Source organism: Methylophilus sp. DW102 (assembly GCF_037076555.1).
Classification (GTDB): Bacteria; Pseudomonadota; Gammaproteobacteria; order Burkholderiales; family Methylophilaceae; genus Methylophilus; species Methylophilus glucosoxydans.
Genome location: NZ_AP029023.1, coordinates 1668725 through 1726395, shown reverse-complemented (window position 1 = coordinate 1726395; position 57671 = coordinate 1668725). Strand labels below are relative to the sequence as shown.

50 protein-coding genes (2 of these 50 running past the window's edge) are annotated in these 57671 nt (G+C 51.4%); 33 read left to right on the top strand and 17 right to left on the bottom strand.

From position 1 onward, the window contains the following. Positions 1 to 29, bottom strand: partial view of a 1,4-alpha-glucan branching protein GlgB gene (gene glgB, locus AACH41_RS07920; protein ID WP_338654299.1) — the beginning only. The gene continues 2188 nt to the left of window position 1, outside the view; only the first 29 of its 2217 coding nucleotides appear in the window; its start codon is at positions 27 to 29; its stop codon lies beyond the left edge, outside the window. Positions 30 to 249: 220 nt separating this feature from the next. Here glgB and glgC point away from each other — a divergent pair, with 220 nt between their 5' ends. Genes glgC through AACH41_RS07900 form a run of 4 tightly spaced genes read left to right on the top strand, consistent with a single transcriptional unit; the run spans position 250 to position 5738 of the window. Beyond that, positions 250 to 1572 (top strand): glucose-1-phosphate adenylyltransferase, encoded by a 1323-nt coding sequence (gene glgC / locus AACH41_RS07915; protein ID WP_194747711.1) that lies wholly within the window; start codon positions 250 to 252, stop codon positions 1570 to 1572. A 36-nt stretch (positions 1573 to 1608) separates the two neighbouring features. After that, positions 1609 to 3312, top strand: coding sequence for a glycoside hydrolase family 57 protein (locus AACH41_RS07910; RefSeq protein WP_338654296.1), 1704 nt, complete (start codon positions 1609 to 1611; stop codon positions 3310 to 3312). A gap of 28 nt (positions 3313 to 3340) precedes the next feature. After that, positions 3341 to 4798, top strand: coding sequence for a 4-alpha-glucanotransferase (malQ, locus tag AACH41_RS07905; RefSeq protein ID WP_194747708.1), 1458 nt, complete (start codon positions 3341 to 3343; stop codon positions 4796 to 4798). Next, the gene (locus AACH41_RS07900) at positions 4791 to 5738 is read left to right on the top strand and encodes an ROK family protein (RefSeq protein ID WP_338654295.1); all 948 of its coding nucleotides are present in this window, start codon (positions 4791 to 4793) and stop codon (positions 5736 to 5738) included. Before malQ ends, AACH41_RS07900 begins: the two co-directional genes overlap by 8 nt. Here the strand turns inward: AACH41_RS07900 and queG are convergent. Further along, positions 5730 to 6842, bottom strand: a complete 1113-nt coding sequence (gene queG / locus AACH41_RS07895) for a tRNA epoxyqueuosine(34) reductase QueG (RefSeq protein WP_338654294.1) — start codon at positions 6840 to 6842, stop codon at positions 5730 to 5732. The two genes, AACH41_RS07900 and queG, sit on opposite strands and share 9 nt — an antisense overlap. On the opposite strand from queG, the gene tsaE reads away from it, so the two are divergent. Beyond that, positions 6841 to 7299, top strand: coding sequence for a tRNA (adenosine(37)-N6)-threonylcarbamoyltransferase complex ATPase subunit type 1 TsaE (gene tsaE, locus AACH41_RS07890; protein ID WP_194747702.1), 459 nt, complete (start codon positions 6841 to 6843; stop codon positions 7297 to 7299). The two genes, queG and tsaE, sit on opposite strands and share 2 nt — an antisense overlap. Further along, complete coding sequence (locus tag AACH41_RS07885) at positions 7290 to 8615, top strand: N-acetylmuramoyl-L-alanine amidase (RefSeq protein ID WP_338654293.1); 1326 nt, start codon at positions 7290 to 7292, stop codon at positions 8613 to 8615. The genes tsaE and AACH41_RS07885 overlap by 10 nt, the downstream gene beginning before the upstream one ends. A 95-nt stretch (positions 8616 to 8710) precedes the next feature. On the opposite strand, the gene AACH41_RS07880 is transcribed toward AACH41_RS07885, so the two are convergent. Next, complete coding sequence (locus tag AACH41_RS07880) at positions 8711 to 10234, bottom strand: helicase-related protein (RefSeq protein ID WP_338654291.1); 1524 nt, start codon at positions 10232 to 10234, stop codon at positions 8711 to 8713. Between the two features lie 34 nt (positions 10235 to 10268). Between AACH41_RS07880 and mutL the strand changes: the two genes are divergently transcribed. After that, complete coding sequence (gene mutL, locus AACH41_RS07875) at positions 10269 to 12158, top strand: DNA mismatch repair endonuclease MutL (protein ID WP_338654288.1); 1890 nt, start codon at positions 10269 to 10271, stop codon at positions 12156 to 12158. 33 nt (positions 12159 to 12191) lie between these two features. Here the strand turns inward: mutL and dinB are convergent, their stop codons facing one another. After that, on the bottom strand, positions 12192 to 13349 hold the full coding sequence (gene dinB, locus AACH41_RS07870; RefSeq protein ID WP_338654286.1) for a DNA polymerase IV: 1158 nt from the start codon (positions 13347 to 13349) through the stop codon (positions 12192 to 12194). Between the two features lie 407 nt (positions 13350 to 13756). After that, on the bottom strand, positions 13757 to 14242 hold the full coding sequence (locus AACH41_RS07865; protein WP_338654285.1) for an ester cyclase: 486 nt from the start codon (positions 14240 to 14242) through the stop codon (positions 13757 to 13759). Between the two features lie 146 nt (positions 14243 to 14388). On the opposite strand from AACH41_RS07865, the gene AACH41_RS07860 reads away from it, so the two are divergent. Further along, positions 14389 to 14832 (top strand): helix-turn-helix domain-containing protein, encoded by a 444-nt coding sequence (locus AACH41_RS07860; protein WP_338654284.1) that lies wholly within the window; start codon positions 14389 to 14391, stop codon positions 14830 to 14832. Positions 14833 to 14836: 4 nt separating this feature from the next. Here AACH41_RS07860 and AACH41_RS07855 read toward each other — a convergent pair whose 3' ends face one another. The 5 genes from AACH41_RS07855 to AACH41_RS07835 all read right to left on the bottom strand — a co-directional run bounded on the left by AACH41_RS07855 (position 14837) and on the right by AACH41_RS07835 (position 21168). After that, positions 14837 to 15550 (bottom strand): SAM-dependent methyltransferase, encoded by a 714-nt coding sequence (locus AACH41_RS07855; RefSeq protein WP_338654283.1) that lies wholly within the window; start codon positions 15548 to 15550, stop codon positions 14837 to 14839. 118 nt (positions 15551 to 15668) lie between these two features. Then, entirely contained in the window at positions 15669 to 17108 is a 1440-nt protein-coding gene (locus AACH41_RS07850) for a DUF4139 domain-containing protein (RefSeq protein WP_338654280.1), read from the bottom strand. A gap of 94 nt (positions 17109 to 17202) precedes the next feature. Further along, entirely contained in the window at positions 17203 to 17799 is a 597-nt protein-coding gene (locus AACH41_RS07845) for a Maf family nucleotide pyrophosphatase (RefSeq protein ID WP_338654277.1), read from the bottom strand. A gap of 61 nt (positions 17800 to 17860) precedes the next feature. After that, positions 17861 to 19708 carry a sodium-extruding oxaloacetate decarboxylase subunit alpha gene (gene oadA / locus AACH41_RS07840; RefSeq protein ID WP_275355360.1) on the bottom strand — a complete coding sequence of 616 codons (1848 nt, stop codon included), beginning with the start codon at positions 19706 to 19708 and terminating at the stop codon, positions 17861 to 17863. Positions 19709 to 19749: 41 nt separating this feature from the next. Continuing rightward, positions 19750 to 21168, bottom strand: a complete 1419-nt coding sequence (locus tag AACH41_RS07835; protein WP_275355359.1) for an acetyl-CoA carboxylase biotin carboxylase subunit — start codon at positions 21166 to 21168, stop codon at positions 19750 to 19752. A 340-nt stretch (positions 21169 to 21508) separates the two neighbouring features. Between AACH41_RS07835 and AACH41_RS07830 the strand changes: the two genes are divergently transcribed. The 8 genes from AACH41_RS07830 to fabF all read left to right on the top strand — a co-directional run bounded on the left by AACH41_RS07830 (position 21509) and on the right by fabF (position 27940). Further along, positions 21509 to 22015: a YceD family protein gene (locus AACH41_RS07830; protein WP_338654271.1), complete on the top strand. Its 507-nt coding sequence runs from the start codon at positions 21509 to 21511 to the stop codon at positions 22013 to 22015. Positions 22016 to 22224: 209 nt separating this feature from the next. Beyond that, entirely contained in the window at positions 22225 to 22404 is a 180-nt protein-coding gene (rpmF, locus tag AACH41_RS07825) for a 50S ribosomal protein L32 (protein ID WP_018985326.1), read from the top strand. A gap of 127 nt (positions 22405 to 22531) precedes the next feature. Then, the gene (gene plsX / locus AACH41_RS07820) at positions 22532 to 23584 is read left to right on the top strand and encodes a phosphate acyltransferase PlsX (protein WP_194747684.1); all 1053 of its coding nucleotides are present in this window, start codon (positions 22532 to 22534) and stop codon (positions 23582 to 23584) included. 48 nt (positions 23585 to 23632) lie between these two features. Beyond that, a complete protein-coding gene (locus AACH41_RS07815) occupies positions 23633 to 24574 on the top strand; it encodes a beta-ketoacyl-ACP synthase III (RefSeq protein WP_228518732.1) in 942 nt (313 codons plus the stop codon). Between the two features lie 83 nt (positions 24575 to 24657). Then, positions 24658 to 25581, top strand: coding sequence for an ACP S-malonyltransferase (gene fabD, locus AACH41_RS07810; RefSeq protein WP_338654262.1), 924 nt, complete (start codon positions 24658 to 24660; stop codon positions 25579 to 25581). 10 nt (positions 25582 to 25591) lie between these two features. Next, on the top strand, positions 25592 to 26332 hold the full coding sequence (gene fabG, locus AACH41_RS07805; protein ID WP_275355353.1) for a 3-oxoacyl-ACP reductase FabG: 741 nt from the start codon (positions 25592 to 25594) through the stop codon (positions 26330 to 26332). A gap of 86 nt (positions 26333 to 26418) precedes the next feature. After that, the gene (gene acpP / locus AACH41_RS07800; protein WP_018985321.1) at positions 26419 to 26655 is read left to right on the top strand and encodes an acyl carrier protein; all 237 of its coding nucleotides are present in this window, start codon (positions 26419 to 26421) and stop codon (positions 26653 to 26655) included. Between the two features lie 52 nt (positions 26656 to 26707). Further along, complete coding sequence (gene fabF / locus AACH41_RS07795; protein WP_338654257.1) at positions 26708 to 27940, top strand: beta-ketoacyl-ACP synthase II; 1233 nt, start codon at positions 26708 to 26710, stop codon at positions 27938 to 27940. Between the two features lie 89 nt (positions 27941 to 28029). Here the strand turns inward: fabF and tpx (AACH41_RS07790) are convergent, their stop codons facing one another. Next, a complete protein-coding gene (gene tpx / locus AACH41_RS07790) occupies positions 28030 to 28533 on the bottom strand; it encodes a thiol peroxidase (RefSeq protein ID WP_194747678.1) in 504 nt (167 codons plus the stop codon). A gap of 88 nt (positions 28534 to 28621) precedes the next feature. Next, the gene (gene tpx, locus AACH41_RS07785; protein WP_194747677.1) at positions 28622 to 29128 is read right to left on the bottom strand and encodes a thiol peroxidase; all 507 of its coding nucleotides are present in this window, start codon (positions 29126 to 29128) and stop codon (positions 28622 to 28624) included. Between the two features lie 184 nt (positions 29129 to 29312). Here tpx (AACH41_RS07785) and dnaE point away from each other — a divergent pair, with 184 nt between their 5' ends. The 7 genes from dnaE (at position 29313) to AACH41_RS07750 (ending at position 41085) form a co-directional block, all read left to right on the top strand. Beyond that, positions 29313 to 32792 carry a DNA polymerase III subunit alpha gene (gene dnaE, locus AACH41_RS07780; protein ID WP_338654252.1) on the top strand — a complete coding sequence of 1160 codons (3480 nt, stop codon included), beginning with the start codon at positions 29313 to 29315 and terminating at the stop codon, positions 32790 to 32792. A 33-nt stretch (positions 32793 to 32825) separates the two neighbouring features. Beyond that, positions 32826 to 33821 carry an acetyl-CoA carboxylase carboxyltransferase subunit alpha gene (locus tag AACH41_RS07775; RefSeq protein ID WP_194747675.1) on the top strand — a complete coding sequence of 332 codons (996 nt, stop codon included), beginning with the start codon at positions 32826 to 32828 and terminating at the stop codon, positions 33819 to 33821. Positions 33822 to 33831: 10 nt separating this feature from the next. After that, a complete protein-coding gene (gene tilS, locus AACH41_RS07770; RefSeq protein WP_338654249.1) occupies positions 33832 to 35283 on the top strand; it encodes a tRNA lysidine(34) synthetase TilS in 1452 nt (483 codons plus the stop codon). A gap of 219 nt (positions 35284 to 35502) precedes the next feature. Next, on the top strand, positions 35503 to 37866 hold the full coding sequence (locus AACH41_RS07765) for a TonB-dependent receptor (RefSeq protein ID WP_338654246.1): 2364 nt from the start codon (positions 35503 to 35505) through the stop codon (positions 37864 to 37866). Positions 37867 to 37883: 17 nt separating this feature from the next. Continuing rightward, the gene (locus tag AACH41_RS07760) at positions 37884 to 39299 is read left to right on the top strand and encodes a sigma-54 dependent transcriptional regulator (RefSeq protein ID WP_194747671.1); all 1416 of its coding nucleotides are present in this window, start codon (positions 37884 to 37886) and stop codon (positions 39297 to 39299) included. A gap of 155 nt (positions 39300 to 39454) precedes the next feature. Further along, positions 39455 to 40651 (top strand): formate-dependent phosphoribosylglycinamide formyltransferase, encoded by a 1197-nt coding sequence (gene purT / locus AACH41_RS07755; protein ID WP_275355343.1) that lies wholly within the window; start codon positions 39455 to 39457, stop codon positions 40649 to 40651. Between the two features lie 11 nt (positions 40652 to 40662). Continuing rightward, positions 40663 to 41085: a group II truncated hemoglobin gene (locus tag AACH41_RS07750; RefSeq protein ID WP_338654243.1), complete on the top strand. Its 423-nt coding sequence runs from the start codon at positions 40663 to 40665 to the stop codon at positions 41083 to 41085. 128 nt (positions 41086 to 41213) lie between these two features. Here the strand turns inward: AACH41_RS07750 and AACH41_RS07745 are convergent, their stop codons facing one another. Further along, the gene (locus tag AACH41_RS07745; protein WP_338654241.1) at positions 41214 to 42665 is read right to left on the bottom strand and encodes a DEAD/DEAH box helicase; all 1452 of its coding nucleotides are present in this window, start codon (positions 42663 to 42665) and stop codon (positions 41214 to 41216) included. Positions 42666 to 42674: 9 nt separating this feature from the next. Continuing rightward, the gene (locus AACH41_RS07740) at positions 42675 to 44225 is read right to left on the bottom strand and encodes a DEAD/DEAH box helicase (RefSeq protein WP_338654239.1); all 1551 of its coding nucleotides are present in this window, start codon (positions 44223 to 44225) and stop codon (positions 42675 to 42677) included. A 377-nt stretch (positions 44226 to 44602) separates the two neighbouring features. Between AACH41_RS07740 and typA the strand changes: the two genes are divergently transcribed. The 5 genes from typA to AACH41_RS07715 all read left to right on the top strand — a co-directional run bounded on the left by typA (position 44603) and on the right by AACH41_RS07715 (position 50383). Beyond that, entirely contained in the window at positions 44603 to 46411 is a 1809-nt protein-coding gene (gene typA, locus AACH41_RS07735; RefSeq protein ID WP_194747666.1) for a translational GTPase TypA, read from the top strand. 241 nt (positions 46412 to 46652) lie between these two features. Beyond that, a complete protein-coding gene (locus AACH41_RS07730; protein WP_338654234.1) occupies positions 46653 to 47396 on the top strand; it encodes a DUF3883 domain-containing protein in 744 nt (247 codons plus the stop codon). 95 nt (positions 47397 to 47491) lie between these two features. Beyond that, a complete protein-coding gene (locus AACH41_RS07725; RefSeq protein ID WP_338654231.1) occupies positions 47492 to 48304 on the top strand; it encodes a polyphosphate kinase 2 family protein in 813 nt (270 codons plus the stop codon). A gap of 91 nt (positions 48305 to 48395) precedes the next feature. Next, the gene (locus AACH41_RS07720; RefSeq protein ID WP_338654229.1) at positions 48396 to 49733 is read left to right on the top strand and encodes an ATP-binding protein; all 1338 of its coding nucleotides are present in this window, start codon (positions 48396 to 48398) and stop codon (positions 49731 to 49733) included. Between the two features lie 29 nt (positions 49734 to 49762). After that, positions 49763 to 50383: a response regulator transcription factor gene (locus AACH41_RS07715; RefSeq protein ID WP_194748431.1), complete on the top strand. Its 621-nt coding sequence runs from the start codon at positions 49763 to 49765 to the stop codon at positions 50381 to 50383. Between the two features lie 104 nt (positions 50384 to 50487). On the opposite strand, the gene AACH41_RS07710 is transcribed toward AACH41_RS07715, so the two are convergent. Continuing rightward, positions 50488 to 51387: a DMT family transporter gene (locus AACH41_RS07710; RefSeq protein WP_338654228.1), complete on the bottom strand. Its 900-nt coding sequence runs from the start codon at positions 51385 to 51387 to the stop codon at positions 50488 to 50490. A 26-nt stretch (positions 51388 to 51413) separates the two neighbouring features. Further along, positions 51414 to 52565, bottom strand: coding sequence for an aromatic ring-hydroxylating dioxygenase subunit alpha (locus tag AACH41_RS07705; protein WP_338654224.1), 1152 nt, complete (start codon positions 52563 to 52565; stop codon positions 51414 to 51416). Between the two features lie 274 nt (positions 52566 to 52839). Here AACH41_RS07705 and tal point away from each other — a divergent pair, with 274 nt between their 5' ends. The 3 genes from tal (at position 52840) to hxlB (ending at position 55240) form a co-directional block, all read left to right on the top strand. After that, complete coding sequence (tal, locus tag AACH41_RS07700; RefSeq protein ID WP_194747660.1) at positions 52840 to 53793, top strand: transaldolase; 954 nt, start codon at positions 52840 to 52842, stop codon at positions 53791 to 53793. A 172-nt stretch (positions 53794 to 53965) separates the two neighbouring features. Next, positions 53966 to 54598 carry a 3-hexulose-6-phosphate synthase gene (hxlA, locus tag AACH41_RS07695; protein WP_194747659.1) on the top strand — a complete coding sequence of 211 codons (633 nt, stop codon included), beginning with the start codon at positions 53966 to 53968 and terminating at the stop codon, positions 54596 to 54598. 105 nt (positions 54599 to 54703) lie between these two features. Continuing rightward, complete coding sequence (hxlB, locus tag AACH41_RS07690; RefSeq protein WP_091470596.1) at positions 54704 to 55240, top strand: 6-phospho-3-hexuloisomerase; 537 nt, start codon at positions 54704 to 54706, stop codon at positions 55238 to 55240. A gap of 46 nt (positions 55241 to 55286) precedes the next feature. Here the strand turns inward: hxlB and AACH41_RS07685 are convergent, their stop codons facing one another. Further along, positions 55287 to 55994, bottom strand: coding sequence for a HisA/HisF-related TIM barrel protein (locus AACH41_RS07685; RefSeq protein WP_338654205.1), 708 nt, complete (start codon positions 55992 to 55994; stop codon positions 55287 to 55289). Here AACH41_RS07685 and AACH41_RS07680 point away from each other — a divergent pair. Continuing rightward, positions 55989 to 57065 (top strand): ATP-grasp domain-containing protein, encoded by a 1077-nt coding sequence (locus AACH41_RS07680; protein WP_338654202.1) that lies wholly within the window; start codon positions 55989 to 55991, stop codon positions 57063 to 57065. The two genes, AACH41_RS07685 and AACH41_RS07680, sit on opposite strands and share 6 nt — an antisense overlap. Further along, positions 57052 to 57671: the 5' portion of a hydantoinase/oxoprolinase family protein gene (locus AACH41_RS07675; RefSeq protein ID WP_338654199.1), read on the top strand. The gene runs 439 nt beyond the window's last position; only the first 620 of its 1059 coding nucleotides appear in the window; it begins with the start codon at positions 57052 to 57054; its stop codon lies off the right edge, out of view. The genes AACH41_RS07680 and AACH41_RS07675 overlap by 14 nt, the downstream gene beginning before the upstream one ends.

Genomic DNA, 57671 nt, shown 5'->3' with positions numbered 1-57671 from the left:
GCAATTTGATGAGAAGCTTTGGCAGTCATGCTGTCGGTATCCGGTTAAGCAGATTCCATGCTATCAAAAAAAGTTAAGATTTACGTCATTCGCCCCCGGAATTTCGTTGTCTTTACCCCAATTATCATGCAGACTGTGGATGTCAGACCTGCAGATGCAAAGCCTTGTGTCGTCTCTGCTGAAACGCGCAACGCTGACAATAATGACTGTAGGCTGGTTCCCAGGATCAGGAAAAACAGGAATAGCATCATGTCTCAAGTAGCAGAGTTTGTTGAACGTCGTAAAGCCAACCGGCGGCAAGAACGTCCCTCCGACCGGTTTATCAGTAACCTGACGAAAAATACCGTTGCCATTATCCTGGCGGGTGGTCGTGGCAGCCGGTTAAAAAACCTCACAGACTGGCGGGCCAAACCGGCTGTACAGTTTGGTGGCAAATTCCGCATTATCGACTTCCCCTTGTCTAATTGCATTAACTCTGGCATCCGCCGCATTAATGTGGCGACCCAATACAAAGCGCAAAGCCTGATTCAGCATGTTCAGCGCGGCTGGGGCTTTTTGCGTGGGGAGTTTAACGAATACGTCAACATTATTCCTGCCCAGCAGCGTCTGGGCGAGGAATGGTACAAAGGCACGGCTGATGCGGTCTATCAGAATATTGATTTGCTGCGAGAGAATGGCGGCGAATATATTCTGGTCCTGGCCGGCGACCATATCTATAAAATGGACTACGGCAAAATGCTGGCGACGCATGCACGCAGCAATGCCGATATGACCATTGCATGCATCAATGTGCCGCTCGAAGACGCCAAAGGGTTTGGGGTATTGGAGGTGGACGCCACCGACCGCGTGATCGCCTTTGATGAAAAGCCAGCGCATCCCAAGCCTAGCCCGAACAATCCCGAGGTGGCTTTTGCCAGCATGGGTATTTATATCTTCAATGCCAAATTTTTGTACGAACAATTGATCCGGGATGCTTATGACCGCAAGTCACACCATGACTTTGGGCAGGACATTATTCCTTACATCATCAAAAAATACCGGGTACAGGCGCACCGATTTACCGATAGTTGCGTCGGTGCACAAGGCAACAACTTTTACTGGCGGGATGTGGGAACCATAGATGCCTACTGGGAAGCTAATATGGAGCTGACCAAGGTGATTCCAGAGCTCAATCTGTATGACAGTGAATGGCCGATCTGGACATATCAGGAACAACTGCCGCCGGCAAAATTTGTATTCAAGGATGAAGGCCGTACGGGCAAGGCGACAGACTCGCTGGTGTCAGGGGGCTGCCTGATCAGTGGTTCTTGCGTGTCTAACTCAGTGCTTTTTTCCGGCGTGCATGTAGCGGATTATTCCGATCTGGATGGCGCTGTAGTGCTGCCCAAGGTCAAAATTAACGAGGGGGTCATCATGCGCAACGCAGTGATAGACCGCGGCTGCGAGATTCCTGCTGGCATGCAGATCGGTGTCGATCTGGAGCGAGATAGAAAGCGCTTTCATGTCTCTGAAAAAGGCATCGTACTGGTCACACCCGACATGCTGGGCCAAGATTTATACCGTGTGAAGTAGTTTAAAAGTCATTGAATGAGTGAAAGAGGTTGAAGGATGTCCGATAAAAAATTGCTCTTGAATTTATATTGGCACATGCACCAACCGGATTACCGTGATCTGGTGACAGGCGAGTTTGTGCTGCCATGGACGTATTTGCATGCGCTCAAGGATTACAGTGATATGGCCTTTCACCTGGAGCAAAATCCAAACGCCAGGGTAACGTTCAATTTTGTACCTATTCTGGTGGAGCAGCTCGAAGATTATGCTGAGCAGTCACGGTCTGGACAGTGGCGCGACCCATTACTGCGTTTGCTGGCAGATCCCAATCTGGAAAACATCACGGATGAAGAGTGTCGCCTGATTGTGGACAGCTGTTTCAAGGCACACCATGAAAAAATGTTGAGTCCTTTTCCGCATTATCAGCGTTTGCTCAAGCTGTATGAACTGGTGGCGCCTATCATGCAAAACGGCCAGTTTCATTATCTCTCGGCGCAATTTAAAGCGGACTTGCTGGTCTGGTACCACCTGGCATGGACGGGGGAGAGCTTGCGCCGCAAAAACAAAACTGTGCAAACCCTGATGCAAAAAGGCGTGTTGTTTACCCTGGAAGACAGGCAAGCGCTGTTAGCCGTGATCAGCGAGACCTTGCAAGGCATTTTGCCGCGCTATCAGGCCTTGCTGAAAAAAGGCCGCATTGAAATGACCACCACGCCTTACTACCATCCCATCTTGCCATTGCTCATTGATTTGGAAAGTGCGCGTGACGCCATGCCCAATGCGCCGTTGCCGCAGTCAGCCACCTATCCAGACGGTTATCCGCGTGCGATTGCTCATGTGCAGGCGGCACAGCGCTATCATGAAAAAATATTTGGTCAGCCCGCCAATGGTATGTGGCCTGCTGAAGGCGCGGTCTCGCATCCTGCACTGTCGTTGCTGGCAGAGCAGGGCGTGGCCTGGGCAGCCACTGGCCAGGGTGTGCTTGCCAACAGCTTGCGTAAACTTGGGCTGCCGCACGACACGCCAGCGCAATACCTGTATCAGCCTTATAAGATCACCAATGGTCAGCAGGATATTGTGTGCTTTTTCCGTGACGACCATCTGTCTGACAAAATTGGTTTTGAGTATTCCAAGCAATACGCAAGCGAAGCGGTGCATGACTTTATTCAGTCGCTGGAGCATATCCTGGCTAACAGTGAAGAGACGCCGGTGGTTAGCGTGATTCTGGATGGCGAGAATGCCTGGGAATACTATCCATACAACGGTTATTATTTCTTGCACGAGCTCTATCAGGCGCTGGCGCAGCATCCGGATATCCAGATGACGACTTTTAGCGATATTCTCGCTTTGCAGCAGAAACACACATTGCCAGCGCCACGCTTGCTGGATGATATTTGCGCCGGGAGTTGGGTCTATGGCACCTTTAGTACCTGGATTGGGGAGCCGGCCAAAAACCGTGCCTGGGATCTGTTATGCGTAGCCAAGCGGCATTATGATCAACAGATACACCAACTTTCAGCCGAACAGAAACAAAAATGCCAGCAGCAATTGGCCCTGTGCGAAGGCTCGGACTGGTTCTGGTGGTTTGGCGATTACAACAGCGCCCAAAGCGTACAAAGTTTTGACCAACTCTATCGCCGTAATTTGAGCAACCTGTACAAATTACTTGGCCTGACAGCCCCTGCACATTTGTTACAACCCATCAGTCTGGGCGGTGGCGATGCCGAAAATGCAGGCACCATGCGCCGGGGCAACGCCTGATTCTTTCAACTGATTTGAATGCCAATCCATGACGCAACATAGACAAGCGGGTGTGCTGATGCACATCACTTCATTGCCTGAGGGCAATCTCGGCCCAGAGGCCTATCGTTTTGTAGACACCCTGGTCAAAATGGGCGTATCGGTGTGGCAGACCTTGCCGGTCAACCAGCCACATGGAGACCAGTCGCCCTATCAAAGTGTCTCCGCGCATGCAGGACATAGCGGCATGATCAGCGCGCAGCAATTACAGCTTGATGGCTGGTGTCTGCCCAATGAGCTCACGCTGAGTTTGCCTGCATTGATGGCTAAAGTCATGGCGCGCGTGCAGTCAGGCAGCGCCCCCACACATGGCGAAGGCCATGGCCTGTCCTGGTCCGGGTTTGCGAGATTCTGTCAGACGCAGCAATACTGGCTGGAAGATTTTGCCTTGTTTGGCTGCTTGCGTGAGCAGCACCATAATCAAAGCTGGCAGCAATGGCCACAAGCTTACCGCAAGCATGATCCACAAGCCTTACAAGCTTATCGGGTCACGCACCAGGAGCCGTTGACGCTGATTAAGTTTACGCAGTATGTGTTTTTTCAGCAATGGGCGCAGCTCAAGCGTTACGCCAATCAGCGCGGCATTCGCTTGTTTGGCGATATCCCGATTTTTGTCGCTTACGACAGTGCCGATGTCTGGGCGCATCCCGCATGGTTCAAGCTGGATGACACCCTGAACATGACCGTCGTAGCGGGTGTGCCGCCAGACTATTTCTCTGAAACCGGACAACGCTGGGGGAATCCGCATTACGACTGGCTGGCCATGCAAAAAGATGGGTTTTCATGGTGGCTGGGGCGTATCGATACGCAGGCACAGCTGTTTGATGTGCTACGGATTGATCACTTCAGGGGCTTGCAGGCCGCTTGGGAAATCCCCGCAGAAGAGCCCACTGCCATTAACGGGACTTGGCAAGAGGCGCCAGGTGAAGCGCTGTTAAACGCCATCACCGAGACCTTCCCGGAGCTGAGTCTGGTGGCTGAGGACTTGGGCATTATCACCGCAGAGGTGGATGCCTTGCGCCATGGATTCGACTTGCCTGGCATGAAAATTTTACAGTTTGCGTTTGGTGGCGGTGAAGACAATCCTTACTTGCCAGAAAACATAGAACAAAACAGCGTTGCTTATACCGGCACGCATGATAACGATACCACCCTGGGCTGGTACCTCACCGCGCCAGAGCATGTGCGTAATCATTTACATGATTACCTGAATCAACATCCTCCGCAAATGCCCGCAGCCCTGATTAAACTGACCCTGGAGAGCCAGGCCAAGCTGGCAATTATCCCCATGCAAGACATTCTCGCGCTGGACAGCCAGGCGCGCATGAACACGCCAGGCACCATAGAAGGTAACTGGTGCTGGCGCATGCAATGGTCGCAACTGAGTGAAGAGAAATTATTGTCTTTTAGACACAGTGTTGAAGAAAGTGGCCGCTTCCATGCGTGATGTGACTCCGGTTTATCGTTTGGGTCTGGATGTGGGCGGGACCAATCTGCGTTTAGGTGTGTTTTCTGATCTGCGCCTGATTGAAGAAACGCGTTTTGAGGCAAACTATTCTGCCATTTGCAAGCAGCACTCGCCAGCACAGGCCTGGCAAAAGATTATTGCGGTTACGGCAGAAGCCATCCAGCCATTGCTTGAAAAATATCCGACGATTCAGAGTATAGGCATTGGTTTTCCCGGCTTTATTGATCCGCACACGGGTATCCTGGCGCAATCGCCCAATTTACCGGGCTTGTTGAACGTGAATCTGGGCCACGATCTCGGTGCCCGGCTTGGTTTCAATATCCGGGTCGAGAACGATGCCAATGCTGCAGCCTTTGGGGAATTTAGCCTGCTTGGTCAGCCAGCTGGTGGTTTGCTGTATCTGGGCCTGGGCACCGGAGTGGGTGCCGGCTTGGTCGTGAATGGTCATGTTTGGGCCGGGCAGCATGGTTATGCGCTCGAGGCCGGGCATATTATTGTGGAGCATCAAGGCCGCTTGTGTGGCTGTGGTAACCGAGGTTGCGTTGAGCAATATGCTTCTGCCACCGGCATCAGCAGAGGCTATGCCGAGTTGACTGGCCAGACAAGGAGTGCTTTGGAGATTGCGCTGGCTGCGGAGCAGGGCGATGAACATGCGCGCGCAGTCTACGCGGATGCTGGTCGCAAACTGGCGCAAATGCTGGCGAGTGTACTCAAGGTGGTTGATGTCGGCACCGTTTTGATTGGCGGTGGCGTGGTTGCCGCATGGTCGCTGATGTCTGAGGCGTTTTATCAACGGCTGGAAGCTGACTTGATCCCGGTACTCAGAGGCAAGGTCGTGGTTCATCTATCTCGCTCTGGCGATATTGCGGGCATGCTGGGTGCTGCCTTGCTGGCCGAGTCCACTACCCGCTCAGCATAAGCCTTCATGCGCGTGCGCCTGGTGTTGCGCCAGTGCCCAGGCCACATGCTCCCGCACCAAGGCATTTTCATCCTGTGCCCGTGACTTCAGTGCTGCAATCACCGCCATCGACGTCGGCGCATTACCCAAGCCGACGGCAATATTGCGCAACCACTGCGTGTAGCCTATGCGGTAGATCGCGCTCCCCGCCATTTTTTGCTGAAATTCAGCTTCGGTCCAGCCAAAACAGGTCACCAGGCTCAGGCTGTCCAGCCCATGCCGTACCGCAAAGTCGGGCTCTGAGGTCTTGACGGCAAACTTGTTCCACGGGCAGGTTAGCTGGCAATCGTCACAGCCATACACCCGGTTGCCCATCAGTGGCCTTAACTCCTCGGGAATGCTGCCTTGATGTTCTATGGTGAGGTAAGAGATACAGCGGCGGGCGTCTAGTTCGTAAGGTGCAACGATGGCAGCGGTCGGGCAGACAGTGATGCACGCAGTGCAACTGCCGCAATGTGCAGAGGTGGGCGGGTCCACTGGTAGCGGCAGGTTGGTATAAATTTCCCCCAGAAAAAACCATGATCCCTGCTGGCGATTGAGTAGCAGCGTATGCTTGCCGCGCCAGCCCACACCGGCTTTGGTGGCCAGTGCTACCTCCATCACCGGCGCACTGTCGGCAAATACACGGTATTCAAAACTGCCAAAGGTCTCGGTGATGCGGGTACACAATTGCTGCAATTTTTGCCGCATCACTTTATGGTAATCGCGCCCCATGGCATAGCGGGCGACATAAGCCTGCTCAGGGCTCTCCAGCACCTGCCAGCCGTCGGCTGCATCTGCGGGCAAATAATTGAGGTTGACCGAGATCACGCGCAAGGTGCCAGGCACCAATTCTGCCGGACGGGTTCGCTTGGTCCCATGTTTTGCCATATAATCCATATCGCCGTGGTATTGTTTGTCCAGCCACTTTAAAAATTCAGGCTCCGCGGCAGACAAGTCGGTATCGGTAATGCCGATATTGCCAAACCCCAGTTCTCGCGCCAAGCCCTTGATGGTCGCTGCCATTTGCGCAGCGACATGAACATCAGGCAGTTGAATCGGGACGGGATGTGATTGATGTGACATGACAGAAACGTATTCTACACAGATTTTAAAAGACGAAGCAGCGACCGTGCATGCCGCAAGCGTGCTGGCAAAGCAATTGCAGCCTGGGCAGGTCATTTACCTGCACGGTGATCTGGGGGCCGGTAAAACCACGCTGGTGCGCGGCATGCTGCATGCCTTGGGGCATGTCGGCAAAGTGAAAAGCCCCACCTATACGCTGGTGGAACCCTATATGCTGCCATTCGCCACGTGCTATCACTTTGATCTTTACCGCTTTCAGGATGCAGAGGAATGGGAAGCTGCCGGCTTCCGCGATTATTTCAACCCTGCCAGTGTTTGCCTGGTCGAGTGGCCTGAGCGTGCAGCCGAGCTATTGCCTGTCGCAGACATCGAGATTCGCTTTGATATCCTGCCGCACGGCCGCGTGCTGCACATCACTAGTCAGCAGGCGTTGGCCTTGGAAACACTATGCCAGTAAAGCGTAAGCATTGCCTGGGCTGGCTATTGCCAGTCCTGTTATTCATCCTGAGTCAGGCCGCACATGCCGCTGAAGTCATCCTGGCCAATTTGCAGCAGCAAGGCGGTCAGGCACATGTCGAGCTTTTGCTCGACCAGCAAGTCAAATACCGTGTCTTCACGCTGGATAATCCATTCCGCGTGGTGATTGATATGGACGGTGTTGCCATCAGCCCGACCCTGAAAGCGCTCGCGCTGCAGTTGGATGCCCAACATCCTTACCTGTCTAAAATCCGCATTGCGCCGTTTACCGAGAAAACGGCGCGTATCGTTTTTGACATCAAATCTGATATTAAACCGCAGGTCACCGATATGAATGCGGGCAGCTCGCAACAACGCTTGGCCATCAGCATAGGCCCTGCGAGTGGTCCTGTCGAGTCAGCCATGGCGAGCCCGGTACTGACACCTTCCCGGCAATTGCAAGAAGTGCCACGTCAAGACGACAAACCCGCTGAAAAAGCAGCCGAGCCCACACCAGACAATGCCAATGCAACGGTGGAAAAGTCTGCCGAAAAACCGGCGGACAAAGTGACTGACAAGCCGGTTGAAAAAACACTCAAACAGGCAAAACCTGGCCAAAAACTCATTACCATTGCCGTCGATGCCGGTCACGGCGGTGAAGATCCTGGTGCACGCGGTTCCAATGGCAGCCACGAAAAGAACATTACTCTGGCCATTGCGCGCAAGCTCAAGCAACAGATCGATGCCGAAGAAAACATGCAAGCGATCCTGATCCGCGATGGCGATTATTTCGTGCCACTGGGAGACCGTGTCAAAAAAGCACGCGCGGCCAAGGCCGACTTGTTTATTTCCATCCATGCCGACTCGTTTGTGAACAGCACCGCCAAAGGGTCTTCTGTGTTTGCCCTGTCTGAGCGTGGCGCCACCAGTGCCGGCGCCCGCTACCTGGCGAAAAAGGAAAACGCGGTAGACTTGATTGGTGGTGTGGCGATTGATACCCGCGATATGGACCTGGCAAGAACCTTACTCGATTTGTCGCAAACGGCCACTATTCACGACAGTATCCGCATGGGTAAAGCCGTGCTGGGACGCATCGCTAAAATCAATACGCTCCATTCCAAGTATGTTGAACAAGCGGCGTTTGCGGTGCTTAAATCACCGGATATCCCTTCGATTCTGGTCGAGACGGCGTTTATCAGCAATCCTGAAGAAGAAGCCAGGTTGAATGATGATGCTTATCAGGATAAGTTGGTCAATGCGATTTTGTCTGGCGTGAAGTCTTATATTGCGACCAATCCTTCCTTCGCTAAAAAATAAGTGTTATTTATTTGGTTCAAAAGTTATTCGATGGTTGGGCTTATTTTTGCCTACAGGCGAAAAGGACACCGGAAGTGCGCTTGGTAAAAAATCTGTTAAAAGTATTGCCCCAATTCCGCCTCTCGCTGCGTCTTCCCATAGCCCGCCTGAACTCTCAACGCCCGACCAATAAAACCATTGAGCTTTTTCCTGGCGTCATCAATCAATGCGCTGTCCACAAAGATGCGTGGATATTGATACGATAACCAGCTATACAAGCTCAAATGCTGGCATATGAGTTCAGCCTGCTCCAGATATTGCGCCTGTTGGCCATTCAGCCATTCTGGCATTTGCGGCAATGACCTGGCTTGTTGCGTAGCGACGGCTTGCACGCATTGCACAAAATAGTCCCGTGCAATCGGCACCTGGATCGCGAGCGGGGCGCACATCAAGCGGTATTTGTCCCGCATGGAGAGTTGCGGTGCGGTTTGGTCGATCAGCATGGCTTGCTGGTGTTGCAGGCTTGTCACTTGCCACTGCAAGGCATACTGGCCGGGTGACCTGGCATATTGCTTGTGCAGGTACTCCATGCATTCGGCCAGTCGCCAGGTGGGGATGCGTTCACTCAGCGTTTCAATATCTTCGCCACCAACCGCAATCGGCAAGGCAAATGGTGGCACCGTGTCATCGGCGTCTAACATAGCCTGTAAATGCCATTGCTCGTCGTCTTCCAGGACGGTGACATAGCCCGTGTCATACAGGCCATGGCGTCCGGCCCGACCGGCAATCTGGCGCATTTCGGTGGCATTGAGCGGCCGTGAGGCGATGCCGTCAAATTTATGGATATTGGCAAAAATCACGCGGCGAATCGGCAGGTTGAGCCCCATGCCGATGGCATCTGTGGCGACCAGGATGTGCGCCTCGCCGCTGGCAAAACGCGCAGACTCGACGCGGCGGACTTCAGGCGAGAGGGCGCCATAGATGGTGGCGACAGACAGCCCCCATTGGCGGATACGCGCAGCCAGTGTGAGCACATCTTTGCGGCTAAAGGCGATGATGGCATCACCGGTGTGTAGTGCTTTGCGTAGTTTGGCGGCGTGGTAGCGTGCACCGCAAATACTATGTTCTTCGATCAGCAACGGTGTCATGCGCTGTAAATGGGTGAGAGTGTAGGGCTCGTTGAGCCTATCCAGCACGCGGGTACAGCTGCTGGTGACGCTGTTCGCCCCGCAGATAAATACTTGTTTTGCCGGGACCCCGACCAGCGCCGCTGTCCACGCACTGCCTCGGTCTGGGTCCATCAGCATCTGGATTTCATCAATCACTGCGACGTCTACGGCGTGGTCTGGCCGCAGCATTTCGATGGTGGAGGCGGTGTGTCTGGCACCGGGCACCATGACACGTTCTTCGCCAGTCACCAGATTGCAAGGGACGCCGGCCTGCATCAGCCGGTCGCGGACCTCCATTGCCAGCAGTCGTAACGGCGCGAGATAAACGCCAGACTCAGCCTGGCGCAGGGTTTCGAGTGCCTGATAGGTTTTGCCTGAGTTGGTGGGCCCGACATAAAAATGATGTTGGCGACCCAGCTGGCGGGCGAGGGTAAAGCGAGATAAATACGCCTGAAATTCTTCTGAGAACATACAGTCATTCTACCAAACGGTTTAAAATGCCAAGATGCAAATTAAACTTCTCCCCGATCAACTGATTTCTCAAATTGCCGCCGGTGAGGTGGTTGAACGCCCAGCCTCCGCCCTGAAAGAGCTGCTCGAAAACAGTGTGGATGCAGGCAGCACGCAGATTCAGATAGCCTTGCAACAAGGCGGTATCAAGCTGTTGAAAGTCACCGACAATGGTCACGGAATTGCCAAGGATGAATTGGCCCTGGCGCTGACACGGCATGCCACCAGCAAGATTGATAGCCTTGAAGATCTCGAACAAGTTGGCAGCCTGGGCTTCAGGGGCGAGGCATTGGCCAGTATTGCCTCTATCTCGCGTACTGTGCTCACCAGCCGTCAGCAAAGCGCCAGTCATGCCTGGCAAATCGCCGCAGAAGGCACGCAAGCGCCACAGCTGAGCCCGGCCGCACTGGATGCAGGCACCATTGTTGAGGTGCATGATTTGTACTTTAATACCCCGGCGCGGCGCAAGTTTCTCAAAACCGAAAATACCGAGTTTGGCCATTGTGAAGATGCCTTTACCCGCGTCGCCCTGTCGCGTCCGAATATCGGGTTTTTGTTGCAACACAATGGCAAAGCCATTAGCCGCTTGGCGTCCAATACCCCGCAGCAACGCATCACAGATGTGTTAGGGAGCGAATTTGCTGCACAAAGCCTCTGGCTAGAAGAGAATAGCGGTGGCTTGCGCCTGTGGGGGATGACCGCTTCGCCCACTTACCAGCGCCACAGCCGCGATAGCCAATATGTGTTTGTGAATGGCCGGTTTGTGCGCGACAAGCTGATTGCGCACGCCATCAAGCAAGCCTATCAGGATGTGTTGCACGGCGATAAACATCCGGCCTTTGTGCTGTTTCTTGAGCTGGATCCCTCCCTGGTCGATGTCAACGTGCATCCCGCCAAAACCGAAGTCCGCTTCCGCGAATCGCAAGCAGTACATCGTTTTATTTTTCATAGCCTGCACAAGGCCCTGGGCAAAACATCTGCCGAGATACAAGCCAGCCAGCCTGTGCAAGCGCCGTTTAATCCCTTCCGCCCAGGCACGGATGCCTCTGTGTTTAGCATGCCACGCGAACAAGTGGAAATGCCACTGCACAATCGCCCGGCCTTTGGCGGCAGCTACCCCCCCAATATCAGCAACGGGGGTGACATGGCGCAGCAGTTTTATGGTCAACTCTACGGCGACTTAAAACCGGCCGCGATGGATCAAGCGACCATCCTTGAAAGTAATTCTTTAGAGGTGTTTGCCTCGGTGGTGGCCTTGGATCAGCCGATACAACCCACGCCAGATCTGCCGCAACAATACCCGTTGGGGTTTGCGCTGGGGCAGTTGCATGGGATTTATATTCTTGCCCAAAACGCCCAAGGTATGGTGGTGGTCGATATGCACGCCGCGCATGAGCGCATCATGTACGAGCGCCTGAAAAATGCCTTGAGCGAGCAGGCCATCGCAACTCAGCCGTTGCTGATTCCCATCAGTTTTTATGCCGAAAAAGTTGAAGTTGCCACGCTGCAATCCTTGCAAGGCAGCGACACATTACAGCAACTGGGCTTTGAGTTGGCTACCTTGTCACCCACCACGATTGCCATTCGTGCCATCCCCAACATGCTGCAAGATGCCGATGCCGTCGCGCTGGCCCGTGCTGTATTACGCGACTTACACGAATATGGCGCCAGCCGCGTGCTGCTAGAACGCCAAAACGAAGTACTGGGTACCATGGCCTGCCACGCTGCCGTTCGTGCTAACCGGCAACTGACCATTACTGAAATGAACGCCTTGTTGCGTGATATGGAAGCGACTGAAAGAAGCGGGCAGTGCAATCACGGCAGACCCACCTGGTTTCAGGTGAGTTTGGCCGATTTGGACAAGATGTTTATGCGGGGGCAGTAGCCGTCTAGCCCCGGTTTTAAACGCGTGTGCGTCTTACTCGTCAAAGTCTAGGGTAAATTGCGCTGAATCTGTTTGGTCTATACGATCAGCACGCAGCAGACCGCTGGTTTTTACGCCTAATAATCGTATCCTTTTATCAAGATTTATCCTTTTCAGGCATTTTCCAGCAAAAAGCCGTAACGATTTCGCATCGCTGATCGCCGTGGACAAGGTGAGGTCACGCGTGACCGTTTTAAAGTCCTCAAAACGCAGCTTGATCCCGACCTTGCAGCAGGTATAGCCTTTCTTCTGCAGATCGTTGGCGACACGTTCACATAAGCGGGTAAATGCCTCGCTCAGCGCTGGTTTGTCTCTCACCGGATGCAAGTTGCGTTCGAAAGTGGTCTCCCTGCTCATGGAGACCGGGACGCTTTCTGTCACGACCGGTCTGTCGTCCTGCCCGCGGGAAACACGGTATAACCACCTGCCATAGCGATTGCCAAAATGTTGAACAAGCCAGGCTTCGCTCATAGCTGCGATTTGGCCTATGGTCTTAATCTGCAACGATTCGAGTTTTGCACTGGCTTTGGGACCAATGCCATTGATCTTTTTTGCCGCCATCGGCCAGATGCGGCTGGGGACATCTGACATCGTGATGACCGTGATGCCATCTGGCTTTTGCATTTCAGAGCATAACTTTGCCAATAGTTTATTGGGGGCGATCCCGACAGAACAGGTCAGGCCGGTGGCCGCAAATACGGCCGATTTCAGCTGTTGTGCAATCTCTGTAGCATCCCCTGGCAGGCTTGAAACATCGGCGTAGACCTCGTCAATCCCGATATTCTCCACCTGCGGGCTGATGCTGCGAATCGCTGCTTTGAACAACTGCGAGTAATGGCGATAGAGTTCGAAGTTGACCGGTAGCAAGACCGCATCGGGCGCGAGTTTGGCTGCCTGCATGGTGGGCATGGCCGAGTTCAAGCCTAGCGCCCGCGCTTCGTAGGTGGCTGTGGTCAACACGCCGCGCCCTGCGTAATCACGCAAGCGCGAGAATTCGCGTGTGCCATCTTCTCTGATCCTCGGCACATGTGAGGAGCCACCGGCCACCACCATGGGCAAGCCTTTCAACTCCGGGTAGCGTGACAATTCGCAAGATGCGAAAAAAGCATCCATATCAATATGTGCGATGCGTCTTAGCTCTTGGTCTGACATGTCCGGCACTCACTAATTGATCAGCAGATTAACAATCAGAAATTTACGCATAAAATGAAGTATCAAGGATGGCAGCCAAAGAGATAGAGGAGCTTGCAAAGCCGGATTATCCCACGATAGTACTTAAAAACAATTCTTGTCCAAGAGTGCTTTTTTAAACGGCCTCTACAATCACCATTGCTTTATCCGCTATGAAAACCGCCGTAAAAATAGCCCACTTGGGCGGCATATTCGTTCCGTTTCTCGGTAATGATTGTGTTGCATGCGTTTTTTCAACAGCGATGTACAGATTGATTAATACCGCGGTTGGATCATATAGTTTAAATCGCTTTAAGCAGTGCGGTAGCGGATATTGCTGTAGGCGCAAAAAAGGCCTATCTTGGATAGGCCTTTTTAATCGGTGAAAGTTACTGAATAACGCCTAGTTGTTTGAACAAGCCATAAGCATCCAGCACATCCCAGTGCTCGGCCAGTTTACCGTTCTCGATCCTGAAAATATCCACGGCGTAAATACTGTAGTGCTTGCCTGTAGCCGGGATACCTAACCAGTCGCCTTTTTGTGTCCCTGAATACACGCCATACGCCCAAACGGTATCCCCTTCGGCGACCAGCTTTTCCAGTTGATAGTGCCAGTCTGGTACAGCTTTAAACCAGGCACTAAAGAATTGCTCGAAGCCAGTCAGGCCTTGTGGCACGAGCGGGTTGTGTTGAATATAGCCTGGCTGCATGAAGTTGGGCAGTTGGCTCAGGTCTTTTTTCACAAAGACGGCAGTGGCAAAGTCTGCCAGCAGTTGTTTGTTTTGTTGCGTTTGGTCTTGTGCCATGGTGAGGGTTCCTTTGGTTATCAGGGTGGTGAATAGCAAGGTGGTGAGTAGCGATTTGAATAGATGCATATGGCTTCCTTAAGTGAGTTGAAAATGCTTGCGTGCTATAGGTGTTGCGCATCATAATTTCAATGGTTACTTTTAGTAAGTAGGCACCTTAAAGTAACTTATGCACTTGTCACTCACTTGAACGTCTTAGATACCGAGGGAAAGCCATGCTGGAAGAGATAGAACAACCGTTGCAGATTGTCACTAGCTGGAATGCGTATCAGGCAGCGTGCCCGACACGTTTGATGTTGAACCGGATAGCGGATAAGTGGACAGTGCTGGTGTTGGGGTTGCTGGAGAGTGAAACCAAGCGGTTTAGTACCTTGCAGCGTGAGATTGGCGGAATTTCACAGAAGATGCTGACGCAAACATTGCGTGGGTTGGAGCGGGACGGGCTGATTGCGCGTACGGTGTATCCTGAGGTGCCGCCAAGAGTGGAGTACAAGATAACACCGCTGGGGAACACGCTGGTGGGCCTGCTAGCCGCATTGCGTGACTGGTCTGAGACGCATATGGATGAGGTGTTGCAAGCGCAACGTGATTATGATCAGGCGCAGCAGGCAGCCTCCAATCCCGAGGCTACCTCTGGTGTGAGGGTAGTACGTTTTTGACCCCTTAGGCTAGCAGCAAAAAAACGGTCGGTTTTTTATGCAAATCAGGCAGGGGTGCTTTTTTCCAGTCAGCCACTGTTTTTGTCACAATCAATTCTTCTTTGCCTGACACATTGCACGCCACACATAATTTTGTTTGTGCTTGCAGGTTAGCAATCAGGTCTTCTAGTACATGCTGGTTGCGGTAGGGTGTTTCAATAAACAGCTGGGTCGCTTGCTGTTTTTTTGAGTCAAACTCAATGCCTTTGATGGTTCTGATACGTTCATTTTTATCGCTAGGAAGATAGCCTAAAAACGTAAATCTCTGGCCGTTCAAGCCGCTGACCATCAGTGCCAGCAGCAAGCTGCTGGGGCCGATGAGCGGGGTGACGCGTATGCTTTTGTGATGAGCGACGGCGGCGAGCGCGGCCCCCGGATCGGCGATACCCGGGCAGCCGGCTTCACTCATCAAGCCAACATCCATGCCCTGTTGCACAGGTTGCAGTAACTTTTGCAGGTCTTTATTCGGTGTATCTTTAGTCAGCACCGTGAGCGTGATTTCACGCATAGGCACTGGGTGCCCGCTGGCGCCTAGAAAGTGACGGGCCGTTTTTTCGTTCTCGACGATAAAGTGACGCAAGCTGTGCATGCGTTGTATGACCTCAGGCGGCACGACTTGTTGGGGCGTGGTGTCCTCGGTGAGGGGGACGGGAATAAAGTAGAGGGTTCCAGCAGTCATGGCAATCTTAATGAGTTAAACAGCGTGATTATCCCACGGCCAGACAGCAAAAAAGCATTCTTTTGCAAGAATGCTTTTGTTGACGCCCTTGAAGCATGTTGAGCGGGAGTGTGGCAGGCTAATATTTCACCTGCACACGATATTTCAGCGTGGTATCGCCATCGGCAGGCACATTGATTTTCCAGCTGGCCTGGTGGGCACTGGTTTTCTGGTGTGGCTGTGATTCGCTTAGTATTTTCCAGCTACCTGCAATCGGCTCTTGCACGGTGACGGTGACCGCTTCTTTTTTCGCGTTGTGCAAAGTGATGGTATAAGCGCTTTCATACACGGGTGGCTGGTTTTGCTTGCTCAGGTTTTTAAAGTCGGTTTGCACACGGTCAGCCGTCACATCAAAGGCATTGCCAAGTTTGAGGCGCACCGTGTCGTTCTTTGGTGTATGGTCGATCTGGTCTTCGCCCACAAACTGTGCCGTGCCGTCGTGATCTTTTTTGTAAACGCGCATGGTGCCTTTAGGCAGAGGAATGCCCAACTGGCTACTTTCTTTGTTATCAAATTCTACAAAGACCTGTACTTTGAGTTTTTTGTCGATATCAGGATACTGACCCTGGAAATAATACTCCGAGCCATTCAGTACCAGTTCTTTATGCGCCGGGATATGTTGCGCAGAAAGCAAGGCCACTTGTTTGGTTTGGTTTTCTGCAATGGTCGTGGGGCGTGGCAGGGTGTATAAATGATATTCGAGTAATGCTTGCTCGGTGGGCATGGCGGCTTCGGCGACCATGGCATCCGCGCGCATCATCATGGTTTTGGGGTGGATCACTTCACGCACACGGTTGACATCCCCTGCCACCAGTTGCACTTTTGCGTTGGGATAGCTGGTGCCGCTGGTATTGGTGAGCGTGACCCAGCCAGACAGATCTATCGCATCCTCTTTGCTGCTGAGCTCAGCGACATAGTCGGTTTTCCACTGCAAGCCACCTGTGAGGTAACTGAGCTCCAGAGTGGACTGTTCACCGCCTTTATATTGCAACTGCGTCGTCAGGGTTGGACGGTCTTTGAGCATGCCGGGGACGTTAGGATAGGCGATACGGCCCGGGATCACGGTTTCGATACGGTTACCTATTTTGAGCACCGGGCCATCCTGGGCAGAGAGTACGGTGGCTGTTTCTTCAGTTTCGGCACCTGTGGTCGGGTTGGTACGAATCACGGTGACTTGTTGGCCGACATATTTTTCCAGCAGTTTGTGCGGGGTGAGCAAGTCAAAGTCGAAGTTCTGCTCCAGCACCTGCAAGCTGGTGTTAGGGAGCAAGCTACGCAATAAGGCAGTTTCAGGCTTGATCTGCGCACTGACATCACGGAAAGAAACGGCAGACAGGCCGTTGCTTAACTTTAACTTGCGACTGTCTTTGACCAGCGCAAGGTCTTCATTGTAAATCGTCACCGCCACACTGGTCTGGTCAGATTGCGGGCTGGTGAGGGTGGTTTCCGCTTGTGCAGCGGCTGCGTACGTCAATGCAGCCGTCCCCATGGAGAAAAATAGCAGGGTGCTGAGTCGCATGTGTATCCTTTCGTTATGGGTTATTTGCGTTTTAAGCATGAGATTGCCTAAACGCAGTGGCCGTTCAAAAGTTAACACATGACTTTGTTTTATGCTATCGAGTTGAAGCCGATAATACGTCTACACCCGCTTGTCGCAGCATCTCGACCAAGGCAATCAAGGGCAGTCCTATCAGCGCATTCGGATCATCGCCCCGCATATAGTCCAGCAGCGCGATGCCCATGCCTTCAGATTTGGCACTGCCTGCACAATCATAAGGTTGTTCAAGGTGCAGGTAGGTCTCGATCTGGCTGGCACTTAAGGATTTGAATTTAACGAAATAGGGCACGATGGTGGCTTGCATGTGCTGCCGTTGGCTGTCATACAGGCACAAGGCACTATGAAAAACCACCTCTTTGCCGCTGAGCATGGTGAGTTGCGTGACAGCATTGGCATGATTACCAGGTTTACCTATCTGCATACCATCCACGGTCGCGACCTGGTCGCAGCCAATAATCAGCGCATCAGGCTGGGTTTCTGCCACTTTGCGGGCCTTGGCCTCTGCCAAGCGCAAAGCAGTCTGTTCGGGGCTTTCATTTGGCAACGGGGTTTCATCAATCTCTGGTGACAGGCAGGTAAACGGTAAATGCAGCTTTTGCAATACTTCACGACGGTAACGTGAAGAGGAGGCAAGAATCAGTGATTGTTTCATGGATCAGGCAGCTCAAAAGCAAAAATCCCTGAATTGCTTCAGGGATTTTTGTTGATTGTAATTATTCAGGTTGAATTTCAATCAGTGTTTCATCTGGCGTGACACTGTCGCCCTTGGTCACATGAATGGCAACCACGGTGCCCGATTTGCTGGCCTGGATCTCGTTTTCCATTTTCATGGCTTCGATCACCAACACGCCATCACCGGCATTGACTTTGTCACCCACATTCACTTTTACCGTCACTATCGTGCCTGGCATTGCCGTGGTGACGCAGCCTGGATGGTGAGGGCGTGGACGCCCACTCGCGGCGACTGCAGCGGCTTTTTTCTTGCTGCCGTTACTGCCGCCACCGCTGACTTCCATTTCGCTCAAGGTCTCAACAAACACTTCTTCAGAAATGCCGTCTACCTTGACATAGTAAGGTCTGCGTTCTTCACCCGCGTGACCGCTGCCGGTCAGCTTGATATGGTAGGTTTCACCGTGCAGGGTAATGTTGAACTCATTCGGCGCATAACGGGCGGCCGCTGTTTGCTGGGTGACCGCGTCTTTGCTCAACAATGGCTCTGGATTCAATGAGCCTGCATTGCGTTCTTGCAAGAAAGTTTTACCGATGTCCGGGAACATGGCATAGGTCAATACATCTTGCTCGTTATTGGCAAAGCGCTCGGCCTCGGACTGCAGCTTGACCATTTCCGGTTGCAGCAAGTCTGCTGGACGGCAGGTAATGACTTCAGCATCGCCGACCGCTTGTTTACGCACCTCAGCATTCACTGCCGCAGGGGCTTTGCCATATTGGCCTAACAAGTAATTTTTGACTTCGTTGGTAATGGACTTGTAGCGGCCACCGGTCAATACGTTCAGTACAGCTTGTGTCCCGACGATTTGTGAGGTGGGCGTCACCAACGGAGGATAACCAAGATCTTGACGCACACGTGGAATCTCGGCAAGCACCTCGTCCATACGGTTAAGCGCACCTTGTTCCTTCAGCTGGTTGGACAGGTTGGAAATCATGCCTCCTGGTACCTGGTTGACCAGAACGCGGGTATCCACGCCGGTAAACTCGCTTTCAAATTGCCAGTATTTCTTGCGCACTTCTTTGAAGTAGGCGGTGATTTCCTGCAACTTGCCCAAATCGAGGCCTGTGTCGTATTCCGTGCCTTTCAATGCGGCCACTAGGCTTTCTGTGGTCGGATGGCTGGCACCTTCGGAGAATGAAGAGTTGCAGGTATCAATAATATCCACGCCGCTTTCCACGCTCTTGAGCAAGACCATACTGGCCAGACCGGAGGTGGCATGGCTGTGCATGTGTACGGGCACGCTGACCGCAGCCTTCAGACCTTTGACCAGTTCGGCAGCCATGGTGGGTGTCAGCAGGCCGGCCATGTCCTTGACGCCAATGCTGTCACAGCCCAGCGCCTCAAGCTCTTTGGCCATGCTCACAAAGTAGGCCACATCATGCACCGGGCTGGTCGTAAAGGACAGGGTGCCGATGGCATGTTTCTTGACCGATTTAACGGCTTCAATCGCGGTTTTCAGGTTGCGGATGTCGTTCATTGCATCAAAAATACGGAACACATCGACACCGGCATCGGCTGCCTGTTTGACAAAGGCATGCACGACGTCATCAGAGTAATGACGGTAGCCCAGCAAGTTCTGGCCACGCAACAACATATTGATAGGCGTATTGGGCAAGGCTTTACGCAAGCTGCGCAGGCGTTCCCATGGATCTTCCTTCAAAAAGCGGACGCAAGCGTCAAAGGTTGCACCGCCCCAGGCTTCGAGAGACCAGAACCCAATCTCATCCAGCTTGCTGCAGATCGGCAGCATGTCTTCGGTGCGCATGCGCGTTGCAATCAGGGATTGGTGACCATCTCTTAAAACGAGTTCGGTGACATGTATTTTGCTCATAGTCTTGTCGATCTAAATAAATATCTTGCAATGCGGGTTAATCAAATACCTTCGTGGGCGGCAATCGCAGCCGCAATGGCGGCTGCCATCAACTCTTTGGGTAATCCTACGTCGTACTCAGTCAGCTCGGGGTGTTGCTCCACAAAACTGGTGTTGAAATCAGCGGCGCGGAAGTCCGGATGCTGCATGATCTGCTGGTAGTATGGAATGGTCGTTTTGACGCCATAGACAATCATGTCATTCAAGGCACGGCGACCGCGCTCAATCACGCTTTCCCAATCCAGAGCCCAAACCGTCAGTTTGGCACACATGGAGTCGTAATAAGGCGGAATGACGTATCCGCTGTAAATCGCCGCATCCATACGTACACCCGGACCGCCGGGCGCATAGTAGCGGGTGATTTTACCAAAGCTGGGCAAGAAGTCCTTTTTCGGGTCTTCTGCGTTAATCCGGTACTCCATGGCAAAGCCACGGAAAGCAATTTCACTTTGCTTGTATTGCAGCGGTAAGCCGGCCGCAACACGAATCTGCTGTTGAACAATGTCCACGCCAGTAATGGTCTCGGTCACAGTATGCTCTACCTGTAAGCGCGTGTTCATTTCCATGAAGTAAAAGTTATTGTCTGAATCCAGCAAGAACTCAACCGTGCCTGCGTTCTCATAGCCGACGGCCTTAGCCGCTTTCACACCCAGACCACCGATATATTCACGTTGGGCTTGAGTCAGTTGTGGAGAGGGGGCGATCTCGATCAGTTTCTGGTTACGACGCTGGATGGAACAATCGCGTTCAAACAAATGAATGACATTGCCATGTGAGTCGGCCAGCACTTGCACTTCGATATGGCGCGGATGCACCACGCACTTTTCGAGAAAGACTTCTGGCTTGCCAAAGGCTTTGCTGGCTTCTGAAATGACACGGTCATAGTTACTGAGTAGCTCTTTCTCGTTGTCGCAACGACGAATTCCGCGGCCACCGCCACCATTCGTCGCCTTGAGCATCACGGGATAGCCAATTTTATTGGCCAAAGTCACCGCGGCCTCTACCGATTCCAGATTGCCTTCACTGCCTGGCACGCAAGGAATGCCTGCGTTAATCATGGCATTACGTGCCTGGATCTTGTCACCCATTTGACGGATGACGTCGGCATCAGGACCAATGAACTTGATGCCGCGACGTGCGCAGACTTCAGCAAGTTCTGGATTCTCTGACAGGAAGCCATAACCAGGATGCAAGGCGTCACAGCCTGCAGCCACAGCAATGTTGACTATATTGTGTGCGTTCAGGTAGCCTGCGACAGGGTCTGAGCCAATGTTATAGGCTTCGTCTGCCTTTTTAACATGCAACGCATGGCGGTCAGCATCGGAGTAAATAGCTACCGATTTAATGCCCATTTCAGAGCAGGCACGTACGATGCGCACCGCAATTTCACCGCGATTCGCGACTAAAATTTTCTTAAACACACATTACCCTTAAAGCAAGAAAAAAGGACTAGAGTCTTTTAGTAACTCAACCGAGTTTTTCAATCTCCAGGAGACTGAATATAAAACAGTTCAAGTTGATTTGGTTGTGGTTTGGAGTCGTCTTTGCTACAGCAACAAATGGCCGATCAGGCAAACCGGCACCATGGGTGCGCCCTTGAACAGAGCGCCGCGTGATGCGGTGTCATTATAACAACAAACCTTGCGCTTAAACAGAGGCCTGTCATTTTAGTGCTGGCCTTGTCCGTGTTTTAGTCGTCAATGATCATTGAGTTTGTTATAGTGCCGGCTTAATAGTTGATTGAATTGTTTGGTAAAGATCATGGCGCATTTTCAGGAGCTGGCAAAGCAGCAAAAAACCGTTGAGGGGGCGTTAGCGCTGAGCGCTATGCCCAGGTTACATGAGGCGTTGCAAGCGCTAGGAGTGACGGATGCGGCCGCCCTCGACGGCATGCAGGTGCATTATCGGTTGCAAGGCTTGCCATCCCGCTATTTTGGTGAGGTGTCGCTGCCTATGCTGGCGCTGAGTTTGCAGGCGACTTTGCCGCTGGTGTGCCAGCGCTGCTTTGAGCCCATGCCAGAGTCGCTAGAGATGACCTTTGAATTTGCGCTTTGTGATGAGCCGCCGGAAGCATTGCTAGAAGATGAAACGGTGGATTGGCTGGAATCTACGGATGAGTCGTCACTGGAAGTGTTGGTCGAGGATGAGTTGTTGATGGCGCTGCCTATCTCTGTCATGCATGAAGAGGCGTGTACACAATTACAGCAGTCTGCGGGTGAAAAGCCGAATCCATTTGCTGTGCTCAAGCAGTTGAAGCTGGACAAATAACCCCGTAAGCTGGGTGTTCATGCCGCGAATCATGGCAAATAAACCAATGAAAAGCGATATTTGCATGATTTATTTGCAGTTGTCCCTGAGTTATTTTATAATGCTGGATTAGGTAGCATTTTTAATTTATTAATAACCGAGTTTGTTTTATAAACTGTCATTGAGCTTCGATACATGAGGTGTGGCGGTTTGATATTGGAGTAACTTAAATGGCCGTTCAGCAAAACAAAAAGACACCTTCCAAGCGTGGTATGCACCGTTCCCACGACTTTTTGACTAACCCACCTTTGGCAATTGAGCCAACCACAGGTGAAGTGCATTTGCGTCATCACGTGAGCCCTAACGGTTTTTACCGTGGCCGCAAAGTGATGCCTGCAAAAGGCGAATAATCGCCACATTAAAGCTAACCGCTTTAAAACGCGCCGCGCAGTAAAATGCGCGGCGTTTGCGTATCTGACGTAAGCCGCTGTGATGGCTGCGCTTAAACGCGCAAAGTTAACAAACTTGGAAAATCACATGACAACTGGTCAACACGTGCATTCACATGAAGTAGTGATTGCCATTGATGCCATGGGAGGAGATCACGGTCCGCATGTGACTGTGCCCGCGGCAGTTCGAATTCTGAACGAAAATCCTGAATTAAACATTATCCTGGTCGGCCTGCAAGAGGCAATTGAATCCGAGCTTAAGGTCTTGAATGTCCAGCCGGGGCCGCGATTGCGTATCCGCCATGCCAGTGAAGTGGTGTTGATGGATGAGTCGCCACAAAGTGCGATGAAGAACAAAAAAGATTCTTCTATGCGGGTGGCCATTAATATGGTGAAAACGGGAGAAGCGCAGGCTTGCGTGAGTGCCGGTAACACCGGTGCGTTGATGGCGACCGCACGTTTTGTCCTCAAAACCTTGCCCGGGATTGACCGGCCAGCCATTGCCTCGACTTTACCCTCTGAAAAAGGCAGTACATTTATGCTGGACCTGGGGGCGAATGCCGACTGTACACCTGAGCATTTGTACCAGTTTGCCATTATGGGCGCGATGGTGGTGAGCTGTCTGACCAATAAGCCGAATCCAACCGTGGGCTTGCTCAATATCGGTTCTGAAGATATCAAGGGCAATGAGGTGGTCAAGCAGGCGGCGGAGTTGTTACGCGGCAGTCATTTGAATTTTTACGGCAATGTAGAAGGCGACGATATCTTCAAGGGCACGACAGATGTGGTCGTTTGTGACGGTTTCGTTGGCAACGTATCGTTGAAAACCACCGAAGGCCTTGCGCATATGATGGGTAAATTCCTCACCCAGGAATTTAAACGTAACTGGTTGACCAAGTTAATGGCGCTGGGCGCTTTTCCGGTGCTAAAAGCCTTTAAAAAGCGGGTAGATCCAAGACTTTATAATGGGGCAAGCTTTTTGGGCTTGCGTGGCATTGTGGTCAAGAGTCATGGTGGCGCAGACAGCGTGGGCTTTTACCATGCGATTCATGTCGCGATGGAAGAGGCGCAGAGTGGTGTCCTCAAGCGTATTCAGTCGCAGTTGGAGATTGAGCATCTGACGACCTCCGAGCAACCCTGAACCCCTTTTTGTTAGGTGTTTCAAACCAATTAAGGCATAATCGCACGAATGATTTACGCTCGCATTGCAGGTACTGGAAGCTACCTGCCACCCCATATTTTGACCAATGCCGATCTGGAAAAAATGGTGGATACCACCGATGAGTGGATTTACGCCCGAACTGGCATCAAACAACGCCACCGCGTCACGGATGAGCGTACCAGCGATCTGGCGACCCACGCGGCGCGTCAAGCGATTGACGCGGCCGGCATCGCGGCTGAACAGATCGACCTGATTATTGTGGCAACAACCACGCCTGACAAGATTTTTCCAAGTGTGGCGACCATGGTGCAACGCAAATTGGGCATCAGCGGCTGTCCCGCTTTTGATGTGCAGGCGGTATGCAGTGGTTTTGTCTATGCGCTGACCACCGCCAACCAGTTCATCAAGTCTGGCCAGTCCCGCAATGTCCTGGTGATCGGGGCGGATACATTCACCCGTATTACTGATTACAGCGACCGTAGCAACTGCATTTTATGGGGCGATGGTGCCGGTGCGGTGATCCTGCAAGCCAGTGAGCAACCCGGTATTCTTTCTACCCACATCCACGCCGATGGTAACTACGAAACCTATTTACATGTGCCGCGCAATCCTGATGGGCCTGACACGGTGGTGATGGAAGGGAATCCGGTGTTCAAAATGGCGGTCAATACACTGGATCAGATCGTCGATGAGACGCTGGAAGCTAACCAGATGCAAAAGTCAGATATTGACTGGCTGGTGCCGCATCAGGCTAATATCCGTATTTTGCAGGCAACGGCCAAAAAACTGGAAATGCCAATGGATAAAGTCGTCGTGACGGTGGATCGCCATGGCAATACCTCTGCAGCCTCAATTCCACTCGCACTGGATGTGGCTGTGCGTGACGGTCGCATCCAGCGTGGACATACCTTGCTCATGGAGGCCTTTGGTGGTGGATTTACCTGGGGCTCAGTCCTGGTGAAGTACTAACCAGTGATGACAGTACCAAGGTTCAACAATGAAGCATGCCGTGCTTGCATGACCGTTTTAATTGAATAAATAACTGAATCAATATGTCTAAATTTGCTTTTTTCTTTCCTGGTCAAGGTTCACAGTCTGTGGGCATGATGCAAGGACTTGCAGCCCATGCCATCGTTAAACAAACCTTTGACGAAGCCTCTGCTGTGTTGGGGGTAGATTTCTGGAAAATGGCCACCGAGCCAAATGAAGAAATTAATCTGACGGAACACACACAACCCATCATGCTGACCGCCGGTATTGCTACCTGGCGTGTTTATCAGGCGCTGGGTGGCCAGTTGCCAACCGCGATGGCGGGTCATAGTCTTGGTGAGTACACTGCACTGGTTGCAGCCAATGCCATTTCGTTTGCGGATGCCTTGCCACTGGTAAAATTTCGCGCCCAGGTTATGCAGCAAGCCGTGCCGGAAGGCCAGGGGGCCATGGCTGCGATCTTGGGGCTGGATGATGATACCGTGCGTGCTGTTTGTAACGAGGCGGCACAAGGTCAAGTCTTGCAGCCTGTTAACTTCAACTCACCAGGCCAGGTTGTCATTGCCGGTGACAAAGCGGCGGTTGAACGTGGTATGGAGTTAGCCAAGGCGAAAGGGGCCAAGCGTGCGCTCGCATTGCCTGTCAGCGTGCCTTCGCACTGCGACCTCATGCAGCCAGCGGCTGAAAAGCTGCGCGAATATCTCAATGGCGTGAATGTACAGGCGCCGGTTGTGCCTGTCTTGCATAACGCCGATGTCGCAGCCTACGCGGATGCCGCGCAGATTAAAGACGCGCTGGTTCGCCAGCTCTATAGCCCGGTCCGCTGGGTGGAGACCGTGCAACAGTTGGCTGCACAAGAGGTGCTGAGCGCCGCTGAATGTGGCCCCGGCAAGGTGCTGGCTGGTTTAGCCAAGCGCATTGTGGCCGAGGTGAGCTGTGTTGCGCTCGTCAATGACGAAGCCATGCAAACATTGATTACGCAATAAGGGAGAGACCATGTCTGACCAACAAATCGCATTAGTGACGGGCGCCAGCCGCGGCATAGGTGCAGCGATTGCACAAGCCCTGGGCAAGCAGGGAGCCACCGTGATTGGTACGGCGACCTCTGCCAGTGGCGCAGAAGCAATCACCGCCCATTTGAAAGCAGCTGGGGTCAACGGCGTCGGGATGGCGCTGGATGTGACGCAGCCTGAACAAATTGAGGCGGTTTTAAAGCAGATTGCCGAGCAATATGGGGATGTCAGCATCCTGGTGAATAATGCCGGCATCACCAAAGATACCTTGCTCATGCGCATGAAAGACGAAGACTGGGATGCGGTCTTGACGACCAACCTGAAGTCCGTATTCCGTATGAGTCAGGCAGTATTGCGTCCGATGATGAAAGCGCGTCAGGGACGTATTATCAACATTTCCAGCGTGGTGGGTCATATGGGCAATGCCGGGCAGACCAACTACGCAGCGGCCAAGGCTGGGATGACTGGTTTTACCAAGTCTATGGCGCAAGAAGTCGGCAGTCGCGGTATTACTGTGAACTGTGTGGCGCCTGGCTTTATCGCCACGGATATGACCGCTGAACTGCCTGACGATATCAAGACCAAAATGCTCGAACGTATTGCGCTTGGGCGTTTGGGGGCTGTGGATGAAATCGCGGCGACAGTGGCTTTCCTGGCTTCGCCAGCGGCCGCTTATATCACGGGCGAAACCATCCATGTCAATGGCGGCATGTACTGCGCTTAATATTTAGTTTCTTTGGTATTCTGGGCAAGTTTTGCTAGAATACTGGTTTACTGTACACGACACTTATCAACAAAGGGGTATTTTAGATGTCCGACATCGAACAACGCGTAAAGAAAATCGTTTGTGAACAATTGGGTGCAAACGAAGCTGACGTAAAAAACACATCATCTTTCGTAGATGATCTGGGTGCAGATTCTCTGGACACCGTAGAATTAGTAATGGCTTTGGAAGAAGAGTTCGATTGCGAAATCCCTGACGAAGAAGCTGAAAAAATCACTACAGTGCAGCAAGCGATTGACTACGTCAACGCAAACCTCAAGTAATTCATTGACTTCATTCTTCAATCAGCCCTCGCAAGAGGGCTGATTTTCTATTATGACGAAACGCAGAGTAGTAGTAACTGGCTTGGGCGTGGTGTCTCCAGTAGGGATTGGTACCCAAACCGCTTGGAACAATCTGGTCGCTGGTCAATCAGGCATTACCCGTATCACTAAATTTGATCCTACCCCATTTGCCTCGCAAATTGCAGGTGAGGTTAAAGGATTCAACGCTGAGGACTTTATTCCAGCCAAGGATGCGCGCCGCATGGATACTTTTATCCAGTACGGTCTGGCTGCTGGCTTGGAGGCTTTCCGTGATTCTGGCCTGGAAGTGACCGACGCAAATGCAGAACGCATTGGCGTGACCATTGGTTCCGGGATTGGTGGTTTGGGCTTGATTGAGTCCACTAACGACAGTTATGACGAAGGTGGCCCACGCAAGATCTCGCCATTCTTTATTCCTGGCACCATCATCAACATGATCTCGGGCAATTTGTCCATCATGTTGGGTCTCAAGGGGCCAAATATTGCGGTGGTGACTGCCTGTACCACAGGCACCCATAGCATTGGTGAAGCCACACGTATGATTGAGTATGGTGACGCCGATGTCATGGTGGCAGGTGGGGCCGAAGCGGCCATTACCGAGCTCAGTGTCGGTGGCTTTGCCTCTGCACGAGCCTTGTCTACACGCAATGACGATCCCGCGACGGCCAGCCGTCCCTGGGATAAAGACCGTGATGGGTTTGTCATCGGTGAAGGTGCAGGGGTGATGGTGCTCGAAGAGTATGAGCATGCCAAAGCACGCGGTGCCAAAATTTATGCCGAGGTGGCAGGTTACGGCTTGAGTGCCGATGCCTATCACATGACCGCACCGAATATGGACGGTCCACGCCGCTCCATGGTCAACGCGCTCAAAAACGCAGGGGTGAACCCGGACCAAGTCCAGTTCATGAATGCGCACGGGACCTCGACGCCCCTGGGCGATACCAACGAAACCAATGCCATCAAGGCAACGTTTGGCGATCATGCCTACAAGCTGGTAGTCAATTCGACCAAATCGATGACTGGTCACTTGCTCGGTGGCGCAGGCGGTCTGGAGTCGGTCTTTACGGTGTTATCGATTTACCATCAGGTTTCACCACCGACCATCAATCTGTTGAATCCTGATCCGGATTGCGATCTGGATTACTGTGCTAACACGGCACGTGACTTGCAGATTGAATATGCCCTCAAAAACAATTTTGGTTTTGGTGGGACTAACGGCAGCTTGTTGTTCAAGCGCGTTTAAAAGTATTTAAGACGGGTCTTTAGCAATATAAAAGCAGTAATAAAAAAGCCAGCTTAATGCTGGCTTTTTTATTACTCAAATCTGCTGACTTATTTGAGGACTGCCAAGGCAGCAGCATAGTTTGGTTCGTCAGCAATTTCGCCAACCAGTTCGCTATGCAATACCTGATTGTTCTCATCCAGTACAACCACTGCACGTGCAGTCAGGCCTGCCAGGCTGCTATCGGTGATCAGGACGCCATAATCATTGCCAAATTTGGCTGTATCGCGGAAGGTAGACAGGGTTACAACATTCTCCAGACCTTCTGCACCGCAGAAACGGCTTTGTGCGAAAGGCAGGTCTGCAGACACGCACAGCACGACGGTGTTGCTGACGCTACTGGCTTCCTTGTTGAAGGTGCGCACTGAGGTGGCGCAGGTGGGCGTATCAATGCTAGGGAAAATGTTCAAGACTTTACGCTTGCCTGAAAACGCATCCAGACCAAGCAGGTTGCGTTTGGCATCTGCCAATTGAAAATCAGGAGCCTTGTCGCCTTTGGTTAAAAATTTACCGCCAACCGCGACCGGATTTCCTTTGAGCGTAACGCTAGACATAGTGTTCTCCAAAATGTGATGAATAAAACTTAAACAAGCACTTTAACGTGTCAGCGCAACGCAATCAACCACATAAAAAGTAAGGGAATCAGGCGGGCAGCACCGCAAGCACGGCTTCGTAGTCTGGTTCCATGACCAGGTCCTTGACCAATTCAACGTGGAGGACGCGGTCATTTTCGTCCGCGACGATGATGGCGCGTGCAGGTAGGCCTGCCAGTTTGCTGGTCATCATGAGCACGCCATAATTCTTGAGCATGTCGCGGCCACGCAAGGTGGATAAAGTCATGCATTGCGGCAGGCTTTCCATGGCGCAGAAGCGGGCCATGGTGAATGGTAAATCCGGTGAAATATGCAGGATGGCGGTGTTAGTCAGATCTAGCGCCATGCGCTCAAGAATACGCACGCTGTTAGCACTGGTGGGCGTATCAATGCCCGGGAAGAAATGCAGTATCTTGCGCTGACCTGCAAAGGCATCCAGCGCAACGTCCTCAAGCTCGCGGTTAACTAGCTGGAAATACGGCAGGGGCTGCCCCACGGCAGGCAGCTCGTCCTCCACCAGTATCGGGTCATCGAGCAGGGCAGTGGCATTGGGCATGTGATCTATCGCTTATGACAAAAACGCCTGCCATCATAGAACATAATCCCGGTTCGTTTCAATTTTTTACAACTATCAACAATCCATTTTTTACGAGGTTTGCATGGCTTTTTTGAGGCTGTCAATGACATTATTTGTCGTCGGCATGGGTACAAAAAAGCAGGTTGGCGGTTAAAATAAAGTGATGGAAGCGCCTGAAACACCCTCTCTCCAACCTGCATTTATTCACCTGCGTTGCCACAGTGAGTATTCCATTGTGGATGGCACGGTGCGCATTGATGATTACGTCAAGGCTGCAAAAAGTGATGCCATGCCAGCGATTGCGCTGACCGATCTGGCTAACCTGTTTGGGGCGATCAAGTTTTACAAGGCTGCCCGTGGCAAGGGGCTCAAACCGATTCTGGGCTGTGATGTCTGGATCGAGAATCCGCTCCAGCGCGACCAGCCTCACCGCTTGCTGTTACTGGTACAAACGCAGCAGGGCTATCGCAATCTGTGTGAATTACTCAGTCGCGCCTATCTGGAGAACCAGTACCGTGAACGGGCAGAAATCAAACCCGAGTGGTTACAGCAAAAAAACGCAGGGCTATTGCTGCTGTCGGGCTTTACTGCCGGTGACATTGGACAGGCACTGCAGGCTGGCAACCAGGCTCAAGCCTTGCAAGCGGCAGCACACTGGGCCGGGGTATTTGAAGGCCGCTACTACCTGGAAGTTCAGCGCGTACATGTGCCCGGCAATACCGAAGCCTATGCCCAAGAGCAATTGATCAGACAAACCATCGCCATTGCACAGCAGCTCGATTTACCTGTGGTGGCAACGCATCCGATCCAGTTCCAGACGCCGGATGACTTTATGGCGCACGAGGCGCGCACCTGTATCGCGGAAGGCTATGTGCTGGCCGATACCCGTAGACCCAAGCGTTTTGTCGCCACCCAGTATGTGAAAACCCAGGCAGAAATGCAGGCTTTGTTCGCCGATATGCCCATCGCCTTGCAAAACTCGGTGGAGATTGCCAAGCGCTGCAACCTGACGCTGACTTTGGGGAAAAATTACCTGCCCGATTTTCCGACGCCTAATGGTGAGAGTCTGGATCAATATCTGGTGGACCAGTCTAAAGCAGGCTTGGAGCACCGCCTGGCCTATTTGTACCCGGATGAACAGCTGCGGGAAGCCAAACGAGCTGAATACGAAGCGCGCTTGCAGTTTGAGTGCGGCATCATCATTCAGATGGGGTTTCCTGGCTACTTTTTGATCGTGGCCGATTTTATTAACTGGGCAAAAAACAACGGCGTGCCAGTCGGACCAGGCCGGGGCTCCGGTGCGGGGTCTTTGGTCGCTTACAGTTTGGGGATTACCGACCTCGACCCGCTCAAATACAACCTGCTGTTCGAGCGTTTCTTAAACCCGGAGCGGGTCTCCATGCCCGACTTTGATATTGACTTCTGTCAGGAAGGGCGAGATCGCGTCATCGATTACGTCAAGCACAAATATGGCTTGGCTTCGGTGTCTCAGATCGCCACCTTCGGGACCATGGCGGCCAAAGCGGTGATCCGCGATGTGGGCCGCGTGCTGGATTTGCCGTTCAACTTTGTCGATGGCATCGCTAAGCTCATTCCAATGGAGCTGGGCATCACGCTTGAATCCGCACTGGAAAAAGAGCCGCAACTGCAAGAGCGCCGCGAAAAAGAAGAAGAGGTCGCAGAATTACTGTCTTTGGCATTGCGGCTGGAAGGCCTGGTCCGTAACATCGGTATGCACGCCGGGGGGGTGTTGATTGCGCCTGGCAAGATTTCAGATTTCTCGCCCGTCTATTGCCAGCCCAATGGCGACAGTCTGGTCAGTCAATATGATAAGGATGATGTGGAGGCGGTCGGCCTGGTTAAGTTCGACTTTTTGGGCCTGCGCACGCTGACTATCCTCAATATGGCGCTTGAAAACGCCAATGCGCAGCGCGCGCAAGAAACGTTGCCACCACTGAGTTTTGAGACGATTCCGCTCGATGACAAGCGTAGCTACCATCTGCTGAAAACAGCCAATACGACAGCGGTGTTCCAGCTGGAATCGCGCGGCATGAAAGATATGCTTAAGCAAGCCAAGCCAGACTTGTTTGAAGACATTATTGCGCTGGTTGCCTTGTACCGTCCTGGCCCAATGGATCTGATTCCAGACTTCTGCCGCCGTAAACATGGCACGCAGCGCGTGGAATACCCGCACCCGTCGACCGAATCTATTCTCAAGGAAACCTACGGTATTGCCGTGTATCAGGAACAGGTGATGCAGATCGCCCAGGTGGTCGCCGGGTATAGTCTCGGTGGTGCAGACTTGCTGCGCCGCGCCATGGGTAAGAAAAAACCGGAAGAGATGGTTAAACAGCGCGAAATCTTTAATGAAGGTGCGCTCAAAAATGGCCTGACTTTGCAGCAGTCCAACGATTTGTTTGACTTGCTGGAAAAGTTCGCGGGTTACGGCTTTAACAAGTCGCATGCGGCAGCGTATGCCTTGGTGGCTTATCATACCGCTTACCTCAAAGCGCATTACCCGGCGGCTTTTCTGGCGGCGACCATGTCTGCCGATATGAACAACACCGATAACGTGCATACGTTTTTTGATGACTGCGGCGCCAATCATATCGAAGTATTGCCGCCAGACATCAATGCCAGTGTCTATCATTTCAAGCCGCTCAATGCGCAGCAGGTGCTTTACGGCCTGGGCGCCATCAAAGGCACCGGCCTGGCGGCGATTGAGTTGATTATGGCGTCCCGTCAGTCTCAAGGCCCTTTCAAAGACTTATTCGATTTTTGTCAGCGCCTGGATTTGCGCAAGGTCAACCGTCGGGTGATTGAATCCCTGATCCGCGCCGGCGCTTTTGACAAGCTGGAACCTAACCGGGCTGCGTTGCTGGCGGGCCTGGATAGGGCGATCAGTGTCGCAGAGCAGGGCGCGGCACACGCCGGGCAAGATTGCCTGTTTGGCGGGGTGATCGAAACGCAGCATGCTTTACCGGATATTGCCGCCTGGAGCCCTGAGCAGGCCTTGCAAGAAGAAAAAACGGCGCTGGGTTTTTACTTGAGTGGCCACCCTTATTTAAGCTACAAAGCGCAGCTTGGCCCCTTTATTAAAGGCAATCTGGGTGAACTGGCGCCACAAGAGCAGCCGAAACTGCTGGCCGGGGTGGTCATGGGCGTACGTGTCCGCATGACGCAGCGCGGAAAAATGGCGATTGTGACGCTGGATGATGCCGTCGGACGCGTGGATGTGGTCGTCGGTAGCGAACTGTTGAATCAGCACGCACAGTGGATCAAGGAAGACCAGCTGCTGGTGGTAGAAGGGCGAATCAGTAATGATGAGTTCTCCGGTGGCATCCGCGTCAGCGCCCGTAAACTCTATGATCTGGCCGCCGTGCGTAACCGTTTTGCGCAAATGCTGACCTTGAGCTGCAATGGCACTTCGGATGTGCAGCGTCTCATGACAGTATTGACGCCTTATCGCTACGCCGGTGAGGAACAGAAGCGTTGTCCGATCAAAGTCGACTACCATAACCAGTCTGCTCAGGTGAGTTTGATGCTAGGGGATGACTGGCAAGTCGTGCTGCATGACGACCTGCTACACAATTTACAGGGCTGGTTGTCTAAAGAAAACGTCAAAATCCTTTATAATGCCTGAACTTTTTTCTAAAGAATTCATATTGGAATTCCAATGAGTGTAAAACGTTTAACGCCTAGTAAACTGACTTATCTTGATTTTGAACAACCGATTGCCGAACTGGAAAAGCGGATTGACGCGCTGCAAGTTTCGCATGACGAGCATGACTCTCTGGATATTTCCAAAGAGCTGGATTTGTTACAAAAGAAGAATACCAAGCTATTGCAGGATACCTTCCAGGCCTTGACTGCCTGGCAGATTTCCCAGGTGGCCCGCCATCCGCAGCGCCCCTATACTGCAGACTATATCAATGCCTTGTTTACTGATTTCCAGGAGTTGCATGGCGACCGTGCCTATGCAGATGACCCGGCCATTGTCGGCGGCATTGCGCGCTTTAAAGGCATTCCGGTCATGGTCATGGGCCATCAAAAAGGCCGCGATATCAAAGAACGCCAATACCGCAATTTCGGTATGCCGCGTCCTGAAGGCTACCGCAAGGCGCTGCGGCTGTTCCGTCTGGCCGAAAAGTTCAAGATGCCGATTATCACCTTTATTGATACGCCAGGCGCCTATCCCGGCATTGGGGCTGAAGAGCGCGGCCAGTCAGAAGCGATTGCACGCAATTTGTATGTCATGGCCGAACTGAAAACGCCGATTATTGGCGTGGTGATCGGTGAGGGCGGTTCTGGTGGTGCGCTGGCCTTGGGCGTGGTGGATCATTTGAATATGCTGCAATATTCCACTTACTCGGTGATTTCGCCTGAAGGCTGTGCGTCCATTTTGTGGAAGAGCGCCAGCAAGGCCCCGGAAGCCGCCGAAACCTTGGGCATTACCGCAGACAGGCTCAAGTCTTTGGGCTTGATTGATACCATTATCAACGAGCCGCTGGGTGGCGCACATCGTAATTATGAAGATGTGATGGAGAAGGTCTCGCAAGCGATCGGCCAACAGTTGAAAGCATTGCAAGCCAAAAAAATACCGCAGTTGCTGGAGACACGTTACCAGCGTCTGATGAGTTACGGTAAATTTAAAGCGGCCAGTGAAAAGTAATGCTTCTCTTATGACCAGCCTGGAAAGCCAGTTATCTGGTTTTCTGGCTGGGCTGTCAAATCCGGATGCCAACACACCACATCTGCTACTCGCACTGAGCGGTGGCGTAGATTCTATGGTGTTGTTACATCTGCTCGCAGAGCTCTGCCAGCGATTGCCATTTCGGCTGTCAGCCATGCATGTGCATCATGGCTTGAGTCCTAATGCCGATGCGTGGTTGCAACAATGCGAACACCGTTGCCAGACCTACAATGTCCCTTTTTTTGCTGACAAGGTGCGCGTAGATTTGCAAAGCGGACAAGGCCTGGAGGCCACCGCCCGAGAAGCACGCTATCATGCCCTGGAGCAACAGCGTCAGCAGATCGGTGCAGATACGATTGTGACGGCTCATCATCTGCAAGACCAGTCAGAGACGTTGATGCTGCAACTGGTACGAGGCGCTGGCGTCAAGGGCTTGAGTGCCATGGCCGCGTGGGATGGCGCACGCCGCTTGTATCGGCCACTGTTAAGCGTGCCAAAAGCTGCACTTTTACAGTTTGCCACCGCACACCACTTGCAATGGGTGGAAGACGAAAGCAACGCAGATACGGTTTACGACCGCAATTTTATGCGTCATGCAGTGATGCCAGTGTTGCGCGAACGTTATCCGCAAGTGGATCAGTCGTTGTTGAGAACGGCGGGGCACATGGCAGACGCGCAGAGTTTGCTGGATGTTCTGGCCAGCCAGGACTTGGCGCAATGTGATTTGCAAGCCGAATGGCTGGGGCAATCGATTGCGATGTCAAAGCTGTATGCATTGGGTGATGTCCGCGCCAAAAACTTGCTCCGCCATTGGTTTCAACAGTTGCAGTTACGGATGCCCAATCAGGATCAATTGCAAGAATATTGGCAGCAGCTTTCATCGGTCAAACCTAACCGTTATCTGCATTTGCCGTTACAAGGCCAAGCCTCGCATCAGTCAGCTTATTTGCACCATTACCAGCAACGCCTGTATTGCGTTACCAAACCAAGCGCATTGCCGCAAACACCGCTGGTGTGGCAAGGACAAGCCTCGCAGCAATGGGGTGACTGGCAAGTGCAGTTTAAAGTCGTGAAAGCGCGCGGGATTGCTTTGGCCAGACTGGGGGTTTCCCCGGCAGCGATTACCCTTAACCGGCGGTATGGGCAACCTTTGGTGCTTGCTGAAGGCACTTCGCTCAAGTTGATGCCTAGGGCAGGGGGTGAGAGTTTGCAGCCTGACGCCAAGCGTCCTCGGCGTGAATTGAAGATCCTTTTTCAAATGCTGGGCATTCCGCCATGGCAACGTGCTTTTTATCCTTTGGTCCAAGTGACCACCACCCATCCAGGCGCTTCTGAAACGCTGGTCTCACTGGCAGGGCTGGCGGTGGATTCCGCCTGGCAGCCTGGCCGCAATGCTTACGGTCTGGAAATCAGCCTGACGCCGTCTCCCTCCCTACTGTAATTGGTTGTATATATCCAATGGTGGTTGTTAAATTGGTTGTAATAAACCAATTTTAAGATAAAATCTGGTTGTAATAAACCAGATTTATTTTTATCTCATTGATTAAAAAAAGATATTTTTTTTAGCCTCCCAGTGGAATGATTTTTGCTCAATACCTTGAGTGTTTTTTGCAGCCAAAAGACATTCATTTAAGTATTCTCGGGAAAAGGATCATTCGTTATGAATAAACAAGCAGTCAAACCATTGTTGATGGCCATTCTCTCTGCTTATGCGGCGCATGCGGTTGCTGTGCAAGCTGAAGAGGTGCAATTGGATAAAGTCGAGGTCATCAGCACCACGCCGCTGAATGGGGTTGGTGTGCCTCTTGAGCACATTCCTGCCGGCGTGCAGCAAGTGAAACAAAAAGAGCTGGTCAAGCAAAAGAGCCTGACATTAGGCGACTACATGAACCAGAATATGCTTGGGGTGAATGTGAATGAAACACAGAACAACCCATTCCAGCCCGATGTGAACTATCACGGTTTTACCGCTTCCCCTTTGCTTGGCACGCCACAAGGATTGTCCGTGTATGTCGATGGCGTACGTGTGAACGAAGCCTTTGGTGACGTGGTGAACTGGGACCTGATTCCGATGAACGCCATTAATCAGATGACTTTGATTCCAGGCTCTAACCCATTGTTTGGTTTGAACACTTTAGGCGGGGCGATTTCAGTGCAGACCAAGAGTGGCCGTACCAACCAGGGCGGCGCTGTTGAGGCCTACACTGGTTCCTGGGGCCGTCATGTGTTGAATGCAGAATATGGTGGCGTGTCCGAAGACGGTTCTAAAGATTTCTTTATCTCTGGCAACAGTTTTGAAGAGGATGGCTGGCGCAGTTTTTCAGCCTCCCGCGTCAAGCAGTTGTTTACCAAGGCCGGTTGGCAGAATGAAAAAACCTCTGTCAATGTCAGCTTGTCGCTCGCAGATAACAAAATGCGTGGCAATGGCTTGCAAGCAGGCAGTTTGCTGGATTCTTTGGGCTACAAAAGCAATTTTACCGTGCCTGACCAGACCAAGAACAACATGGCTTTTGTAAACCTTAATTTGAGCCATTACTTTGCTGACGATATTCAGTTAAGTGGGAATGTTTATTATCGTGATGTGCGTACCAAAACCTTCAATGGTGACTTAAATGATGGTTTTGAATTGGCTGCTGGCGGGTTAGGTGACAATAATTCAGATTGCTTGGCTGGCAATGATGCTGATGAGAACTGCTCTGGCGCGATTAACCGCAGCAGATTAACGCAGAAAAGTTACGGCTTTACCTCACAGTTAACCTTTTCTCAAGATTTACTGGGCCTGAAAAATCAGTTTATCAGCGGCTTGGGCTACAACCGCGGTAAGACCAAGTTCTCGCAGAATACCGAGTTTGGCTTGTTAAACAGCTACCGTGGCGTGGATGGCACTGGCGAACTTAATGCCTTGACTGACCAAGTGAATTTGAGCGGTGTGAACCGCACCTGGAGCGTCTTTGCGACGGATACCTTGTCTTTGAATCCTTATTGGCACGTGACGGCCTCTGCGCGTTACAACACCACTAAAATTGATAATGATGACAAGATCACCCCCAGTGGTTCCGGCTCGCTCACCGGCACGCATTCCTTCAATCGGCTGAATCCGTCTTTGGGGATTAATTTTACGCCCAGCAATCAATTGACGGCGTATGCCTCTTATAGTGAAAGCAGCCGTGCGCCTACCTCAATCGAGTTAGGGTGTGCGGATGAAAACAATCCTTGTAAATTGCCTAACGCCATGGCAGGAGACCCACCACTCAAGCAAGTGGTTAGCAAAACCTATGATGCCGGGCTGCGTGGCTTCCTGACACCCACAATCACCTGGAGTCTGGGTGCCTATCATACGATCAACACCAATGACATTCAGTTTCTGACCTCTGCGACCGCCCTCAATAACGGTGCTGGCTTTTTCTCTAATATCAGTAAAACCAAGCGTCAGGGGCTTGATGCGAGTCTTGCAGGGCGTATGGATGCGTTTTCATGGAATCTGGGCTATAGCTTTGTGCAGGCTACCTACGAGTCTTCTTTCCAGATTGCGAATCAGGTGAATACCAGCGCTACTGTAGATCCTGTTTCAGGCAACAGCTTTATTCAGGTGAACAAGGGAGATTACCTGGCAGGTATACCAAAACATCAGCTTAAACTGGGCTTGGGCTATGACGTGACTTCTGCCTGGAATGTGGGCAGCAATATTGTGGCTTTCTCCAGCCAGTACTCCCGTGGCAACGAAAACAACAAGGATACAAGCTCTGGCGCAAAAGTCCGCGGTTATACGGTAGTCAATCTGTTCACAAACTACCGCTTTGACAATGGCTGGAACATCTTCGCCCGTGTGAATAATGTGTTTGACCGCGAGTATTACAGCTTGGGCATGCTGGGTCAGAATCCGATTGACCCGACTACCGGCCAGTTTAGTGGCAATGAAACCAACGATACGTTTTATGCCCCTGGTGCGCCAAGAGCAGGCTGGATCGGTGCGCGTTACGATTTTGGCGTCAAAAAATCAGTCGCTTCTTATGATAAAGACTAATTAAAACAGGAGGATGCGTGCTTTCACAACTTTCATCATCAGTGGATAAATCCAGCTTAATGCCTCTCAAGAAAAAAATCTTGCTGGTAGAGGATGAGGCGCTTTTTGCGCGCGCGGTGGTTAAGCGTTTGCAAAAAGCAGGATTTGAGTGCGAGCACGCAGAATCTTTAAGCGATGCAAGACTGCTAATCAAGCAGTTTGAACCGGATATGGCGCTGTTGGATATGCGCCTGCCCGATGGCAATGGTCTAGACCTGTTATCAGAGTTTATTGCCAGAAATATCAATACGATTGTCATGACTGCGTTTGGTGACGTGAGTGATGCGGTCAATGCCATCAAGCTGGGGGCCATTGATTATTTAAAAAAACCCATTGATCTTGAAGAGTTATTGCTCATTATTCAGAAAAACGAGAAGACGACAGAACTGCAAACCAGCCTGGATTACTCGCGCCAGCGCAATGCCGTTGCTAATGACTCCGTTCAACTGATAGGCGAAAGTACGCCTATGCAAAGTGTGCGCCAACAGATCACGCGTATTGCCCAGTTAAGTGCACTCAGTGATGCCGTGCAACCCACGGTGTTGATTACAGGAGAAACCGGCACGGGCAAAGACGTTGTTGCACGTTTTTTGCATGGCAGTTGTGCCAATCATGACAAACCTTTTGTGCATGTGGATTGTGCCTCTTTACCGGCTGAGCTGATTGAGAGTGAGCTGTTTGGGCATGAGAAAGGCGCATTTACCAATGCAGTTTCCTCGCGGCCAGGCCTGATCGAATCTGCAGAAGATGGTACCTTGTTCCTCGATGAAATCGGCGAGTTGCCGTTGGGTTTACAGGCAAAATTACTCAATGTACTTGAGCGCAGAATGGTGCGTCGCTTGGGCTCTACCAAGGAGCGTCCAGTGAACGCGCGTATTATCGCCGCCACCAATCGTGATTTATACCAGATGTCGAATGAGGGGCGCTTCCGTTCGGATCTATATTACCGACTGAACGTGATCACCATGAAAATGCCTCCCTTGCGTGATCGTGGGGCAGATGTCTTGTTGCTGGCCAATTATTTCCGGCAACTGACTGAGAAGCGCTACGCCTTGCCGCATCATGAGTTTAGCGCCGCGGCATTAATGGCAATGCAAACCTATCACTGGCCGGGCAATGTCCGTGAGTTGCGTCATCAAATCAGCCGTGCGGTTTTGATGTGCACACAGTCTATGATTTCCGAGCTTGACTTGGGCTTGCCTCAGGTTGGCATGAACCAGGTGGCGAGTGTCTTGCAAGGCGACAGCCAGGTGACGCTGGATGATGCAGAAAAGGCCATGCTGCTAAATGCCTTGGAGCAGTCGCGTAATAATGTCTCTAAGGCCGCAAGATTGCTGGGCATCACGAGAATGACCATGCGCTATCGTATGGATAAACATGGCATCTCTGTATAACGCGCTGAATCTCTGTCATCCTGAATAAAACGCCTCGCAACTGCGGGGCGTTTTGTTATGCCCGTGCGTGGTTGTTGCATGATGTAAATCAAGCGTACGGCCTCTTGCACATAAATCGCGCATGGTATCATTACGCTTTTACAGTGGAGCTAAAAATGATTGGTACCCCGTTAAGCGCAAATGCGACCAAAGTCATGTTGTTGGGCAGTGGCGAACTTGGCAAAGAGGTGATTATTGCCTTGCAGCGTTTGGGGGTGGAAGTCATTGCGGTTGACCGTTATGAGCATGCGCCTGGTCACCAAGTTGCCCATCACGCCTATGCGATTGATATGACTGACGCGGATGCGCTTAAAGCCTTGGTGAGTCAGGTCAAACCACATTATATCGTCCCGGAAATCGAGGCGTTGAATACGCAGGCGCTGGCCGAGATTGAAGCCACAGGCGTCACGGTGGTGCCTACTGTACGTGCCGTGCAACTCACCATGAACCGTGAAGGGATACGCCGGCTGGCCGCGGAAGAATTAAACCTGCCGACGTCACCGTATGCGTTTGCCCGTTCTGAAGCTGAATTGCAAGCAGCGATTGACGGTGGTATTGGTTATCCATGCTTTATCAAGCCCACCATGTCTTCGTCTGGTAAAGGTCAATCCCGCATTACACAAGCCTCAGAAGTGAAGGCCGCCTGGGAGTATGCCGCCAGTGCGGGGCGTGTCAATCAAGGGGTGGTGATTGTCGAAGGTCAGATTGATTTTGATTATGAAATCACCTTGTTAACCGTGCGTGCCAAAAATGCCGCTGGCGAGATTGAAACGCATTTTTGCGCGCCGATTGGCCATGTGCAAAAGCAGGGCGATTACGTTGAGAGCTGGCAGCCACAAGCAATGGATGCGCTAGCCTTGAAAAATGCTCAGGACATTGCCAAAAAAGTGACCGATGCCTTAGGTGGTCAGGGCTTGTTTGGCGTTGAGCTGTTTGTCAAAGGTGAGCAGGTTTGGTTCTCTGAGGTTAGTCCTCGTCCGCACGACACGGGGATGGTCACCATGTGCACGCAGCGCCTGAATGAGTTTGAACTGCATGCGCGTGCGATTTTAGGCTTGCCTGTGGATGTGACTCAGCGTGAGACTGGCGCAAGCGCCGTCATTTATGGCGGTGCAGATACCAAAACACTGGCCTATCACGGTCTGGAAGCGGCCATGTCAGTACCTAACAGCGAGATTCGCTTGTTTGGCAAGCCGGAGTCTTTTGTGCGGCGTCGCATGGGCGTCGCCTTGGCGACCGCTGACAATACTGACCTCGCGCGTGCGCGTGCCAAAGAGGCTGCGGGTCTGGTCACGCCTAAAGTCGCAGGATAACTGGTGTGGCAATGACTGAAATTCAAGAGCCAAATGCTTCCAAACAATCGTTGTTTGACTGGCTGGGCGGCACAGAAAAAGGGACTGAGACCATCCGACAGCTGGTGGAAACCTTTTATGACATCATGGATAGCGACCCGAAAGCGGCGGGGTTACGCGCCATTCACCAGCCAGATCTCACCGAGGCACGCGAAAAGCTGTTTATGTTTTTAACTGGCTGGACGGGTGGGCCGCAGTTGTATATCGAACGCTATGGTCATCCCAGATTACGGGCACGGCATTTGCCGTTTTCCATTGGTGAGTCCGAGCGCGATCAATGGATGTATTGCATGATTAAAGCCATGCATGCCTTACAGTTTGACGAGTCGCTGATGAAGCATATTGCCAATCAATTGTATGGCGTGGCGGATTTTATGCGCAATCGCGAGGGTTAATCCCCTTAATATTAATATTCGCAAGCTCAACCTCTCATCCGCAGAAAGAAAAAGCCCCGACTCTCGGGGCTTTGTCATCATCGCGATCCCAGTTCCAGGACTTCAGTGTCGTCTCTGGGATTGCAGGCTTAAGACTCAATATTCGCGGTCTCCGCTGCATTTTCAGCAGGTTGCTGAGCAGGGAGATCTGATTTCTGCTTAGACCTGCCTGTCGTGCGCTTGGCTTGCGTGCGGTTTTGCGGCGTCGCTTTAAAGCCAAATCCACCCAGCAGCGCGGCAACCACTTTGCGTTTTACGTTTGCTGCAGATTTTGCCGTGACTGCTTTGGGCGCGGCCGTGGCGGCGGCTGGCTGGTAAGGCTGCTCAAACCAGGCATCCTTGCCGCTGGAGGCTTTAGAGGGGCGTGAACGCGTAGGGGTCGTACTGCTGCTGACATTCGCTTTTTCTTTTGGAATCTGTTTTTTGATGAGCTTTTCAATCTCGTCAAAATACTTGGTTTCATCCTCGTCGATCAGCGAAATGGCAATGCCTTTAGCGCCTGCACGGCCTGTACGGCCAATACGGTGCACGTAATCTTCTGGCGCAGTAGAGATTTCGTAGTTAACCACCAATGGCAAGTCCGTGATGTCCAGACCGCGTGCGGCAACATCGGTTGCAACCAAGGCGTGAATAGTGCCCGCCTTAAACGCATCAAGCGCTTCGATCCGTTCTTTTTGTGACTTGTCACCATGAATCGCGCTACAAGGCACCTGATCACGTTCCAGTGCTCTGGCCAGTTTGCTGGCCGAAAGCTTGGTTTTGGTAAAAACAATCACTTGCTGATTGGGGTATTGCTTGAGCAGTTGTACCAAAAAACGTTGTTTCTGGTCAGTGTTCACCAAAAACGCTTTTTGTTCCACATTGTCGTTGGTGGCGTTGCTGCGTGCCACTTCAATCAATGTCGGATTATTTAAAAACGCATCTGCCAGTTTTTTGATTTCATCAGAAAACGTCGCCGAGAACATCAGATTTTGCCGCTGTTTTGGCAACAAGGCCAGAATGCGCTTCAAGTCAGGCATAAAGCCCATATCCAGCATGCGGTCGGCTTCGTCCAATACCAGAAACTGTACCTGGTTTAACGACAAGGTTTTTTGCTCGACATGGTCCAGCAGGCGGCCGGGTGTCGCGACCAGGATTTCAACGCCTGTCTTGAGGATAGGCGTTTGCGTCTTGATATCTACACCGCCATACACCACAGTACTACGCAAAGCCGTGTGTTTGGCATAGGTTTTGATGTTGTCGTATACCTGAATCGCCAGCTCACGTGTCGGCGCCAGCACCAAGGCCCGGATGGGATGCTTGGCTGGCGAGGTGCTGGTGCTGGCCAATGGCAGCAAGGTATGCAAAATTGGCAGCGAAAACGCCGCCGTTTTGCCCGTCCCTGTTTGCGCACCGGCCATCAAATCCATGTGCTGCAAGGCAAGAGGAATCGCCTGCGCCTGAATCGGCGTCGGCGTGGTATACCCGGATTCCTCAATCGCTTTCAACAGCGGCTCGGCCAGGCCGAGCGCACGAAAATCTACAATGGTTTGCTCAGTCATAGGCTAGGCTTAGGCAAATGAACGAGGACGTTTGGCGGCGCCACCACCATTGTCACCAAAGGATTTTCCCGCTGGACGTGGTTTTTGATTGCTACGGCTGGCGTTAGGGTTGCCAAAGCGTTCCTGGCTATTGGTTGGACGTGGGCGGCGCTGGCCAAACTCGTCCGCCAATGCGCGGGCAAACTGGAAGTCGGTATCCTTGTTGTAGCTCTTGCTGTTACCGTTGACTTCTTTGCTTTGTCCAGCTTCTGGGGTACGCGGTGCACGTGGCTTATTGTTTTGCGCATCGCGCTGGCCTTCACGTGCAACACGTTCACCAAATGATTTTGGCTGTGCTGAACGCTCGTCGCGACGGAAGCCACCTTTACCTTGTGGTTTGCCAGGGCGCTTGCCACGACGGCTATCGCTATCATCCATGCGTACCGCACGTTTTGGCTCAAAACCGGCAATCACTTCAGCCTGTAATTTCTGGCCAGTATATTGCTCGATTTTGCGCAGCAAATGACGATCGGCGTTTGAAGCAAACGAAATCGCAACGCCGGTATTGTTGGCGCGGCCAGTACGGCCAATGCGGTGTACATAGTCTTCAGCAAATTTAGGCAGGTCGTAGTTAATGACGTGTGAAATACCTTGTACATCAATGCCGCGCGCTGCAACATCCGTCGCTACCAGCACTTTTACATCGCCGTGGCGCAATTTTGTCAGCGTGCGGTTACGCGCACCTTGAGTCATGTCGCCGTGCAATGCGGCAGTGCTATGGCCGGCAGCATACAAGTCTTCAGCCAACAAATCGGCATGGCGCTTGGTGCTTGTGAAAATAATGGTTTGATTGACATCTGGTGCAATCAGCAAGTGCTCCAGCAGTTTGTTCTTGTGGTTCATGTCATCCACAAAGTGCAAACGTTGTTCAATGTTGGCATGTTTTTCTTTTTGACCAGCCACCTGAATAGTGAGTGGATTATTGAGGAAACGTTTGCCGATATCCATAATCCCGTCAAGAGTGGCAGAGAACAGTAAAGTTTGGCGCTCAGCAGGCAAGGCTTCGCAAATACGCTCTACATCCGGCATAAAGCCCATATCCAGCATGCGGTCAGCTTCATCCAGCACCAGCATCTGCAGGCGGCTCAGGTCAATGCGGCCACGCTCAAGGTGATCAATAAAACGGCCTGGCGTTGCTACCAGAATATCCAGTGGTTGCGACAGCAGCTTGTTTTGCAATGGGTAAGGCATGCCACCCACAATGCTGATGCAGCGTGCACGCAAGAATTTACCGTATTTACGTGCGGCTTCATTCACTTGTGCAGCCAGTTCACGGGTTGGTGTAAGTACCAGGATACGTGGGCCACGGCTGCGCACCGGGTGTGGTGTTGCCAGCAAGTTTAAAGCGGGCAGGGTAAATGCAGCGGTCTTGCCGGTGCCGGTTTGTGCAGAAGCCATGATGTCACGGCCTTGCAATGCTTCAGGAATAGATTGTGCCTGAATCGGTGTTGGGTTTTCATAGCCTGCGTCGGTCAATGCGCGCAAAATGGAGGGGTCGAGATTTAAATCTGCAAAAGACAAGGAATGTCCCTTTCATCAACAATTAAAAAGGGCGCTAGTAAAGCAAATGCAAAGCCAGTCAATTACATTGCACAAAGTGCGCATGTAGTACTTGCTGAGCGAAAGCAAAATCAGGAATGGATTGCTTTTACCGGCGCTTGGGCATGGCCACTAACCGATAAAAGAAGATGGTGTCATCAAGACTTCATCTAAAGATGATAACCTCAAAAATTCGCGAGTTATCGACAGGTCAGGGCAATGAATTTAAAACGTATTGGGCTAGTAGAGCACCAGCAACGCTTTAAAGTTGCTCGCAGTATATCCATTTTATTTTAAAAGTCAATTATTTAGTTGATTTGTGATAAAATCGCGCCCTTTCCAAACAGATGGCAGTTCACATGGCACGCAATTTAAGAAATATCGCAATTATCGCCCACGTTGACCACGGTAAAACCACCATGGTCGATAAGCTACTTCAACAGTCAGGTACTTTTGCCTCACACCAAGCGGTGACTGAGCGTGTGATGGATAGCAATGATCTCGAAAAAGAGCGTGGCATTACCATTTTGGCCAAAAACACCGCCTTAACGTATGAAGGCACGCATATCAATATCGTTGATACCCCGGGCCACGCCGACTTTGGTGGTGAGGTAGAGCGTGTATTGGGTATGGTGGATGGCGTATTGCTGTTGGTGGATGCCGTTGACGGCCCCATGCCACAAACCCGTTTCGTGACGAAGAAAGCACTGGCACTAGGTTTGAAGCCTATTGTCGTGATTAACAAGGTAGACCGTCCAAGTGCCCGTCCGGATTGGGTGATCAACCACACTTTTGATTTGTTTGCCAATTTGGGTGCAACGGATGAGCAATTAGACTTCCCTGTGGTCTATGCCTCTGCCTTGAATGGTTTTGCAACGCTGGACCTGAAAAATCCTTCAGACAATATGCGTGCCTTGTTTGAAACGATTTTGAGTCACGTTGAGCCGCCAAAAGGCAACAGCGATGCTCCATTGCAATTGCAAATTTCAGCCTTGGACTATTCGACATATACAGGTCGTTTGGGCGTTGGTCGTATCACTAATGGTCGTATCAAGCCAGGCCAAGTCGTAGCAGTGATGCGCGAAGATGAACAGGTCGCACAAGGCCGTATTAACCAAGTGCTCGGTTTTAGAGGTTTGGAGCGTGTGCCGGTTGAAGAAGCCGAAGCAGGCGACATTGTGATCATTTCAGGGATCGAAGAAATCGGTATTGGTTTCACCATCTGTGATCGCGACAAACCTGTTGGTTTGCCACATCTGGGCGTAGATGAGCCGACTTTGACCATGGACTTTATGGTCAATACCTCACCATTAGCAGGGACTGAAGGTAAGTTCATCACCTCACGTCAAATTCGTGATCGTTTAACCAAAGAGTTGTTGGTTAACGTGGCTTTGCGCGTTGAAGATACTGAAGACACCGATGTTTTCCGTGTGTCTGGTCGTGGTGAGTTGCACCTGACCATTTTGCTGGAAAACATGCGTCGTGAAGGCTTTGAAATTGCTGTAGGTAAACCACGCGTTGTGTTCAGAGAAATCAATGGCGAAAAATGTGAGCCTTATGAAATCCTGACTGTAGACGTTGAAGATGAAAATCAGGGCGCGGTCATGGAGGAGTTAGGCCGTCGTCGCGGTGAAATGACTAACATGGAATCTGATGGTAACGGTCGCACACGTTTGGAATACCGCATCCCAGCACGCGGCCTGATTGGTTTCCAAGGTGAGTTCTTAACCTTAACCCGTGGTACAGGGTTGATGGCGCATATTTTTGACGAATATGCCCCGGTAAAAGCAGACATGCCAGGCCGTCGTAATGGCGTACTTATTTCAGCTGAACAAGGTGAGGCCGTTGCCTATGCCTTATGGAAGCTGCAAGATCGCGGCAAAATGTTCTCTAGCCCAGGCGACCGACTGTATGAAGGCATGATCATCGGTATTCATAGCCGCGACAATGACCTGGTCGTTAACCCGATCAAGGGCAAACAACTCACAAACGTACGTGCTTCTGGTACAGACGAAGCGGTGCGTTTGATCCCGCCAGTCTCGCTAAGCCTGGAAAGTGCCGTAGAGTTTATTGACGATGACGAATTGGTCGAAATCACACCAAAAACCATCCGTCTGCGTAAACGCTACCTGTTAGAGCACGAGCGTAAACGTGCTTCTAAAGACTAAGCTCTGCTCAGTATAAAAAACGCCAGTGTTATGCTGGCGTTTTTTATTAGGAAGCACGCACAGCTTAAGCTTTAGAAGTGCTTTCGGATAACTAATCTACCTTTTGTATAAAAAGTTAAATTTTTTGTGAGTGCTAATAGATTTAACTATAAGTGTTTATACAAGCATATATAAATAAAATGTAATATTTGCTTTAAAGTATGCAAAAAATAGAAGCGTTATAGTTTTCATGGAGCACCGATTGTCTAAGACTATTACCACTCAAGAGCTTGCGAAACTAACAGCTGGTGGAGACGATTACATTCGAACTAAGCTGAATGTAGTGAAGGGTTTGGCACTTCGTATGGATTTGAATCCCGATGCTCCTGATGCAGTCGTATTTGGAAAAGGTCCTAGGGTTGAGGGAAGGGCGCGACTCTTTTTAGAGTCAGGAGCCGTTGTGCCCGCTTATGTTAAACGTGGTGTCAATAAGTGGGAGTATCTTGGTCTGTTTCGCACCACCGAAATCAGATATGACAAAGAAACGATTGAATATCATCTTGGCAATCGAAAGCCTGAGGAGGTCGCAGGCGTTTTGTTCTTAGCGTCCGTTGAGGAGCCCAAAATTGCTATGATCGGCGGAGGTTTTCCTGATGCTGCAACTCGAAAAGAGATCGAGGATGCTGCCATTAAGCATGTAACTAACTCTCTCAAGAAAGATGGTTTTCAAGTAGATGACCGTCAAAACGAGAATCTAGGGTACGATCTTTTGGCAATAAAAGATACAGTTACTAGATTCATTGAAGTAAAGGGAACTGACAACCCAGAGCCCAGGTTTTTTATCACTAGAAATGAGTCAAAATTTGCTGATGAAAACTCCGAATGGTTTATTTACATTGTCTGTATGGCAAGACGCTCTCCCCAGCTTCACGTATTTACGGGACGTGAAATGCGTCAGAAATTTAGCTTTTCTCCGTTGGCATGGGAGTGTAATTTAGCCGAGTAGGGAGCAATGCGTTGTGATCCTAAGTTGTCTCTACCTTTTGCAACCCTCTCAGCTTGAGATACACTGCTTGTGATTTTGTCATCTTGGCAGGCCTCATGGAAAAGCTGGAAAAATACCGCGTCAACCCTAAAAAATTCTCCCTCAAGCAATATTCTCCCGATGACCGCTCAGCGCGGAGTGAAGATAAAGCGCAGGATTTGGCCGAGTTGGCAAAACTGACTGAGGCAATTAATGCGCGGCAGGATATTTTGCATGCTGAGGGCAAGCATAAGGTGATTTTGCTGTTGCAGGGCATGGATACCAGCGGCAAGGATGGCACAGTGAAGCATGTGTTCAGTGCTTGTGACCCGTTAGGCATTCGTCTGGCGAGTTTTAAAGCGCCTAGCGCTGATGAGCTGGCGCATGATTATTTATGGCGGGTGCATGCGCAGGTGCCGGCAAACGGTGAGTTGGTGATTTTTAACCGTAGTCATTATGAAGATGTGCTGGTTGTGAAGGTGCATGGCTGGATTGATGAGGTGGAATGCAAGCGCCGTTATCAGCAAATCAACGATTTTGAGCGTATGTTGACCGAGACGGGCACGACACTGATCAAGTGTTTTTTACATATCTCGAAAGAAGAGCAAAAGGAGCGCCTGCAAGAGCGTCTGGATGAACCGACTAAGCATTGGAAATTTAATCCAAAAGACCTGGAGGAGCGGGCGCTTTGGGAGGATTATATGCAAGCGTATGAGTCTGCCTTGCAAGCCACTTCTACCGAACATGCGCCCTGGTACGTGATCCCGGCCAATTCCAAAACCAACCGCAATCTGCTGATTTCACGTTTGTTGCTGGAGACGCTGAACCAACTGCCATTGGCTTACCCGCCTAAACCCAAGGAATGGGATGCTTTGAAGATTAAAGACTAAGCGCCGGATTGGTTGAATTTAATGATTTTACGCTGTGAGAATGCGCGGTAGTTAAAGTCTAATAGGGCAATTGCGATTATCATCACTCTCCATGAGTTTACGTTTCAGGTTAAATCTTTTAGTCACCATGCTGTCGCTGGCTTTTTTGGTCGCGGCAGGCGTGGTGTTGGTGCGCGACACCAAAGACAGTATTCGTGAGCGGGTGGAGGCGGCTACGCGGGTAACGGTGCAATTGCTCGATACGGTGATTGTCAGTTCTGCCATGAATCCCAGCCTGGGGCCGACGCATTATGTGTTGCAGGACTTTTTACGCTCTTTGGGCTATGTGCGCAGCAGCCGGATTGAGTTGTATGACTACGCCAATAACCCGTTGTATCTTTCTCCCGGCTCCACTTTTAAATCTGAGGTCATCCCGCCACAATGGTTTGTACGTCTGGTGGCCCCCAAGGTCGAAACCGTGACGCGCCGCGTGCGGTATGGGGTGCTGATTGTTCACTCCAGTGCAGAAGGCTCGATTCGGGAGGCTTGGTCCGGGTTTCGGCAATTGATGATTATGGGCATTGGTTTTTTTGTGCTGCTCAACTTGCTGGTATATGGCTTGCTGAGTCATGCCTTGCGCCCGGTCAGGCATATTTTGCGTGCGATTAACCGCATAGAGCAGGGTGATTTGACAACGCGCCTGGAGCGCTTCTCTTTGCCCGAGTTTGACCGTATTGGCCAAAGCTTGAACCAGATGGCTGTCTCGCTGGATGCCGAGCGCCAGTTGGAGCAAAACCGCCAGCTCACGCAACTGATACAGCAGCATATTGAAGACGAGCGGCGCAGCCTGGCGCGTGAGCTGCATGATGAGCTCGGCCAGTATGTGACCGCGATCAAAACCTTTGCCGTGGCTATTGTGAACAAAACCAAGGCGACCACGCCTGATATCTCCGCCAATGCGCAGACCATCGTGGCGGCGGCCAACCATATTTACGACGGCATGCACAATATCATCCGCCAGTTACGTCCGGCCGCCATGGATAATATGGGCCTGGTGGAAACCTTGCGCGATATGATATCTGGTTACCAGGCGCAGCATCCAGAATTAAGCATACAGCTGCATGTCTCTGGCGAGTTTCAGCCCATGGGCGAGAATGTGAACATCAATCTTTACCGCATTGTGCAAGAGGCGGTGAATAACGCCATCAAGCACGCGCATGCACAATGTATCAATGTGCATTTGCTGCTGGATAAGGATGGCTTGCGCCTGATGATCTGTGATGATGGCGTGGGGATGCATATCGACAACGTGGACCAGACCAAGCATTTTGGCTTGCTGGGCATGCGTGAACGTGTACAAGCATTGCATGGGCAATTTAAAGTAGTTTCGCAGCCAGATGCTGGCCGTGGAACCACCCTGGAAGTTCGGTTGCCTATACAATCAGCATAAATAAAGGGGAGACAAGTGTGATTAGTGTAATGCTGGTGGATGACCATGCCGTGGTCAGGATGGGTTTTAAAATGTTGCTGGAGTCCGACCAGGATATCAAGGTGATTGCTGAGGCTGAAAGCGGCGAGGCAGCCATCAAGGCCTATCAGGAGCATCATCCGCAAGTGGTGGTGATGGATATCACCATGCCTGGTATCGGCGGCATGGAGGCGATTGAGCGGATTCTCGCCAAAGACAGCCACGCGCGTATCCTTGTACTGTCTGCACATGAAGACTCCGTGCATCCCAAGCGCGTGCTAAATGCCGGTGCGATGGGCTATGTCACCAAACGCAGTGCGGCGGAAGAGTTGATCAAAGCCATCCGCAGTGTGGCACAAGGCAAAAAGTATCTTGAAGCCAGCGTGGCCCAGCAAATGGCGATTCAGCAATTATCAGGTGAGCAAAATCCGGTCGATGTGCTCAGCGAACGTGAGTTTGAAGTGTTTATGTCGCTGGCGCGAGGCAAATCCACCAACGAGATTGCTGAAACCTTGTTTTTGAGTCCGCGTACCGTGGGCACGCACCTGTATAACATCAAACAAAAACTCAACGCACAAAACTCTGCCGAGATTGCGCTGATTGCCATGCGTTGTGGCTTGCTGGAGCCATAAGCGCTCAATTAAAACCAGCTTAGGTCTTTAATAAAAAGTCATTCTTAGCAATAAGAATGACTTTTTTATTGCACTTTGGGAGAGGGTAAGGCCTTGGGATGGCTTTAAGCGCGGCTGCGGGTACTTAAAACACCAAAGGCGATAATCAGCAGCATGCCTGCTGTTTCAAGCAGACTCAGGGCTTCTGCCCAGAAGAGCATCCCAAGCAGGGTGGCAAAGACGATGGTGCTATAAGCCATGCTTGCCACCGTCAAGGTGTTGCCTGTGCGGTAAGCGCGGGTAAGCGCCAGTTGGCTCAGGGTTGCCGACAGGCCGAGACCGCACAATAATGGCAGGTCTTGCCAGCGTAGGGGGGTGACATGGTCGATCAACATCCAGCCGCCACTGGCAATCGTGCACAACAGTGTGAAGTAAAAGACGGTACGCCAGTCGGGTTCGCCTTGTATCCCCAGTTGTTTGACGTGGACATAGGCGAGCGCTGCCCCAATGCCTGAGAGCAGGCCGACGCCTCCGGCCAGCCATTGCTCGCGATGGAATGTGGGTTGCAAGAGCAGGCAAATGCCAATAAAGCCTCCCACCACGCATAGATTAAGCCTCAATCGCTGTTGGCGCGTCAGTGGCTGGTCACCTGTGAGCAGCCAGGGGGAGAGCAGGGCGAGGAACATAGGTGAGGTGTAATTGAGTGTAATGGCTGTGGCCAGCGGTAAATGCGCGATGGCATAGAAAAATAGCAGCAAGGCCGTGAACCCCACGCCGGCCCTGCGTAACTGCATATTGAGTAGTGGTGTTTTTATCTGCTTGCCTTGACCATAAACGATGGCGGCAATCATCACAAAGCCAAAGGCTGAGCGGTAAAACACCAGTTCACTGGTGGTGAAGCGTGCTGCGCCTGCTTTGACAAATGCGCCCATGATGGCAAACCCCAAGCCTGCCAGCAACATCCAGTAGCTACCCAGCTGCCAATGTTTGGGGTGCCAGGAGCGTGGGGAAGGTGGTTTTTTCAAGCGGAAACAGTAAGATGGATGTTCGGTTAGCGTGGCAAGTGGGCGGGTAGATGCGGTTCCATCTGGCGGCGATACCATTGATGGAAGTGTTCCAGTCCTGTTTCCATCGGGTGCTGATAGGGGCCACGCTCATCTTTACCTAGCAGATACAAGCCTTTGCGGCCATCCTGCATACGCTGGCAGATTTCTTTGTCTTCTACTGCGGTTTCAAAATAGGCCGCTTGCTGCGCTTTGATATACTCACGTTCAAACAGCGCAATATCTTCTGGATAGTAAAATTCGACCACGTTTTTGCAGGACTCGACGCCGGTCGGGATGATGTGCGAGACGACCAACACATTGGGGTACCACTCGATCATCAGGAAAGGATACATGACGAACCAGATGGCGCCGTATTTAGGCGCGGTGCCTTGCTGGTAATCGGTGACCGTTTGTTGCCAATGCTTGTAGACTGGCGACAGGCTGTAATCTGGCAGTGGTTTGTAGCCCACGGTTTGTACACTGTAGTGTTCGCCAAATTCCCAGTGCAGTTCACCACAATCAACAAACTGGTTCAGGCCAGGGTGGAAGGGGCCTACATGATAGTCTTCCAGGTAGACTTCGATAAAAGTCTTCCAGTTGAAATCATAGTGATCCACAATCGCCGAATCAAAATAATAGCCGGTGAAGTCAAAGTCTTGCTTGCAACCAAGCGTTTTTAACACCTGGCTAATCTCCAGACCTTTTTGTTTGGCGGTGGTCTCGTTCGCTTTAAAAAGCAGGCCTTGCCATTCTGTCAGGGATTGTTTTTCAAGGTGCAGGCAAGGGGTTTGCTCAAAATGCGGGGCGCCGAGCAATTGTCCGCTCAGGTCGTATGTCCAGCGATGCAACGGACATACGATATGTTGCGTATTGCCTTGTCCATTGAGCATGACTGCTTGCCGGTGACGGCAAATATTGCTGATCAGTTGAGGCGTGCCTTGCTGGTTGACCAAGGCCACAGCGTCGTGCATCCAATCCAGCGCCCGGTAGTCTCCGGCATTAGGCACCATGCGCGTATGCCCTAAGTATTGTGGCAGCAAGGAAAACAAATGCGCCTGCTCCAGCGCATAGATTTCCGGGTTGAGATACCAGTCTACGGGTAATTGTGCGAAGCGAGTCTGATGGTGTTCTTTGTTTAAAGAGGTGACAGAGCCCATATGCCCAACGGATAGATTACTTGCAAAAAAGGTGAATTGTGCCCGAAAAGGGGGTAAATGAAAAGTCAAAGCGCCTTTATTCACTGTAAAAATCCGGCTCAATCATTTGATTTTAATCAAAAAAATACGCGTTGTGTGTGAGGTGGGCCTGGCCCCGGGGCTTATCCAAGGCCAAAACGAGGCTTAACCAACTCAAATAAATTCAGTTATAATGTTCGAGGTTTTTGTGTATAACAATACGTAAACGATAATTGCAATTTTTAGGAGCAATCGAATGGCAAATTTATTAGATCAGTTGAAAGCAATGACAACCATCGTGGCTGACACTGGTGATGTTGAAGCAATTAAAAGTGTTAAACCTGTGGATGCAACCACAAACCCATCTCTGGTGTTGAAGGCTAGCCAAATCCCTGAATACGCACCATTGATTGACACTGCCATTGCTTATGCTAAAGCACAAGGCGGCTCTAAAGAGCAACAAATTGAGAACGCAGCGGATAAATTGGCTGTGTTGATTGGCGCTGAAATCACTAAAGTGGTTCCAGGCCGTATTTCTACAGAAGTGGATGCACGTCTGTCTTTCAATATCGACGCCATGGTTGCTAAAGGTCGCAAATTGATCAGCCTGTACCAAGAGTCTGGCATCAGCAAAGACCGCGTATTGATCAAACTGGCTTCTACCTGGGAAGGTATCAAGGCCGGTGAGATTCTGGAAAAAGAAGGCATCCAGTGTAACCTGACTTTGCTGTTCGGTTTTGGTCAAGCCCGTGCTTGTGCTGAAGCTGGCGTATTCCTGATCTCCCCATTCGTTGGCCGTATCCTCGACTGGTACAAAGCGAAAAACCCAGGCACTGAGTACACACAAGAAACTGACCCAGGTGTGGTTTCTGTGCGCGCGATCTACCAGTACTACAAAGAACACGGTTACAAAACCGTGGTAATGGGTGCTTCTTTCCGTAACACTGGCGAGCTGATTGCCTTGGCTGGTTGTGACCGTTTGACCGTGTCTCCAAACCTGCTGCAAGAGTTGGCTGCAACTGAAGGTACATTGACTCAAGTGTTGAAAGATGGCGGAAAAACCAAAGAAGTCCCTGCCAAATTGACAGAAGAGCAGTTCCGCTTTGAATTGAATCAGGATCCAATGGCGACAGAGAAATTGGCTGAAGGTATCCGTGGTTTCGTGGCTGACCAGAACAAACTGGAAGCTGCATTAGCCGCAAAACTGTAATATCGCCATGCGATAATGCACACGGGCAGATCACTGCCCGTGTGGCTTTTAAGTCAGGCATAAATTGGCCTGCAACATTGACTTATTTTGGCTGCGAGCTTACTATGGGCGACCAGCTTGAATTGGTAGTACGCTAGCAATAGCATTTAAATTTTAACTTTTGGAGAAAAACATGGCATTAACACAAATGGCATTAGACTCATTGGATTTCGACGCAACTATCGCTTTGGCAGAAAAAGTTGCTCCACACGTTGACATTCTGGAAATCGGTACACCATGCATCAAGCACAACGGTATCAAATTGCTGGAAACTTTGCGTGCTAAGTTCCCAAACAACAAGATCCTGGTTGACCTGAAAACTATGGACGCTGGTGAGTACGAGTCTGAGCCATTCTACAAAGCTGGTGCTGACATCTGCGTAGTTTTGGGCGTATCCGACATCGGTACAATCAAAGGCGTAATCAAAGCTGCTAACAAATACGGCAAAAAAGCTCAAGTTGACCTGATCAGCGTTGAAGACAAAGTTGCTAAAACTAAAGAAGTTGCTGCTGCTGGTGCACACATCATCGGTATCCACACTGGTTTGGACCAACAAGCTGCTGGTCAAACTCCATTTGCTGACCTGGCTGCTGTTGCCGGTTTGAACCTGGGTGTTGACATCTCTGTTGCTGGTGGCGTTAAAGCTGCTACAGCTGCTCAAGTACGTGACGCTGGCGCGACTATCATCGTTGCTGGTGCTGCTATCTACGGCGCTGCTGACCCAGCTGCTGCTGCTGCAGAAATCACTGCTATCGCTCACGCTTAATTCATTTAAGCATCAATAAGCAATTATTGATTAGCGATCATAAAAACCCGACCCAGTAATGTGTCGGGTTTTTTATTCAATTTTATGTTTACACAGGATTTAAAAATGGATCATCAACAATTTATTCTGGACAACCTGAAACGCATTCTTGACGTGACCGACAAATCAAAAGCAGCTGAGCTGCTCAAGTTGGTTGATGAGGCAGGTTCTACGTTCATTGGTGGCGCAGGTCGCTCACTGCTGGTCTCACGTTTCTTTGCCATGCGCCTGGTACACTCCGGTTACAGCGTTTACATGATCGGTGAAGTAGTGACTCCAGCCATCAAAAAAGGTGACTTGCTGGTATTGGTTTCTGGTTCCGGTGGTACAGCGACGTTGCTGCCATTTGTGAAAAAAGCCAAAGAAGTGGGCGCAAAACTGGTGGTTATCTCCATGAAGAAAACTTCTGCCATGGCAGATGTGGCTGACCTGGTGATTCAAATTGGTCAGGATGACAGCTTCCCACTGGTCAAAGGCATGCCTATGGGTGGTCAGTTCGAGCTGTCGACCTTGGTATTCCTTGAAGGCGCGATTTCTGAATTGATTCATGCTAAAGGCCTGACAGAAGAAGGCATGCGCGCATTGCATGCAAACCTTGAGTAAGTGTTTAGGCTTGGCCTATAAAAAACCGGTCGTATGACCGGTTTTTTTATGCGCCCCATTTGGATAAATCATGTGCTGTGAGTTGCTTTTGATGCAGCGCACTGGCGATCAATACGCCGCTGGCGCCTGCCTGCGATAAGGTTTCAATATCTTGCGCATCACGTACGCCACCAGCGGCATATAAAGCTTGTTGCGGATGCTGCGCTTTGAGCGTGGCCAGTTGTGTATGGTCTGGGCCGCGATTTGCCCCGACCTTGGGCAAGCTCATGACGATGGTGGGGTGTGTCCATTGCTGTGGCGCTGAGAGCAGTTGGGTGGGCCCATGAAAGCCATCTTGGAAAAAGTCCAGCGAGAGTAGGCTGTTTGGGCACGTTTGCCGCATTTGTGCATAGGTTTGATCATCTTGCATAGACTCACTGGCCAGAATAGGGGTGATGCGGGCAGATTGCCAAGGAATCAGCTGGTCGGCGGTTTGAAAACCTGCGTCTATCCACCAGGCTAATTGCGGGAACTCGACCATCGCCTGCTGGATCAAGGACAGGTGGTTCGGCAACGTGCCTTGGCCAGTGATGGCATTTAAATCTGCAATATACAGGCAGTCAAACGGATAAACTTGTAAAATAGCTGCCACGATATCGATCAGGGCATGGCTCTCCGTCAGTTGCGATTGAATAGGACGGTAGTGCTGGCGCTGGCCTTGTATGGCCTGGACCACCTGGCCATGCATCAAATCGATGACGGGAAGAATATGCAAAATAGCACTCGTTTCAAAATCTGGGTTTGTGAATACATCAGCGCCGGCGGCTTGGTTGCAGAAGCCTTGCCTGCCAGTTTGCTGCAGGAAGGGCTGTTGATGCGAGACGCCCTATTGGCAGACCTGGCTGCGCTGGGCATGGATTGTATCACTAGCCATGACTACCGCGTGATGCCGCCTGCAATGGCGCAGAGTGTTGCCATACAGGCGCATGAAAATGCGCATTCGGTATGGCAACAGCAACTCGCTGAGCAGGACATTGATGCCTGTTGGGTGATCGCACCCGAAACGCAGGGGATTCTGCAAGCGTTGTGTCATCTGGTGCAAGACATGGGTATTCCATGGGTCGGATGCACGGCACAGGCTATTGCCGACACCACCAGCAAGGCATGCATGGCTGAGCTTTGTCACCAGGCCGGTGTGCCAGTGGTGCCACACGTGATGTTGGCTGAACTGACCACATTTGAATCGCTGTCCTGGTATGCTCAGGGGCAGTTGCATGGCTGGGTAGTGAAACCTGATGATGGCGCGGGTTGCACTGCAACATATTACTTTAAAAAAGATTCTGAACTGATTGAATTTAAAAATAATTTAATCAATAATTCCTTGCTGAGTCAGACGCAGTTTTTGCTACAGCCCTATGTGCCAGGCATCGCCTTGAGCATGTCAGTGGTGGCTACCGCTAACGAGGTAAAAGTGATCGCTGCGCATCGTCAGCAGGTGGAAATCGTCAACGGTGAATTTACTTTTAACGGGGCTGGCGTAAATGAAGCGACGGATCAGATCCTCGCCATGCAGCGACTGGCCGAGCAAGTCCATCGCGCGATCCCGGGCCTGATCGGTTATTGGGGGGCGGATATGATTTTGAATGCTGCGGGCGCCTTGGTGCTGGTTGAAATCAATCCACGATTAACCACTCCGTATATTGGATTGTCGAGGATAATGAACAGCAATCCGGCAGGTGTCATACTGCAGGCAGTATTAAACAATCAGTTACAAGCAGACGTGGCTAGCAGCTCGCTAAGACTCACGCTGAACACATTGCAAGAGGGGGGATATGACCAGGTCTAAACCTGTCATTGGATGGGATATTGGCGGTGCGCATGTCAAAGCGGTGATGCTGGATACACAATCGCAGGTACTCAACGTTTCACAGCAGGCATGCGCTTTATGGAAAGGCCTGCCGCGATTGGAGGAGGCCATCAAGCAGCTGTTGCATGACTGGCAATTGTCGGCGGACGAATGCGATCATGTCATTACCATGACCGGCGAGTTGGTGGATTTATTTGAAAATCGGGCACAAGGCGTACAAGCAATTGCGGAAACGGTCCATCGCTATTTGCCAGCCGCCAGATTTTATCAGGCCACAAAGCGTTCAGGCGTGACCTTTACCGACAATGTGACAGGCCAGGCGGAAACGATTGCATCGATGAATTGGCATGCCTCAGCACAATGTCTGGCCATGGCCTTGCCTGATGCCGCGATGGTTGTGGTTGATATCGGCAGTACGACTTGCGATCTGACACGATGTCAGCAGCAACAGGTCTTGCCCTCAGGCTGGACAGATGCCGAACGTATGCGGCAATCTGGGCTCTGTTATACCGGTGTCGTCCGCACGCCGCTGATGGCGCTTGGGCCATTTATTGAATGGCAAGGTGCACAGCGCCATATCGCTGC

Excerpts from the sequence above, each read along its gene's own strand:
- glgC (WP_194747711.1), top strand. The coding sequence starts at position 250 with ATGTCTCAAGTAGCAGAGTTTGTTGAACGTCGTAAAGCCAACCGGCGG.
- AACH41_RS07910 (WP_338654296.1), top strand. The coding sequence starts at position 1,609 with ATGTCCGATAAAAAATTGCTCTTGAATTTATATTGGCACATGCACCAA.
- malQ (WP_194747708.1), top strand. The coding sequence starts at position 3,341 with ATGACGCAACATAGACAAGCGGGTGTGCTGATGCACATCACTTCATTG.
- AACH41_RS07900 (WP_338654295.1), top strand. The coding sequence starts at position 4,791 with ATGCGTGATGTGACTCCGGTTTATCGTTTGGGTCTGGATGTGGGCGGG.
- tsaE (WP_194747702.1), top strand. The coding sequence starts at position 6,841 with ATGACAGAAACGTATTCTACACAGATTTTAAAAGACGAAGCAGCGACC.
- queG (WP_338654294.1), bottom strand. The coding sequence starts at position 6,842 with ATGTCACATCAATCACATCCCGTCCCGATTCAACTGCCTGATGTTCAT.
- AACH41_RS07885 (WP_338654293.1), top strand. The coding sequence starts at position 7,290 with ATGCCAGTAAAGCGTAAGCATTGCCTGGGCTGGCTATTGCCAGTCCTG.
- AACH41_RS07880 (WP_338654291.1), bottom strand. The coding sequence starts at position 10,234 with ATGTTCTCAGAAGAATTTCAGGCGTATTTATCTCGCTTTACCCTCGCC.
- mutL (WP_338654288.1), top strand. The coding sequence starts at position 10,269 with ATGCAAATTAAACTTCTCCCCGATCAACTGATTTCTCAAATTGCCGCC.
- dinB (WP_338654286.1), bottom strand. The coding sequence starts at position 13,349 with ATGTCAGACCAAGAGCTAAGACGCATCGCACATATTGATATGGATGCT.
- AACH41_RS07865 (WP_338654285.1), bottom strand. The coding sequence starts at position 14,242 with ATGCATCTATTCAAATCGCTACTCACCACCTTGCTATTCACCACCCTG.
- AACH41_RS07860 (WP_338654284.1), top strand. The coding sequence starts at position 14,389 with ATGCTGGAAGAGATAGAACAACCGTTGCAGATTGTCACTAGCTGGAAT.
- AACH41_RS07855 (WP_338654283.1), bottom strand. The coding sequence starts at position 15,550 with ATGACTGCTGGAACCCTCTACTTTATTCCCGTCCCCCTCACCGAGGAC.
- AACH41_RS07850 (WP_338654280.1), bottom strand. The coding sequence starts at position 17,108 with ATGCGACTCAGCACCCTGCTATTTTTCTCCATGGGGACGGCTGCATTG.
- AACH41_RS07845 (WP_338654277.1), bottom strand. The coding sequence starts at position 17,799 with ATGAAACAATCACTGATTCTTGCCTCCTCTTCACGTTACCGTCGTGAA.
- oadA (WP_275355360.1), bottom strand. The coding sequence starts at position 19,708 with ATGAGCAAAATACATGTCACCGAACTCGTTTTAAGAGATGGTCACCAA.
- AACH41_RS07830 (WP_338654271.1), top strand. The coding sequence starts at position 21,509 with ATGGCGCATTTTCAGGAGCTGGCAAAGCAGCAAAAAACCGTTGAGGGG.
- rpmF (WP_018985326.1), top strand. The coding sequence starts at position 22,225 with ATGGCCGTTCAGCAAAACAAAAAGACACCTTCCAAGCGTGGTATGCAC.
- plsX (WP_194747684.1), top strand. The coding sequence starts at position 22,532 with ATGACAACTGGTCAACACGTGCATTCACATGAAGTAGTGATTGCCATT.
- AACH41_RS07815 (WP_228518732.1), top strand. The coding sequence starts at position 23,633 with ATGATTTACGCTCGCATTGCAGGTACTGGAAGCTACCTGCCACCCCAT.
- fabD (WP_338654262.1), top strand. The coding sequence starts at position 24,658 with ATGTCTAAATTTGCTTTTTTCTTTCCTGGTCAAGGTTCACAGTCTGTG.
- fabG (WP_275355353.1), top strand. The coding sequence starts at position 25,592 with ATGTCTGACCAACAAATCGCATTAGTGACGGGCGCCAGCCGCGGCATA.
- acpP (WP_018985321.1), top strand. The coding sequence starts at position 26,419 with ATGTCCGACATCGAACAACGCGTAAAGAAAATCGTTTGTGAACAATTG.
- fabF (WP_338654257.1), top strand. The coding sequence starts at position 26,708 with ATGACGAAACGCAGAGTAGTAGTAACTGGCTTGGGCGTGGTGTCTCCA.
- tpx (WP_194747678.1), bottom strand. The coding sequence starts at position 28,533 with ATGTCTAGCGTTACGCTCAAAGGAAATCCGGTCGCGGTTGGCGGTAAA.
- tpx (WP_194747677.1), bottom strand. The coding sequence starts at position 29,128 with ATGCCCAATGCCACTGCCCTGCTCGATGACCCGATACTGGTGGAGGAC.
- dnaE (WP_338654252.1), top strand. The coding sequence starts at position 29,313 with ATGGAAGCGCCTGAAACACCCTCTCTCCAACCTGCATTTATTCACCTG.
- AACH41_RS07775 (WP_194747675.1), top strand. The coding sequence starts at position 32,826 with ATGAGTGTAAAACGTTTAACGCCTAGTAAACTGACTTATCTTGATTTT.
- tilS (WP_338654249.1), top strand. The coding sequence starts at position 33,832 with ATGACCAGCCTGGAAAGCCAGTTATCTGGTTTTCTGGCTGGGCTGTCA.
- AACH41_RS07765 (WP_338654246.1), top strand. The coding sequence starts at position 35,503 with ATGAATAAACAAGCAGTCAAACCATTGTTGATGGCCATTCTCTCTGCT.
- purT (WP_275355343.1), top strand. The coding sequence starts at position 39,455 with ATGATTGGTACCCCGTTAAGCGCAAATGCGACCAAAGTCATGTTGTTG.
- AACH41_RS07750 (WP_338654243.1), top strand. The coding sequence starts at position 40,663 with ATGACTGAAATTCAAGAGCCAAATGCTTCCAAACAATCGTTGTTTGAC.
- AACH41_RS07745 (WP_338654241.1), bottom strand. The coding sequence starts at position 42,665 with ATGACTGAGCAAACCATTGTAGATTTTCGTGCGCTCGGCCTGGCCGAG.
- typA (WP_194747666.1), top strand. The coding sequence starts at position 44,603 with ATGGCACGCAATTTAAGAAATATCGCAATTATCGCCCACGTTGACCAC.
- AACH41_RS07725 (WP_338654231.1), top strand. The coding sequence starts at position 47,492 with ATGGAAAAGCTGGAAAAATACCGCGTCAACCCTAAAAAATTCTCCCTC.
- AACH41_RS07720 (WP_338654229.1), top strand. The coding sequence starts at position 48,396 with ATGAGTTTACGTTTCAGGTTAAATCTTTTAGTCACCATGCTGTCGCTG.
- AACH41_RS07715 (WP_194748431.1), top strand. The coding sequence starts at position 49,763 with ATGCTGGTGGATGACCATGCCGTGGTCAGGATGGGTTTTAAAATGTTG.
- AACH41_RS07705 (WP_338654224.1), bottom strand. The coding sequence starts at position 52,565 with ATGGGCTCTGTCACCTCTTTAAACAAAGAACACCATCAGACTCGCTTC.
- tal (WP_194747660.1), top strand. The coding sequence starts at position 52,840 with ATGGCAAATTTATTAGATCAGTTGAAAGCAATGACAACCATCGTGGCT.
- hxlA (WP_194747659.1), top strand. The coding sequence starts at position 53,966 with ATGGCATTAACACAAATGGCATTAGACTCATTGGATTTCGACGCAACT.
- hxlB (WP_091470596.1), top strand. The coding sequence starts at position 54,704 with ATGGATCATCAACAATTTATTCTGGACAACCTGAAACGCATTCTTGAC.
- AACH41_RS07680 (WP_338654202.1), top strand. The coding sequence starts at position 55,989 with ATGCAAAATAGCACTCGTTTCAAAATCTGGGTTTGTGAATACATCAGC.